Annotated in this window: 66 protein-coding genes (1 of these 66 running past the window's edge); 52 read left to right on the top strand and 14 right to left on the bottom strand. The window is 55.1% G+C overall.

Annotated elements, in window-relative coordinates; all coding sequences use genetic code 11:
• The 31 genes from DYU11_RS22740 to DYU11_RS22610 all read left to right on the top strand — a co-directional run.
• Window positions 1-46, top strand: the 3' portion of a protein-coding gene (locus DYU11_RS22740) for a 3'-5' exonuclease (RefSeq protein WP_119670033.1). Its footprint begins 713 nt before the window's first position; the window shows 46 of its 759 coding nt (coding positions 714-759); its start codon lies beyond the left edge, outside the window; its stop codon occupies window positions 44-46.
• A gap of 2 nt (window positions 47-48) precedes the next feature.
• Window positions 49-609 carry a hypothetical protein gene (locus tag DYU11_RS22735; protein WP_119670032.1) on the top strand — a complete coding sequence of 187 codons (561 nt, stop codon included), beginning with the start codon at window positions 49-51 and terminating at the stop codon, window positions 607-609.
• The gene (locus DYU11_RS22730) at window positions 609-935 is read left to right on the top strand and encodes a hypothetical protein (RefSeq protein WP_119670031.1); all 327 of its coding nucleotides are present in this window, start codon (window positions 609-611) and stop codon (window positions 933-935) included. Before DYU11_RS22735 ends, DYU11_RS22730 begins: the two co-directional genes overlap by 1 nt.
• 13 nt (window positions 936-948) lie before the next feature.
• The gene (locus DYU11_RS22725) at window positions 949-1,833 is read left to right on the top strand and encodes a hypothetical protein (RefSeq protein WP_119670030.1); all 885 of its coding nucleotides are present in this window, start codon (window positions 949-951) and stop codon (window positions 1,831-1,833) included.
• Window positions 1,802-2,557 (top strand): hypothetical protein, encoded by a 756-nt coding sequence (locus DYU11_RS22720; protein ID WP_158600345.1) that lies wholly within the window; start codon window positions 1,802-1,804, stop codon window positions 2,555-2,557. The genes DYU11_RS22725 and DYU11_RS22720 overlap by 32 nt, the downstream gene beginning before the upstream one ends.
• Complete coding sequence (locus DYU11_RS22715) at window positions 2,532-2,891, top strand: hypothetical protein (protein ID WP_119670028.1); 360 nt, start codon at window positions 2,532-2,534, stop codon at window positions 2,889-2,891. Before DYU11_RS22720 ends, DYU11_RS22715 begins: the two co-directional genes overlap by 26 nt.
• Entirely contained in the window at window positions 2,888-3,604 is a 717-nt protein-coding gene (locus DYU11_RS22710) for a class I SAM-dependent methyltransferase (protein ID WP_119670027.1), read from the top strand. The genes DYU11_RS22715 and DYU11_RS22710 overlap by 4 nt, the downstream gene beginning before the upstream one ends.
• Entirely contained in the window at window positions 3,604-3,855 is a 252-nt protein-coding gene (locus tag DYU11_RS22705) for a hypothetical protein (protein WP_119670026.1), read from the top strand. The genes DYU11_RS22710 and DYU11_RS22705 overlap by 1 nt, the downstream gene beginning before the upstream one ends.
• Entirely contained in the window at window positions 3,852-4,091 is a 240-nt protein-coding gene (locus DYU11_RS22700; RefSeq protein ID WP_119670025.1) for a hypothetical protein, read from the top strand. The genes DYU11_RS22705 and DYU11_RS22700 overlap by 4 nt, the downstream gene beginning before the upstream one ends.
• Complete coding sequence (locus tag DYU11_RS33845; protein ID WP_262697147.1) at window positions 4,091-4,216, top strand: hypothetical protein; 126 nt, start codon at window positions 4,091-4,093, stop codon at window positions 4,214-4,216. Before DYU11_RS22700 ends, DYU11_RS33845 begins: the two co-directional genes overlap by 1 nt.
• Window positions 4,217-4,246: 30 nt before the next feature.
• The gene (locus DYU11_RS33060) at window positions 4,247-4,483 is read left to right on the top strand and encodes a hypothetical protein (RefSeq protein WP_147368014.1); all 237 of its coding nucleotides are present in this window, start codon (window positions 4,247-4,249) and stop codon (window positions 4,481-4,483) included.
• Window positions 4,484-4,660: 177 nt separating this feature from the next.
• Window positions 4,661-4,885, top strand: a complete 225-nt coding sequence (locus DYU11_RS22695) for a hypothetical protein (protein WP_119670024.1) — start codon at window positions 4,661-4,663, stop codon at window positions 4,883-4,885.
• A 79-nt stretch (window positions 4,886-4,964) separates the two neighbouring features.
• Window positions 4,965-5,219, top strand: coding sequence for a hypothetical protein (locus DYU11_RS22690; RefSeq protein WP_119670023.1), 255 nt, complete (start codon window positions 4,965-4,967; stop codon window positions 5,217-5,219).
• Between the two features lie 2 nt (window positions 5,220-5,221).
• Complete coding sequence (locus DYU11_RS22685) at window positions 5,222-5,845, top strand: hypothetical protein (protein ID WP_119670022.1); 624 nt, start codon at window positions 5,222-5,224, stop codon at window positions 5,843-5,845.
• A gap of 11 nt (window positions 5,846-5,856) precedes the next feature.
• Window positions 5,857-6,162: a hypothetical protein gene (locus DYU11_RS22680; RefSeq protein ID WP_119670021.1), complete on the top strand. Its 306-nt coding sequence runs from the start codon at window positions 5,857-5,859 to the stop codon at window positions 6,160-6,162.
• Between the two features lie 75 nt (window positions 6,163-6,237).
• Entirely contained in the window at window positions 6,238-6,588 is a 351-nt protein-coding gene (locus DYU11_RS22675) for a hypothetical protein (RefSeq protein WP_119670020.1), read from the top strand.
• Window positions 6,578-7,816, top strand: a complete 1,239-nt coding sequence (locus tag DYU11_RS22670; RefSeq protein ID WP_119670019.1) for a terminase large subunit domain-containing protein — start codon at window positions 6,578-6,580, stop codon at window positions 7,814-7,816. The genes DYU11_RS22675 and DYU11_RS22670 overlap by 11 nt, the downstream gene beginning before the upstream one ends.
• A 4-nt stretch (window positions 7,817-7,820) precedes the next feature.
• Window positions 7,821-8,165 carry a hypothetical protein gene (locus DYU11_RS22665; protein ID WP_119670018.1) on the top strand — a complete coding sequence of 115 codons (345 nt, stop codon included), beginning with the start codon at window positions 7,821-7,823 and terminating at the stop codon, window positions 8,163-8,165.
• The gene (locus DYU11_RS33340) at window positions 8,162-8,326 is read left to right on the top strand and encodes a hypothetical protein (protein WP_158600344.1); all 165 of its coding nucleotides are present in this window, start codon (window positions 8,162-8,164) and stop codon (window positions 8,324-8,326) included. The genes DYU11_RS22665 and DYU11_RS33340 overlap by 4 nt, the downstream gene beginning before the upstream one ends.
• 3 nt (window positions 8,327-8,329) lie before the next feature.
• Complete coding sequence (locus tag DYU11_RS22660) at window positions 8,330-9,007, top strand: hypothetical protein (protein WP_119670017.1); 678 nt, start codon at window positions 8,330-8,332, stop codon at window positions 9,005-9,007.
• Window positions 8,971-9,156 carry a hypothetical protein gene (locus DYU11_RS33055; RefSeq protein ID WP_158600343.1) on the top strand — a complete coding sequence of 62 codons (186 nt, stop codon included), beginning with the start codon at window positions 8,971-8,973 and terminating at the stop codon, window positions 9,154-9,156. Before DYU11_RS22660 ends, DYU11_RS33055 begins: the two co-directional genes overlap by 37 nt.
• A 12-nt stretch (window positions 9,157-9,168) precedes the next feature.
• Window positions 9,169-9,582 carry a hypothetical protein gene (locus DYU11_RS22655; protein ID WP_119670016.1) on the top strand — a complete coding sequence of 138 codons (414 nt, stop codon included), beginning with the start codon at window positions 9,169-9,171 and terminating at the stop codon, window positions 9,580-9,582.
• Window positions 9,576-10,031 (top strand): hypothetical protein, encoded by a 456-nt coding sequence (locus DYU11_RS22650; protein WP_119670015.1) that lies wholly within the window; start codon window positions 9,576-9,578, stop codon window positions 10,029-10,031. Before DYU11_RS22655 ends, DYU11_RS22650 begins: the two co-directional genes overlap by 7 nt.
• Before the next feature lie 2 nt (window positions 10,032-10,033).
• On the top strand, window positions 10,034-11,089 hold the full coding sequence (locus tag DYU11_RS22645; RefSeq protein ID WP_119670014.1) for a carboxypeptidase-like regulatory domain-containing protein: 1,056 nt from the start codon (window positions 10,034-10,036) through the stop codon (window positions 11,087-11,089).
• Complete coding sequence (locus tag DYU11_RS22640; RefSeq protein ID WP_119670013.1) at window positions 11,082-15,911, top strand: putative Ig domain-containing protein; 4,830 nt, start codon at window positions 11,082-11,084, stop codon at window positions 15,909-15,911. The genes DYU11_RS22645 and DYU11_RS22640 overlap by 8 nt, the downstream gene beginning before the upstream one ends.
• On the top strand, window positions 15,908-16,549 hold the full coding sequence (locus DYU11_RS22635; protein ID WP_119670012.1) for a hypothetical protein: 642 nt from the start codon (window positions 15,908-15,910) through the stop codon (window positions 16,547-16,549). Before DYU11_RS22640 ends, DYU11_RS22635 begins: the two co-directional genes overlap by 4 nt.
• Before the next feature lie 24 nt (window positions 16,550-16,573).
• Window positions 16,574-17,353 carry a hypothetical protein gene (locus DYU11_RS22630; protein ID WP_119670011.1) on the top strand — a complete coding sequence of 260 codons (780 nt, stop codon included), beginning with the start codon at window positions 16,574-16,576 and terminating at the stop codon, window positions 17,351-17,353.
• A gap of 21 nt (window positions 17,354-17,374) precedes the next feature.
• Window positions 17,375-20,200, top strand: coding sequence for a discoidin domain-containing protein (locus DYU11_RS22625; protein ID WP_147368012.1), 2,826 nt, complete (start codon window positions 17,375-17,377; stop codon window positions 20,198-20,200).
• Entirely contained in the window at window positions 20,200-20,661 is a 462-nt protein-coding gene (locus DYU11_RS22620; protein WP_119670009.1) for a hypothetical protein, read from the top strand. Before DYU11_RS22625 ends, DYU11_RS22620 begins: the two co-directional genes overlap by 1 nt.
• Window positions 20,662-20,851: 190 nt before the next feature.
• Window positions 20,852-22,939, top strand: coding sequence for a hypothetical protein (locus DYU11_RS22615; protein ID WP_119670008.1), 2,088 nt, complete (start codon window positions 20,852-20,854; stop codon window positions 22,937-22,939).
• 2 nt (window positions 22,940-22,941) lie between these two features.
• Window positions 22,942-25,944: a coiled-coil domain-containing protein gene (locus DYU11_RS22610; RefSeq protein WP_119670007.1), complete on the top strand. Its 3,003-nt coding sequence runs from the start codon at window positions 22,942-22,944 to the stop codon at window positions 25,942-25,944.
• Here the strand turns inward: DYU11_RS22610 and DYU11_RS22605 are convergent.
• On the bottom strand, window positions 25,941-26,273 hold the full coding sequence (locus DYU11_RS22605; protein ID WP_119670006.1) for a hypothetical protein: 333 nt from the start codon (window positions 26,271-26,273) through the stop codon (window positions 25,941-25,943). The two genes, DYU11_RS22610 and DYU11_RS22605, sit on opposite strands and share 4 nt — an antisense overlap.
• A gap of 70 nt (window positions 26,274-26,343) precedes the next feature.
• Between DYU11_RS22605 and DYU11_RS22600 the strand changes: the two genes are divergently transcribed.
• The 11 genes from DYU11_RS22600 (at window position 26,344) to DYU11_RS33335 (ending at window position 33,946) form a co-directional block, all read left to right on the top strand.
• On the top strand, window positions 26,344-27,582 hold the full coding sequence (locus tag DYU11_RS22600; RefSeq protein WP_119670005.1) for a Clp protease ClpP: 1,239 nt from the start codon (window positions 26,344-26,346) through the stop codon (window positions 27,580-27,582).
• A 59-nt stretch (window positions 27,583-27,641) separates the two neighbouring features.
• Window positions 27,642-28,688 (top strand): hypothetical protein, encoded by a 1,047-nt coding sequence (locus DYU11_RS22595; RefSeq protein ID WP_119670004.1) that lies wholly within the window; start codon window positions 27,642-27,644, stop codon window positions 28,686-28,688.
• Between the two features lie 58 nt (window positions 28,689-28,746).
• Window positions 28,747-29,325, top strand: coding sequence for a hypothetical protein (locus DYU11_RS22590; RefSeq protein WP_119670003.1), 579 nt, complete (start codon window positions 28,747-28,749; stop codon window positions 29,323-29,325).
• The gene (locus tag DYU11_RS22585) at window positions 29,325-29,945 is read left to right on the top strand and encodes a hypothetical protein (protein WP_119670002.1); all 621 of its coding nucleotides are present in this window, start codon (window positions 29,325-29,327) and stop codon (window positions 29,943-29,945) included. Before DYU11_RS22590 ends, DYU11_RS22585 begins: the two co-directional genes overlap by 1 nt.
• Window positions 29,945-31,090, top strand: a complete 1,146-nt coding sequence (locus tag DYU11_RS22580; RefSeq protein WP_119670001.1) for a hypothetical protein — start codon at window positions 29,945-29,947, stop codon at window positions 31,088-31,090. The genes DYU11_RS22585 and DYU11_RS22580 overlap by 1 nt, the downstream gene beginning before the upstream one ends.
• Complete coding sequence (locus tag DYU11_RS22575; protein WP_119670000.1) at window positions 31,062-31,607, top strand: DUF6712 family protein; 546 nt, start codon at window positions 31,062-31,064, stop codon at window positions 31,605-31,607. Before DYU11_RS22580 ends, DYU11_RS22575 begins: the two co-directional genes overlap by 29 nt.
• Window positions 31,604-32,002, top strand: a complete 399-nt coding sequence (locus tag DYU11_RS33050; RefSeq protein WP_147368011.1) for a hypothetical protein — start codon at window positions 31,604-31,606, stop codon at window positions 32,000-32,002. The genes DYU11_RS22575 and DYU11_RS33050 overlap by 4 nt, the downstream gene beginning before the upstream one ends.
• Window positions 32,003-32,275: 273 nt before the next feature.
• Window positions 32,276-32,644, top strand: a complete 369-nt coding sequence (locus DYU11_RS22565) for a hypothetical protein (RefSeq protein ID WP_119669998.1) — start codon at window positions 32,276-32,278, stop codon at window positions 32,642-32,644.
• 2 nt (window positions 32,645-32,646) lie between these two features.
• The gene (locus DYU11_RS22560; RefSeq protein ID WP_119669997.1) at window positions 32,647-33,249 is read left to right on the top strand and encodes a hypothetical protein; all 603 of its coding nucleotides are present in this window, start codon (window positions 32,647-32,649) and stop codon (window positions 33,247-33,249) included.
• Entirely contained in the window at window positions 33,246-33,767 is a 522-nt protein-coding gene (locus DYU11_RS22555; RefSeq protein WP_119669996.1) for a D-Ala-D-Ala carboxypeptidase family metallohydrolase, read from the top strand. The genes DYU11_RS22560 and DYU11_RS22555 overlap by 4 nt, the downstream gene beginning before the upstream one ends.
• 2 nt (window positions 33,768-33,769) lie before the next feature.
• Entirely contained in the window at window positions 33,770-33,946 is a 177-nt protein-coding gene (locus tag DYU11_RS33335) for a hypothetical protein (RefSeq protein WP_158600342.1), read from the top strand.
• Between the two features lie 126 nt (window positions 33,947-34,072).
• Here DYU11_RS33335 and DYU11_RS22550 read toward each other — a convergent pair whose 3' ends face one another.
• The 9 genes from DYU11_RS22550 to DYU11_RS22510 form a co-directional block, all read right to left on the bottom strand.
• Window positions 34,073-34,492 carry a hypothetical protein gene (locus tag DYU11_RS22550; protein WP_119669995.1) on the bottom strand — a complete coding sequence of 140 codons (420 nt, stop codon included), beginning with the start codon at window positions 34,490-34,492 and terminating at the stop codon, window positions 34,073-34,075.
• A 42-nt stretch (window positions 34,493-34,534) separates the two neighbouring features.
• Window positions 34,535-34,720 carry a hypothetical protein gene (locus tag DYU11_RS22545; RefSeq protein ID WP_119669994.1) on the bottom strand — a complete coding sequence of 62 codons (186 nt, stop codon included), beginning with the start codon at window positions 34,718-34,720 and terminating at the stop codon, window positions 34,535-34,537.
• 145 nt (window positions 34,721-34,865) lie between these two features.
• Complete coding sequence (locus DYU11_RS22540) at window positions 34,866-36,059, bottom strand: tyrosine-type recombinase/integrase (RefSeq protein WP_119669993.1); 1,194 nt, start codon at window positions 36,057-36,059, stop codon at window positions 34,866-34,868.
• Between the two features lie 263 nt (window positions 36,060-36,322).
• Window positions 36,323-37,393 carry an asparaginase gene (locus DYU11_RS22535; RefSeq protein WP_119669992.1) on the bottom strand — a complete coding sequence of 357 codons (1,071 nt, stop codon included), beginning with the start codon at window positions 37,391-37,393 and terminating at the stop codon, window positions 36,323-36,325.
• A 152-nt stretch (window positions 37,394-37,545) separates the two neighbouring features.
• The gene (locus DYU11_RS22530) at window positions 37,546-38,352 is read right to left on the bottom strand and encodes a TatD family hydrolase (RefSeq protein WP_119669991.1); all 807 of its coding nucleotides are present in this window, start codon (window positions 38,350-38,352) and stop codon (window positions 37,546-37,548) included.
• 78 nt (window positions 38,353-38,430) lie between these two features.
• Entirely contained in the window at window positions 38,431-39,450 is a 1,020-nt protein-coding gene (locus DYU11_RS22525; RefSeq protein WP_119669990.1) for a glycosyltransferase, read from the bottom strand.
• Window positions 39,437-40,084 carry a polysaccharide deacetylase family protein gene (locus DYU11_RS22520; RefSeq protein ID WP_119669989.1) on the bottom strand — a complete coding sequence of 216 codons (648 nt, stop codon included), beginning with the start codon at window positions 40,082-40,084 and terminating at the stop codon, window positions 39,437-39,439. The genes DYU11_RS22525 and DYU11_RS22520 overlap by 14 nt, the downstream gene beginning before the upstream one ends.
• A gap of 111 nt (window positions 40,085-40,195) precedes the next feature.
• A complete protein-coding gene (locus tag DYU11_RS22515; protein ID WP_119669988.1) occupies window positions 40,196-41,317 on the bottom strand; it encodes a glycosyltransferase in 1,122 nt (373 codons plus the stop codon).
• Window positions 41,314-42,279, bottom strand: coding sequence for a lysylphosphatidylglycerol synthase domain-containing protein (locus tag DYU11_RS22510; RefSeq protein ID WP_229365981.1), 966 nt, complete (start codon window positions 42,277-42,279; stop codon window positions 41,314-41,316). Before DYU11_RS22510 ends, DYU11_RS22515 begins: the two co-directional genes overlap by 4 nt.
• 46 nt (window positions 42,280-42,325) lie before the next feature.
• On the opposite strand from DYU11_RS22510, the gene ruvC reads away from it, so the two are divergent.
• The 4 genes from ruvC (at window position 42,326) to DYU11_RS22490 (ending at window position 46,013) form a co-directional block, all read left to right on the top strand.
• Window positions 42,326-42,916: a crossover junction endodeoxyribonuclease RuvC gene (ruvC, locus tag DYU11_RS22505; protein WP_119670339.1), complete on the top strand. Its 591-nt coding sequence runs from the start codon at window positions 42,326-42,328 to the stop codon at window positions 42,914-42,916.
• Window positions 42,917-43,037: 121 nt separating this feature from the next.
• On the top strand, window positions 43,038-44,261 hold the full coding sequence (locus tag DYU11_RS22500) for a sensor histidine kinase (RefSeq protein WP_119669986.1): 1,224 nt from the start codon (window positions 43,038-43,040) through the stop codon (window positions 44,259-44,261).
• On the top strand, window positions 44,233-45,009 hold the full coding sequence (locus DYU11_RS22495) for a LytR/AlgR family response regulator transcription factor (RefSeq protein WP_119669985.1): 777 nt from the start codon (window positions 44,233-44,235) through the stop codon (window positions 45,007-45,009). The genes DYU11_RS22500 and DYU11_RS22495 overlap by 29 nt, the downstream gene beginning before the upstream one ends.
• A gap of 137 nt (window positions 45,010-45,146) precedes the next feature.
• Entirely contained in the window at window positions 45,147-46,013 is an 867-nt protein-coding gene (locus tag DYU11_RS22490; protein ID WP_119669984.1) for a YybH family protein, read from the top strand.
• 191 nt (window positions 46,014-46,204) lie between these two features.
• Here DYU11_RS22490 and DYU11_RS22485 read toward each other — a convergent pair whose 3' ends face one another.
• Window positions 46,205-46,768, bottom strand: a complete 564-nt coding sequence (locus tag DYU11_RS22485) for a cupin domain-containing protein (RefSeq protein WP_119669983.1) — start codon at window positions 46,766-46,768, stop codon at window positions 46,205-46,207.
• A 377-nt stretch (window positions 46,769-47,145) separates the two neighbouring features.
• On the opposite strand from DYU11_RS22485, the gene DYU11_RS22480 reads away from it, so the two are divergent.
• A complete protein-coding gene (locus DYU11_RS22480; protein ID WP_119669982.1) occupies window positions 47,146-49,707 on the top strand; it encodes a DUF5686 and carboxypeptidase-like regulatory domain-containing protein in 2,562 nt (853 codons plus the stop codon).
• 77 nt (window positions 49,708-49,784) lie between these two features.
• Here the strand turns inward: DYU11_RS22480 and DYU11_RS22475 are convergent, their stop codons facing one another.
• Entirely contained in the window at window positions 49,785-50,687 is a 903-nt protein-coding gene (locus DYU11_RS22475; protein WP_119669981.1) for a DUF2911 domain-containing protein, read from the bottom strand.
• A 71-nt stretch (window positions 50,688-50,758) separates the two neighbouring features.
• On the opposite strand from DYU11_RS22475, the gene DYU11_RS22470 reads away from it, so the two are divergent.
• The 4 genes from DYU11_RS22470 (at window position 50,759) to DYU11_RS22455 (ending at window position 52,851) form a co-directional block, all read left to right on the top strand.
• Window positions 50,759-51,307, top strand: a complete 549-nt coding sequence (locus DYU11_RS22470) for an NUDIX hydrolase (RefSeq protein WP_119669980.1) — start codon at window positions 50,759-50,761, stop codon at window positions 51,305-51,307.
• A 71-nt stretch (window positions 51,308-51,378) separates the two neighbouring features.
• Complete coding sequence (locus tag DYU11_RS22465) at window positions 51,379-51,783, top strand: hypothetical protein (RefSeq protein ID WP_119669979.1); 405 nt, start codon at window positions 51,379-51,381, stop codon at window positions 51,781-51,783.
• 183 nt (window positions 51,784-51,966) lie between these two features.
• A complete protein-coding gene (locus tag DYU11_RS22460) occupies window positions 51,967-52,302 on the top strand; it encodes a hypothetical protein (protein ID WP_119669978.1) in 336 nt (111 codons plus the stop codon).
• Window positions 52,303-52,413: 111 nt separating this feature from the next.
• Entirely contained in the window at window positions 52,414-52,851 is a 438-nt protein-coding gene (locus tag DYU11_RS22455) for a hypothetical protein (RefSeq protein WP_119669977.1), read from the top strand.
• A 91-nt stretch (window positions 52,852-52,942) separates the two neighbouring features.
• On the opposite strand, the gene DYU11_RS22450 is transcribed toward DYU11_RS22455, so the two are convergent.
• The gene (locus tag DYU11_RS22450) at window positions 52,943-53,419 is read right to left on the bottom strand and encodes a pyridoxamine 5'-phosphate oxidase family protein (protein WP_119669976.1); all 477 of its coding nucleotides are present in this window, start codon (window positions 53,417-53,419) and stop codon (window positions 52,943-52,945) included.
• A gap of 45 nt (window positions 53,420-53,464) precedes the next feature.
• Window positions 53,465-54,838: an oxygen-independent coproporphyrinogen III oxidase gene (gene hemN, locus DYU11_RS22445; protein WP_119669975.1), complete on the bottom strand. Its 1,374-nt coding sequence runs from the start codon at window positions 54,836-54,838 to the stop codon at window positions 53,465-53,467.
• 123 nt (window positions 54,839-54,961) lie between these two features.
• Here hemN and DYU11_RS22440 point away from each other — a divergent pair.
• Window positions 54,962-55,931: heavy metal translocating P-type ATPase metal-binding domain-containing protein (locus tag DYU11_RS22440; RefSeq protein ID WP_199736765.1), on the top strand; the 970-nt coding region annotated here is incomplete at its 3' end.

Genomic DNA, 55,931 nt, shown 5'->3' with positions numbered 1-55,931 from the left:
TACTAACTCGATTCTTTACGATCTCCTCCACGAAAAACCTTTTTAATCATGGCAGAACTAACTGAAAATATCCCCTACAAGCATTTCTACACCGTTCAGGAACGCGATGATCTAAGCCGTAAGCTGGCCGAACAGCAGCTCAAGAAAGTGGAGCTGGAGGACGAAAAGAAGGCAGTCACCTCCGATTACAAGGCAAAGATCGATTCGGTGCAGTCCAGCATCAATCTGCTCAGCAGGGACGTGATCAACGGCTACACCACGAAGATGGTACTGGCCCGCAAGACAAAGGATTTCGACCGTAAGGTTTGGGTCTACACCCATCCGGACACGGAGGAGGAAATCAAGACCGTACCGCTGACCGGTGCTGACTTGCAGATGGAAGTAGAGCTGACGGAGGAGGAGCTGACGGAGGAAACTACTGAGATGGCTACGGATCAGACGGCTGAGGATGATGAGCCAGGCGAACCCACCGAGGAGGCTGAACCGGTTCAGGAGCAGCCGCAGGAGTCGGAGGATGACGCCTGGAACCGGCTTTCGGAAGCGGATCCGGATTATCAGCAGGACGTACAGGAGATGAGCAAACGCAGCCCAAAACGCCGGAAGAAGTAATGGAGCGCTACGAAATCATTAATACACTGCTGGCCATCGAAGTGCGCCTGGCCAGCAGTGGTAACGCTGAGGAAGCTGAGCGCGTAGAAACCATCCGTAAGGAAGTTACCCGCTACCTGGATGGCTTTAGTAACGTAGTGGCAACGGCTACGACGACCCGTAGTCTGCAAAAGCAATACTTCAAAGCACGCAAGGCCGGTCAGAGTTACGATGCGACGAAGCTACTGAACCAGTCGAAGGATGCTGAGCAGATTCTGGATAATGTAATCAAGTTCTGGACCGATGAGCTGAGCGCTCAACCACCCGTGCAGGGAACGTTGTTCTAATCCATTTTTACCTATGAGTTACATTGATTATATGAACCGTTTCTGGCAGGCTGACCGGATGCATTCCTTTACCGGGAACGAATCTCGGGTCTATTATGCGCTGCTGAACGAGTTCAGTTCACAGGGGAAACGCGATCAGTGGCCGGATGAATTACGGCTGATGGACGCCCGTTTCTCGGCTCAGATTGGCCAGTCGGTGAACACCTTTAAACGCTGTCGGAACCGGTTGTTTGACCTGGGTCTGATCGATGTAACGACGGTAGGAAGTGGTAGTCGAACGGGAGCTGTCTACCGGTTGAAAGTGTCAAAAAGAATGTCAAAAAATGATACTCTTTCTGACACTTTCCCAACCGAAGAATGTCAAAAAGAATGTCAAAAAGAGTATCAAAATTTGACAGTCTCCCATATATATAATGAATTCCAGACAAAAGAGACTCTAGACTCTCTCACTTCGTTCGAGAATGCGCTCCCCGATGATGGTGAGGTTTTGGAAGTGGAAGCCGAGGAGGTGACTGGCTCATCTCTCGACGACAAACAAAGCCCATCAACCCCCGATTCCGCGGCCCCCCCTTCTTCCCGTTCGCCCATGGTTCGCCCGACGCTGGAGCAGATCAAACGGCACTTCAACCTGATGATGGGACCGGACTGGCTGGCCGAGGATTTTTTCGACCACTACGAATCGAACGGCTGGAAGGTAGGCCGCAACCCGATGAAGAAATGGCAAGCCGCTGCTAACAAGTGGATTCGTGATTACAAACAATCGCCAAACAAACAAGCCAATGGCCAAGGCAGAACTTCCCGCACGAATGGCGCCAACCGGCATAACCAAAGCCGAGCCGAGTCCGGAGCTGAAATTGATCGACTTGTTGAAGAATACTTCGGCGCTGGATATAGCTAAGGCGCAACCCGAAACGGCCATTGTGCCGCTGCTGGCCCTCCAACGAAACATCACCCTGGAGGTGGCTGCTACCTCGCCGACGGTTCGCCAGGTTGAAAAGACGCTCGGTCAGCCGACACTGCTTAAGCTGGTTTGTGTGCTGCTTCGCTTCTTCAACGATAGTTTGAACACCACCCTGCAGATGACACCGATGCAACTCTTTGAATGCGCTCAGTTGTGGTTGGAGCTGTTTCCCAACGAAACCGTAAAAGACCTGGTGTTGTGTTTGAAGCGGGCCAAGACCGGTCACTACGGACCCATCTACAACCGGATCGACATCAGTGTGATCAATCACTTCTTTCGGCAGTACCTGACCGAAAAGGCGAACTGGGGTGAACAACAGGCCAGCAAGTACAAGGGGAGTCTGAACGGTCGTGATCAGGGCGTACTGCCGGCCTTGCCCGACGATCAGCGCAAGGCATTGATCCAGCTCACCAAGAGGCCCGAGATTCGTCCGACCTCACTCGATGGACTGAAGCTGACCGACCGGATGTATCTGGAATGGCTACGTAAGAACGTCAAGACCCTCGAGCTGGAGTTGTTGCAGGACATTGCCTTCCATGCGTCCCAGAAGAATTCACAGGAAGCCTTAGCCCTGGTGGATGCTGAACTGATCCGACGGTCGAACCAGACGGCCGATGCTACTAACCAGATTGACGATGCGAACCGAACTTATCATTCCTGAACACGTACCCTCGCTGAACGGCAAAGGCGGCATGCTCCGTTCGCACTGGTCCAAGAAGACCGCTATCATCAAGAAGTACCGCTGGTTCTTTCGGTCGCTGACGACCAATCAGCACAAAGGTCAGGTCCGCATGACGATTACCCGCATGAGTCTGAACCCCACTATGGACTATGATAACCTGGTCGGCTGTTACAAACACCATGTCGATGCGATCAAGGCTGCCGGCATCATTACCGACGATGGTCCCAAGGTCATTGTCGAATCCAGATACGAACAGGTTCGGGCCCTGGATAAAACCCAGCAACGTACCCTTATTCTCATTGAAGACGTATGAGCTGTATAGAGCAATCCCCACCATTACTCACCACTGACTGCACCCGTGAGGTTTCGATCGACTGGCTGCAACCGACGCCATCAAAGGCCAAACAGAAGAAACTGTTTCGGCAGCAGATCATGTCGGTGTCTTACGATCAGAACGAATTGCTACAGAACATCATTGAGCTGCATTTGCCGGAAGGTATTCAGGTTGATGCCACTTACGGCTATGGTCAGTTCTACACGGCCATTCCGCGGCCGGAGTACTGTTTTGACATTGCACCCAAGAAGCCCGAAGCGGTAGTTGCCGATTCTCGGCAACTACCGCTGGCTGCCGGCACCATCCGGTCGATTATGTTTGATCCTCCCTTTGTGGTAACTAACCATAAGACCAGCGATGAGTACGTGATGGGGAAGAAGTACGGAGCCTACCGCACGATTACTCAGCTTCGTGAGCATTACAAAGCCTCTCTCGACGAGTTCGCCCGGGTCCTGCGTCCCTATGGTATGCTCGTTTTTAAATGTCAGGATTTTGTACATGGCCGCAAGAACTACTTCATCCATAACGAAGTACTCGAGCTGGCCAAGGAAGCCGGATTCAAACCTGTGGACTTGTTCATTTTGCTGGCCAAGAACCGCTTCAACGGAGCCGTGAACTTTCAGAATCACGCCCGGAAGTTTCATTCGTATTTCTGGGTATTTAAGCGGTCAGGTAAAAAAGATCAGGACTGATGGGCTATACGACGATTGGAGACAGCCGCGGCATTGAGCGGCTGGTTGCGTTCAACCAGGTACGGTTGCAGCAGTACACCGAGCGAACTGGACAGACCCGCATTCAGGTCATTGATCAGCTCATGAAAGCCTTTGGCCGGGACTGCAACCAGGCGGCTGTTAATGCGCTAATGGATCCGGTAGTAGATCCCGAGTATAGTTCTGAAACGTACCGACAGTTACATGCTGATATTCTCGCAGGACGGCTATGACAACGATTGATGCAGCGACCGTTATCGAACGGATGCGCTTCTGGAAGAAACAGCCCGACGTTGCCTGCTTCAACTTTTCAGAGCAGGGTGTACGCCGGGGTACTCATTATCCCAACATTGTACTGGCCAATGGATCGGGCTACATGCTCACTTGGCCCGGCGATCATGAGGAGGCTGTAAGGCATCAGCAGAAACTAACAAGCGGATCAAAACCTCAACAACTTGCCCTATTCTGATGAAACCTTATACGATTTGGAAATTCGATTTCACGCCTGGCTATCCCTTCATGGTGGCCACGGCCTACCAGCCGGTTTATCGAAGCGATGAACGGCCACAGCATTTGATTGTCTGGCTTAACTAATCGTCTGCCTGTCGTTAATGGCAATATACTATGTCGTTCAATTCTGATTTAATGGTCATGGATGAAATGGCCGATTGTGACATGGACATTCGGTGCAGCACAACAATGGTTAGTGCTCAATCTTGCAGTCAAGGCGGGCATGTAACGATGGGTGTTGATGCCGACAGTTTGCTGAAGCTGTTTACCGGTGAGTCGGTAGCCGTGCTGTATATCGTCAATAAGAAAGAGTTTTTTGGTATTAAGAAGGCTAACAAAGAAGCAAGCTAACCATCATGCTTGAATGTCCTGAATGTGGAGGGGGTATGCTGCCCGATTATGACGATGACGATTACAGCGCCGACCCACAGCCAGCAGGTTTTTACTGTCCTGGCTGTGGGTACATCGGAACCGATGTGGGTAAGAATGACGATGAGTTTGATGATGAACCTTATTACTTAGACGACGATGACAACCAGACAGCCAAACATTGAATGGGTAGAAATTACCAAAAAACAGCCAGACGGCGAAGTGTTAGCTATCGGCTATCAGGACGAAATGCTAATCGGCTACTGCCACAAACAAGGCGACCAGTACGTTTGCGAAGCGGAAGGTGTTGTACTTGAACGGGTAACGCACTGGATGGATTTAGGCGAACTTCGCGTTTTGCGACGGCTGCAATCAGGTAGCTAACTTACCCGACTGACCAAGGCTGAGGGCGTGATCATTGAAAGTCAGCGGATCTCATTTACTCAATTCAAATTGTAATTACATGTCTGATTCTTTAACCCCACGAAACTGGAAAGTAGGCGATGTTTGCCAGACCCCTGAAGATGACTCCGAACCGTTCGTCGTCATCGACGCGCACCCCAGCCGTGAGTACATGACCGTGGTAACCATCCGTGGCCAGACTATGCAGGTGCTAACCTCTGAAGTCATGGGCGTTAAGATCAACGCCTTTGAGTTGTACATTGCTTGTCTGGAGGGAGGAGTAACCCACCTATGGGACTTTTTAACTAACGATTGATCATGATACAGAACGGTAAAAACTACCTCCTCACCCTGGACAACTGGTTTGTGGCACCCGATGGGAAAGAGTACATGGCCGTATGGGGTAAGTGCACGGTGCGGCAGTGCAGCGAGGCTTTGGGATTTAATCCCACCCGATCATCCAACTGGATTGTGGAGGTGGATGATGGAAAAATGATTGTGGCCGGCTGCCAGCTGCACTTTGCCGTTCAGACCGATGAGCCGCCTAAAATACAACTTGGTACATACACCAGTGATGAAACCAAGCTGTTGCGACCAGTGAACCGCATTTATATTCCCAGCATGAACATTAACACGTTTATGAGCTTAACCTGGGATTTATTGGATAGGGGGTTTGCGCCTAAGAATAATCAAAATCTTTCAAAACAGGGTGCGGACACTGATAGGGGAATATGGCGCAGAAGTGATGTATCCATGAAGCTATATAGACAGTTGCTTAACGGTTTTTCGCCGAATGGCCGACCGGATTTTACGTTACAGGATTGCATAGATAATGGCTTAACGGTGCAAGCATTCATCAATAGGCGAAATGTCGGCAAACATCTGCTTTTTGAACTGGAGGATCTTTGTAAAAAGGAAAATGTTAAGCTGCCGAATGAATAAAAAATGGAGCGATGAAAAACAAACGAACCTACCCAACCGACACCCAAGCGGGCATTCGTCGCATCAACGAAATCCAGAATCTGCCGGTGAAAGAACTAACGGATGATGAGGTAGTAAAGCTGTTTTTTAAGCGGTTTGATGCCAAAGCCCTGGTTATGCTCTATGAGGATGATAAAGGCCAGCGGTACTTATTTGGCCGGCTGTATCATCGCAAAAACATCATTAATCGTTATCGGGCATTGGTTCGATATATTGAATCCCTTTCCACTCTATTGCTATTTAGTAGGGACGTTCGGCAGATATCCGACAATGAGTAATTTTAGACAGCTAAAGGTGACTATTGACATGCTGGCAGCTTACTGGCCTGGTATGTTAAACTAACATGAAATAACATGCCATTCGAGAAAGGTAAACCACGACCCACAGCGGCTGGCCGAAAGGAAGGGACACCCAACAAGGCCACCGAGGTGCATCGGGCCTTCTGGCAGGACATCGTTAACCAGCAGGCCGGACGGATCACGACGGCGTTGAACGCGGTCTACAAAGAAGACAAGGCGGAGTTTCTGAAGATCGTTATGAGCATGACCGAATTCGTTATGCCCAAGCTGGCCCGCACCGAAATAACCGGAGCGAAAGGCGAACGAATTAAAGTAACGCTTGATCTGGGAGGTAGTTTCATGGCCACGGCCGGAGCGGACGATGCCGGCGAAGATGAAGACGATGATCTGACCGATGGAGATTGAATACGCCCGGCCTTACCTGACCAATTACCAGCGGGCGATCATTGACAGTCCAGCCCGTTTCACCGTCACCGAAGCCTCGACTAAAGTCGGTAAGACGGCCAGTCACATCGTGTGGCTGTTTGAGCAGGCGTTGCAGGGCGGTGACGGTAATGAGTACTGGTGGGTAGCGCCGGTCTTCGTTCAGACAAAAATCGCCTTCAAACGGCTGTGCCGACAGGTCAAATCCTCAGCAGCCCACCAGTGGAACTTCTTCAAACAAAACAAATCGGAACTCACTCTAACGCTGCCGAACGGTGCCGTGTTAGTCTTCAAATCGGCTGACAATCCGGATAGCCTGTATGGTGAGGATGTGCAGGCCGCGGTCTTCGATGAGTTCACCCGCGCCAAAGAGGAGGCCTGGTTCGCCCTGCGATCGACGCTCACGGCCACCCGGGGTAAGTGCAAGTTCATCGGTAACGTACGCGGCCGGGATTGGGGTTACAAGCTGGCTCAACGGGCGAAGAACGGCGCCGATCCCGATTACCAATACTTCAAGATCACTGCCTGGGATGCTGTTGCCGCGGGCATACTCTCACGCCGGGAAGTGTTGCAGGCCAAGCGCGATCTACCCAAGCACGTATTCGATCAACTGTACCTGGCTGAACCGGTCGATGACGGATCCAATCCGTTCGGCTACAACTTCCTGCAGGCTGCCGAACGCGCCGGCCTGTCGGGTGGCTCTCTGGCCAGCCTGGGTATTGACCTGGCTCGTAAGGTCGACTGGACGGCGATCGTCGGACTGGACAGCAACGGTGGCACCTGCCGGCTTGACCGCTTCCGGAAAGATTGGGGCCAGACCAAAGACACGATTCGGGCACTGCCCGATGTGCCGACGACGATCGATAGTACGGGCGTCGGTGATCCGATCCTTGAGGATGTGCAGAAAGGACGGCGCAACACACAAGGCTACAAGTTTACCCAGATCAGCAAACAGCAGCTCATTGAAGGACTGGCCGCGGGCTTGCAGCGGGGAGAGGTAACCTTCCCAAAGGATACGCCATTAGCCGATGAATTGTATAGCTTTGAGTACGTACATACCCGAACGGGCATCCGCTATGCCGCACCGGAGGGTTTGCATGATGACTGTGTGATGGCGCTGGCACTAGCCTATCATCAATTCAGGCATCAGCCACCGAAACCAACCGCCCGGGCCAAACGAGTTCGGGTGAAATCAGCAACCAACTGGTAAGACAATGATTAGAACATTATTATTTTGGTCAACTTACGGCTTTCATAAGTTCGAAATCTCCAAAGAGTATCCGGAATATTTTGTGAATTACTTTGTAGAATTCCCAGCTATTCCAACTGCTGGAACAGGTATAGATTTATTTGAGATTTTAATAAATTCTGGGCTTAACAAACCAGTAGATCTTAGGCGTAAAGGTGAGGGTAAAAAAGAGTCACAACTGTTAACCGAAGAATTGGCTGATATCATTACAGGGGGGCTGACATGGTCAATAGACTATACGGCTTGGAGTGCTGATGAGAATGGTATATACCTTAGATGTAATTTGACCGCTGAACACGAAGAGTCATGAGCACCGACCAACAAAAACCGTTAACCACTACCATTAATGGTAAGCCAGTGTATGCTGGTGATCGTGTCTGGTTACACATTGACCCACCGGCCGCTGGTGTGCCGAATGGTGTTTATGTTTTTCAGCCAACCAAAAAATGGAAACGTAAACGCAAAGCCTGACGAATGTACGCTCTCAAAGCCACCCGTGCCGGTCACGAACCGATTCAACTTACCCTGCCTGCCAGATGGAGCGAGGTCACTACTGCCCAGGCTCTGTCACTCATTGCCAAAGCGGATGAGTTGACCGAACGGCAGATCTTTACGATCCTGACCGGGCTATCGGTCGATGAGCTGAGGCCGGTCCGCATTCCGAACCTGGGCAACATCATTGATGGGCCGTTGAGCTTTCTGCTGTCAGTGCCGGATTTCACAGACATGCCGGCACCCACTCAGCTCCGGATTGATGGCCAAGTGATTGACGTACCGACTAACATCGGGCTTGAGTCACTGGGCCAGAAGTGGGATCTGGATGATGAGCTGAAAGACCGTGAATCGCTTGGTGGCTATCAGAATTACCTCGTAGCTGCTGAGCCGCTGCTGTCGATCTATCTGTTTCCGGTCGTTACCGGTGAGAACTACAAAGACATCAGCCAGGCGAATGCGTTCTGGCCGCGGCTGGCCAGCCTGCCCTGCACGGATCTGTTGCCCCTAGCCGCTTTTTTTTTGGCCAGTTACATGAACTTGACCAATACTGGTCAACCCAGCTTAAAGACGATTCGGAAACGGAGATGGAAATTCAGTTGGCCCGCCAGTTGGTTCCGGCCATGGATGCCCTCGACTCGTATTTTGCCGAACGCCTGATTGCCGACATTCACCGCATCCCTTTACAGCAGGTCCGATCGTTACCCTTCGACGTAGCGATGTTAGCGCTCTACGCTGAACAGCAGAAAAATACATATTTATCCCACGTCGCTAAGTTCCGGGCCAAGTCCCCTACCTCCCCTGCGTAGTAGTTTTGGTCTATGCTGGACCAACTCGAAACGATTGCCGCTCAACAGGGCCTCACCTTTGCCTTTGGTGAGGAATCTGACCTGAACCCTGTGGCCGCGGGCTATTTGAAAGATCAGCCACCGCTTCTATTCCATGAGGGGTATTTAAGCGGAACCGTGACTACTGACGGACAAGGGGCTGATGAAATAGCGTACAGTATACGCTTATGGGTGCTGGTGCCCGTTTCGAAGAATGACTCCCCATTCACGCACCGCACCCATATTGCGTTTCTTCGGGCCTACGCCCTGCAATACCTGCGGGAAGTCCGCAAAGTAGCCCGCCTGTCTCCCGTGCAGCTCACCGAAGGTATTGAGCTGACTACCCGCATTCTGGACGGCTTGCGCCTGACGTTTACTGCCACTCCTTTGGATCCGCTCTCATGCTGAACACGCTCGACGTATTAGACCAGCTCGGGCCTCGGCTGGCAGATGATGTACGGGATTCGCAGAGTCGGAAGAACCTGCGGGCATCGGGCCGCTCGGCCGCATCGGTGCGGCACCTGGCTACCCAGAACGGACGACGTGCCAAGCTGCAACTTCTTGGATCAGCATACTTCCGTTTCCAGCAGAACGGCCGCGGTCCCAACCGATCCGGTAAGCCATCGCGTGAGATGGTCGACGCACTTCGGGACTGGACCAAACGCCGGGGTCTGCCCGTTCGGGCTGCTTATCCTATTGCGCTCAACATTGCCCGTAAGGGCATTAAGGTGCCTAACCCCTACAACCCAGGCGGGGTGTTGAGCGATGTGCTGAACCGGAAACGGATCGTGGGTTTGCTGAAGCCACCGCTCAAGGCTCAGCTCGTTGCCGATGTTCGATCTCTAATCTTTGCTTAGCCTTGGCCACCTTCCGATTGATCGTAACCCGACCCAATGGAACGCCCGTGCAGGGTGCCACCCTTCGCGTGTTGAACGCCAGTAGCCTGGACGTTACCGCTACGCTACTCGGTTCGGTATCGCCCCTTACCAATGCGTTCGGCATCGTCGAGAGAGCGGGTCTGGGGCAAACCGTCGGCCCGATCACCGTGCCAATCGGCCCGCTACCGCTGGGCGTCTACACCCTGCAGGTGACCGCGCCTGGCTACACGATGGCTACCGTCACTACACCGGGTGTATTTACCGGCATTGGTCAGTTTTCGGCTACGCTCGAACGCTCGGCATCAGGTCAGGGCTATGCGATGGTACTCGGTGACACCGAAGGTAGTCTGACCAACTTCTCAACGCCCCTGGCTTCAAACGAGGTGGTGATTGAATCGCCGGTATCGGGTGAATGGGAGCTGATTGAAACCAAGGTAGAAGCCTCTAATGGTTCTTTTTCGCTCATCGAAACGCAGGTCGACCCCGTTACGCAGCGGGCTGTGATCGACATCCGCAACCGGATCCGCTTTGAGCCGGTGCCCGTGCTGGTTGCTGACAACACGCCCGCTATTGCCGACACTCAATTTTCCGATGAGGTCAGCCTATCCTTTGCCAGCATTACCCAGGCCGGCCGTGTCGATCTGGAGTACGGTGCGGTTACCTATTCCGCCAACATCTATCCGGTAGGCCCGAGCTGTGATCTGTCCGTGTTTACGGCCGGAGATGCCAATACACGACGGTGGATCACCGAACTACCCGAGCCGATTGTGTTTCGGGGCTATTACTTCGATGCTATGGTCTGGCTGCCAACCATCTCCGATGAACCGGAGCTGACGTACACGCTGACCATTGAATACCAAACCGCTAAAGGTGTCCTGGTAGGGTCGGTAGTCACCCATGAGCTACCGGCCAGTGCGTATGTGCAACGGGTTCGGCTGGATGCTGATCCGGATCCGGCCGTCAGTCGTGCCGTGCTTCGCGTGAAAAAAGAAAACGTAGAGCAGTTCAAACCGCTAATCGTCCATTACCGTGTCTAAAAAAACGTTATCCAACCTACGAAACCGGGCCACGGTCGTAGCCAATGAAGTTCAGGAATCTGCTAACAGTGCCCAGCGGGTAGGTACGCTGCTGCAGGACCTGACCGATTCCAGTATTCAGGAGTTTGACCCCAACGCAGCGTATCTAGCTGAACAGTGGGTAATCTTCAACGGCTCACTGGCTCAGGCCGTAGCCAACACCGACCCAGGCGAATCACCAGCGACTCATAAAGAGAAGTGGACCCCAAAGATCGTTACCAGTAAAGATCAGATCACGACCGGCAATACGCTGCCGGTTGCGGCCGAAGCTCTGAAAGAATACGTCGATGAACGTATCCCAACGGGCAATGGTGGAAACGTGCCAACAGCTACAACGGAACGTCTGGGCACGGTACGCTATGCTACCGAGGAGGAAGTTAATGCCGGCACCGAAGGAAATGAGCAAACGCCCGGGTATGATCGGGCCGTGTCAACACGCTGGTTTTCGAAGATCCTTAAAAACTTTCTGATTCCGAGTTGGGATCTGATCATGACGCTGGGCGGGAACATCTCCTCCCGCACCGGTAGGATCCGCAATGGTATGGCCGTTGAGCAGCCGTTTTTTCTGGATCAGGTCGGCAATGCGGCCATCGGGATGTACTTCTACACCCAGCAAACGGAAAATGGACTGCCGAACTACGACTTCGCGCTGGCTACCCAGCAGCAGCTTAAAGATTTGCTGGCCAACAAGCCACCGGTACCGCCATCGATCACGACGCAGACCGGCACTGAAGGCATCGCCTACACCCAGACGCTACCCAGCTTCTTTGATCCGGACGGTTCAGCCCTCAACATCAAGTATGATGTCGTCGGTTTGCCGCCTGGTCTGCTCTGGGATAAGGCTACCAACAAGATCACCGGTACGCCAACCACCCTCGGCACCTATAACGTAGGGTATTCGGCTGTCGACGGAGCCGGGGCGTCGTCGTCCATGACGTTCCAGATCGTTATTAAGCCCAAGCCCGTGCCCAGTACCATCACGCGGTTAGGCTTTTACCGTAATAACAGCACGAAACAGTTCGTGGCTTTGGTGCAGGGGAGTGGCAACGTTCAGGTTAAGGTTGAAATTCTGGAACCGACGACACCGGCATGGACTGACGAGAACTACCACCCGATGAGCGAGGGTGATTATCAGTGGGAGCAGGATGCCTATAGCCATCAGTTCGTATGGGGAGGCTCTCCGGATCCTACCGGTGATGGTTACTTTGTACGGGTAACGGCCACGATTCCCGGTACGCTGATCAGCATCGAAGCGACGCACCTGATTGCGGATGGCGGCTTTAATTACGCCCGCCTGTTCCCTGGCAATAACAATCTATTGCTCAACAAGCCCGCCCGACAGTCCTCAACCTTATCAGGAGGTGAGGCAAGCCTGGCTAATGACGGTAACCTGGGCACCAACAACCACACGTTAGGCGAACCGCAATCGTGGTGGGAGGGTGATCTGGGCAAGGCGTTCGTCATTGAGCGCATCATCATTCGCAACCGGACCGATTCGCCCGAAGCACAGGCCCGCCTGCGCGACTTTTACTACTACTTCAGCAACCAGCCACACGTCGACGGAGCGGGCACACTCTCCAGTATGCTTAACAGCGCTGTGAAGTACACCTACCAGACTGGTGAAGCCGGGGCTAGTCTGGATGTGACCTTACCGCAGAAAGTCACCTGTCGGTATATCGGTGTCCAGCTCACGGGTGGTGATCCGCTGCACCTGATCGAAGTCGAAGCCTACGGGTATGCCGTGAGTGGAGGAGCCAACGAACTAAAATACGTTGGGGGCATTACTGATCAGCAGGCTACCGAAGGGCAGGCCTTCAGCTACGATCTGCCAAACGATGCCTTTACCGGTGAGGGTATCACCTACCAGCTCTACCAGAAACTGGCTAATGGCAACTACAGCAGCATCTACGAAGACGATTTTACCTTCAACACCTCAACGCTGGTGCTGGCCAATGCCGCTACACCGTTCGCCAAGTACGATGATACGGCCACGACCCGCAAACAGTTCTTCCGTTTGCGGGCTACGGATGCCAGCAATGCAGTAATTGATGTTGACTTCATCCTGACGGTCAGTCGGGCCGGTACGTCAGCATCGATTGAGCGTACTGGCCACAGCTACAACGGAGCTGGCCTGTTTCTGATGGGTCAGAGTAACGGAAGCATTCGCGGCCGGATCGTACGCCGGGTAGATGGCGTCTGGTCCGGATCAACCGCTTTTACCGCCTTCCGTGACTTTGGCAGCCAGACCGGAGATGGTAAGCAGTACAACCGTACATCCAACTACATTGAAAACGTCGCACCGGGTAAGTATGAGGTGGAATGGGATTCGGGCGTCGGCACCCAGGTCATTCAGGCTACGATCGATCTGACCAGCCAGGCCAACTACTCCAAACAGGACTATCCGGCAACGGGCTCAACCGGCTCCATCAGCGCCTTTAGTTACGATGAGGCCCTGCTGCAGAGTCAACGTAAGCTCAAATTGCGGGCCGTCGCTACTGGACCGGTTCAGTTCGATTATGACCCGGCCGGCAGTCCCGATAACAACTGGCTGGCGGGTACGCTGGTCGGCAGCCAGTACGAAGTGCAGTTTCCGCAGACGCTCACGCCGGGTAACTACACCCGTGAAGTGCAGCTCGTATCGGAGCCAGGCGTTCAGCAGTCGGCTGGCTTTGCGATCAAAGCCGCCGAAATCACGTCTATTGGCTGGGGTACGCTGGACGGCGATGATTCGTACTTCGCCAAACTTGACTTTGAGAATGGGGCTCAGTTTCGCTACCGGGTGCCAGGTGAAAACTTCACCCCGTGGGCCAACATGAGCTTTACGGCTAACCGTGGGTTTCCCTTCCCGGATCACCGGTTCGGCTATTCCATTCCTCAGCCCCTGGTTGCGTATGAGATTGAGTTCCGACCAACGGAACAGCTTGCAGGCTATCCTGAACGGAAGATATCGCTGACCTTCAACCGGCCGGCTAACGTGTCGACCCAGATCATCTACACCCAGGGTCAGACAACGGGTGATGTCATCGCAACGCCGTCGGCTACTAATGACGCTCAGCGCTTCACCCGGCCGTTCACCTTTACGCCGGTCTATAACCAGGTATCCCGGCTTCAGGATAAGCCGCACCTACCTATTCTCGACGGCTGGAAGCAGCGCACCCATGAGGTGTTTGCTTTCAATAACGGCGGTCAGAACGAAACGCCTGAGTCGCTCAAAGCCCGTGGCCATAACATGATCAGCTACCGGGCGTACAATGACACGGCAAATCAACCCTGGGGCAATACACCGCCCAAGGATGCCGAACTGTTCTTTGAATACGGCGGTGGTGGTAGCTTCTCAGGCTATCCACAGAACAGCCATTCGCTGCTCACGCAACCACTTCAGCAGGTATGTAATACGCTGACCGGTTCGCTGAACCTGTTTAACTCGGTGCCGCAGAACGGGCTGATCGATGGCGTAGCGACTGTCAAGGAAGGTTCGTACAACCTTGAATACGGCTACTTCTCAACAGGATCGGGCAACCCACAGTACGACTATAACCTGATGTCGGATGCGATGAAAGACACCTCGTTTTTCAATTACGCGACCGGCCAGACCGAAACCGTACGGCAGTGCTACAACCGGGGAGGGGACCAGGCGTTGACCTCGGCCCTGATCCAGAAGTGGAACAACGTGATCCTGTTTGCTACGAAATACCTTCGGCAGAACTGCAACGGCATGGAACCGTTCTATGGCGATGATACGACCCTGGCTCCGATTCTGGACGTAAAAGACAGTCCATTGAATCTGGATGAGGTGCTGGCTTCGTCGGTCAACAACGGCGGGTTCTATCCCCAGTTAAACGCTTTTGGAAATGGCGGTACGGTCACCCTCAACAACGGCCAGACCTACAACCTCAACGGCCAGCTGTCGGCCGAGTTTAAACGCCATATTACCTACAACTACGAAAACTACTGTTTCGTCAAGCGCAGTGATTACAACCAGTTCTTCAGCATCACGCGTAACTCACCCGACAGCCTCAAGAACATTGACGACTGGTACGATAAGTTGCAGCCGCTGCTGACCCGGCCCTACACGATGGCTTACCATGCGGCTCTGAACTGGAAGATCCTGAATGAAAAGGGCTGGCAGGATCATAAGTTTTACTGGCAGACCGAATCAATCTATGAATTCAACTACCTCGACAAAGACACCTTCGAGTTCCTCAATGGCGCCTGGGTGCCCTGGACCATCAACGGATCTGGTACCGGTAACGATCGTAACACCAAGCTGCCGCTCCACCCCGAAGTTATCCGCAACATCACGTACCTGTCTAGGCTGCACTTCCACGGGATGTACTTCTGGGGCGCTGGTACCGTCATCGACGTAGCGCAGAGCAACGGCGAAAACCTGCACCCACGGGTACACCTGCGCTCACGCGATGCCCATCAGGAAGCCCTGAACGAACTGGCTCAGTACAACGCCACGGTGTTACTGGCCGACAAGCGCCAACACATACTCGACATCCCGGTAAAGAATCCGGCTAATGGTCAGTTCGTCACCGGAGGGCCGCACAAGCTGTGGAGAGCTAATGGTAATACGGCGGCTCAGGCCGTGCCCCTTGTTACGGGCGTTGACAGTCCGTCAACCGGCTGGGAGCTGTACTTCGCTTACCGGCCGCATGAGCTAAATACCCAAACCAGTATCGTAACGTGGAAATCTCCGGTCGACGGTCGGGAGATGTCCGGTGAAGTCAAAGGATGGGGCGGTCGACTGTTCGCCCGTAAACGTAACGCAGCATCATGATTACCGCCGACCTCAGAGCTAAACGCATCAGCATCAGTCAGGATCCCGACGAAGGGTTTAGCCTGCAACTCTCTCTCGAAGAAGATGACACTGAACAGGATGCATCGCAACTGGACGCCCGGTTGCTGCTGTATGAGCGGGAAGGGGATACCAAGCCGCGCTACATCATCCAGGGGGAAGCCGTTCCCCCGCTGGTGATCTTCTCAGTGTCGGCATCGGTCGTCAAGGCTTTGAACCGCGGGAGCCGGTATCTGGAAATTGACGGTGTGATCGGTGGTGAACGGCAGCGCTTGGCCCTGGGTAGTCTGACGCTGACGACCTCGGGCCTGATGAGCAATCCCGAACCAAACCGCATTCACGTAGTCGTAGGGGATCTGGTACCAATACGGGTCGAACTCCGGCCGTATCGAACGGCCATCATTCAGGGCCTCACCGTCATTGAACCGCTGCTGCTAACTGTGACCCAGCCCAATCAAACGCGCTGGAACATCGGTGGTAGTGAACTACGCTCTCAGCTATACGTCAACGGGGTGCGGATGACCAAAGGCCGGGATTATACGATTAGTCTGCCGTACCTCGACTACATAGGCGGGGTGCCGCTGGACACCTCCGATGAGCTTTTACTTACCCTTTTATAATTCAAGACAGCTAACTTAAAAACAATGTCACAGCCTCATTTCAAACAGATTCGCGGTAAAGTCACGCCGGGCATGCTCGACATCTCAACCGCTTCCGCGCCCGGGGATCCGGCATCGCGTTCGTTTGTGCAAACCACAATCGACAATTCCCTGTACGGTCTGGACTTCAAACCATCCGTTCGGGTCGCAACGACCGGCAACCTGGCCGCGCTGTCGGGTTTAATTGTGGTTGATGGCATCACGCTGCTGGCCGGCGATCGCGTTTTGGTGAAAGATCAGACCACCCAGACGGCAAACGGCATTTGGGTAGCCGCTGCGGGTGCCTGGGCTCGTTCGCCGGATGCCGACAACAACGGCGAAGTAACGGCAGGTATGGCCGTATCGGTTGAGGAAGGTACGACCAACGCCCGGACAACCTGGCGCATCAGCAATACTGGTAACATCGTGCTGGGAACGACTAACATCACCTTCCAGCTTTTCAGCTCGACGTACTACGCAACCCCCACGGCCCAGAACAAGAACATGGCGGCTCTGCTGACGACCAATGATTTTGATCTGGCCTGCAACACGGGTATTGCTGCTACGCCTGCACAGGGATCATTCGTTGAAGTCAAGGTAAACGGGCTAACGGTAAACGTTGGCAACGGTGTCAAAACGGGTGAAGCCTATTTCTCGGGTGACAGCGGCACGACTGCCCGGGCGCTCAACGCAATCCTGGCCGGCGATAAACTGTACTGGGTTGGATCAGCGGCTGGTTATCAGCTCGACACGAACGATCGGGTCGATTTTGTGTACGTTGTTTAACTTTTAAATGGCTTACCGCCCGTGCAGCAACACGCCAAACAAATCCGAAATCCTGAATTAGTGGCTGGCATCCATGCGCTTTCACCGGGCATGGGTGCCACCGCCGTTGATACGACCGGAACCATCGACATTACCACGCTGCTACAAACTCGCCTGGCTCAGTTGCCAGCTGGAGCGACGTGGAAGATGTTTCCCGGTACGTACAAATTACGTACGGGTGTGCTTAACATACCCGCCGACCGGGTAACGCTGGACTTTTCTGGCTCCACGCTGAACGTGTCGCTGCCGACCGGTGCCAACTGGACTCAGGACAGCGGTTTCGTCTTTGACGGCAACAGCAAACAGGGTTTCAGCATTGTAGGTGGTAAGTGGGTGTGTGCGGGGGATACGAACGGTAACAACGCCTACCGGGTGCGGGTGCTGAGTGCTCACGGCTGTAGTGATGTGACGCTAAAGGATAATGAATGCGTCGGGTGTACGCTCGGAAGGTTCCCGTTTGGCAACAACATCAAGGTTGTTCTTCCAAAGGGCACTAACGTCGAAGCCGGTATCAACTATCAGCAGGGGGGTGTCGAATCCTTCCTGCTGTTTCCCTACACGACCAGCTGGAAAGTCATCGAACCGGAAATTTCCGGCTACGGCCACGGCATTCATTGGGATGGAGGAGCCAACCAGGGCACTACAGCCGGCTACGTCGGTGGTTTTCGATCGCTTACTGAAAGCCGGCCTGCGGGTCCTGGTCGCATTATTGGCGGAACGATCAAGAACTGCTCCGGTGGAGGGATATGGGGAAGCCTGGGCAACAACATCGTGGCCAGCTTTGTCAACGTGATCAATTGCGGGGATGTTGACTTCGATGATGAAGGAGGTGTCAACTGCATGATCGTTAACAGCTACCTGGAGAACAGCAGCAATGGCGGGGTAGTGACGACCTTTGGCCACGTCAAAGGGTTCAAGGTCATCAACTGCCACCTGAAAGTAAGCCAGGCCGGTATGAAGCTGGTCCGCCATTACGGTTCGGGCGTGATCGAAGCCGGCAGCGCTGAGGACGTAACCTATGATGGCTGTACGTTTGAATGTACGATACCGAACGCCCGGGAGCTGGTTGGTCCTGCGGATGGGGCTTTCCGTTCGGTAACCATCCGTAACTGCAACTTTATCAATACCAACATCGAATGGCAGGTAACGGCCAGCCGGCAGCAACGCATTGAGAATAATACGCTCACCTGGACGGTGCCGGCTGCGAATGGCATCAGCTGCGGAGCCGTCTTCGGAGATGCCACCACCAAACCGGAGCTGATCGTTCGGGGGAACCGGCTGCTGGCCACGGCCGGGGGTACGGTAGGCATCACGGTGTTTAATTCGGATGGCACCTACTGTGATGCTGAGTACATTGAAAACAACCGTATTCAGGGATTCAGCGCCGACTTTGATCTTAAAGCGACCGCGGCCAGTGCCTCGGTCAGTCTGCGTCGGTACATGCGAAATAACACGCTCGGTGCCGGCAGTGTGTTCGTCTCGCACCCGACCAGCGGCAACCGGCAGGTGATCACCGTAGAAGGCAACCGAAAAGCCGACGGTACGTTGTGGCCCAAGCGCACGTTTGCCAACTATGGCAGTGGCCAAACCGCCTTCGCCCGCACCGAGCTATTTCCAGCCAGTGCGTTGATCGATGGCAGTACGTCGGGTTTTTACTCCAGCAACTTCAACACGGGTCAGGACGAATGGGTAGGCGTGGATCTGCGCTACCGGCAGGTAATCGGTGAGGTGGTGGTCAGCCCGCGCACCGATGCCGGCAATATCGGTGTTGGCTGGCCGATCGCCTACGTCATTGAGATATCAAACGACGGCGGGCTCACCTGGTCGACGGTGGTTACCAAGGCTGGCCAGAGCGCACCCACATCCGCAACCTACACCGAGCGGCTGTTCTTCGCACCCATCGAAGCCGATCAGGTGCGGCTACGGGCAACGACCCTCAGCACCGATCCCAGCAACGGGGCTACCGTACTCCAGCTGTCCGAGTTCGAAGTCTATGCACCTGGCCGGCCGCAACCTGTAGCCGCAACCGGAGCAGCCACCAACGGCTTACCCACGGGCGGCACAACGGGTCAGGTGCTGGTTAAGTCGTCAGGTACGGACTATGCTTCCGCCTGGCAGACGGTGGCCGTACCCGACACGGAAGCCATTCAGGATGCAGCCGCGGCCTTGCTGACCGGGGGAACGCACTCGGGCATATCGTTTACCTATGATGATGCAAACAACAAGGTTAACGCTACGGTGTCGGGTGCCACGGGCTACGTGCCGGCTTTCCTGCGTTCGCTGAATGCAGCCTGGGCCTGCACGGATCAGGCCGCTATCAACGGTGTGCAGGTCTGTACGACTAACCAAACGCAACTATTCGAGGTCTATGCCGAACGGGATTTCGCCGTAACGCATGTCTTGTACGAGGTGTCGACGCCCGGATCCAGTCTGACGGCGAACGGCGCCACCATCAAAAATGGCTTTGTGCTGATGGACGCTACTGGCAACTATTTAGCACACGCGCTGGCCACAACAGACTTTGGATCAAACGGTTTTAAGCGGACGGCGTTCAACCAGACCGTCAACGTTACGGCCGGCACGAAATACTACCTGGCTCTCATTAGTAGCGGTACAACACCGGTTGCCCTGCGGGTGACCGATAACGTTTCTGGGAAGCTGTCACTGAACGGGGGCCGGGCGTCGGCTCCGTTTGTGCTGGGAACAAAAACAGTAGATGGGATCACCACTGGCCAGCTCGATATCACAACGGGCTGGACGGCTAAAAACAACCCACGGCCCTGGGTGGCTTTGGGAGCAACCGCATAATGGCAACGTTCGATATCACCTTTGATCTGACCTTTCGCGGGTTGCTGCTGACGCCTTCCCAGCCGACGGTTGAGGGGTGCCGCAAGCCGGGTATTTATCTGACCTGGCTGGCACCAACCGGCTGGATGTACTGGCTTTGGGAAGCTGAGTATGAGGAGCAGGTAGCTGTGAGTTCGCTCGGCACACGTCGTCAGGCCGGTCTGACCCTTCACAATCAGAAGGAAGCGGCCGAGCTGCTCCGGATCCGGACGGTGATCTATTCCCGCTCGGAAGCCAAAGCCGTCAGCACAATCTACGGCTCACCGGGTGTGTATATTCTCGCTCCTGATCAGGCCAACCGGTTCCACGCCGTACGGGTTGAAATCGAACCCGGTACGTTCCCGGTGTATTCGACGGCCAGCCGGGTCAGCCGAATGGAAACTACGTTAATTCTACCAGCCCGACGACTCCAACGCGCATGAAAAAACTACTGTATAAATACCTCATCTGTCCGATAAGAGGGTGTGATGTGCCCGGTGGATTAACAGCTCCCTATGACCGGCACTGCCTGGACTGTGGCCGTAGGTGGCCGGCTACCCGGTGGCCACCACCACCCGCCCGGCACCGTCCCTACAAAGGGCCATTTCGGAACAACATTAACGACAATCACTAATGCAGGACGGTCTGTATCTAAATAAAACCTGGGTGGCTGAGGTCGATGCTGCATTGACCCTACAGGCAAATGATCTGACCAAACCGGCCACCCTGCAATCGTCTATATCCAATATGTTCAACCTACCTGATTCAGTGCTGATCCGTCGGCTGCTGCAGGGAGCTGAACAACTTGATGCCGGTGGGGTGCATCCGTACCGGCTGCTACCGGCCGAGCTGATCGACGGCGGGGAGGTTACCTTCCAGGGCAACGCTGAACTGCAAAGTTTTCAGGGTGGGTGGAAGATCAATCTGGTACGGGCCGTTCGGTCACTCTTTGACCAGCTGGAGGCTAAACGACTTACTGATCTGGACCTGACCCGCTACAACCACCCGTACACGCTCGACGCCATCAACGAGCTGGCCGGAGCGACCGACGGCGTTGTCTATCCCTGCATTGATTACGGGTCGATGAATGAGGGCATGTTTCCATTCGACACCTTGCAGCCTGCCATGTACGTCAGTACACTGGTCAGTCAGATGCTGGCCGAATCCGGATACCAGCCGGTAGGGGATTGGCTCACCGATCCCCTGTATGTACGCCTGGCACTGCCGTTCGTAGAGGATGAACCCAAGAACAAGGATGAACAGTGGGTAGACGACCGAACGGCCCGGGTGACGGTGCCCAATAACAGCCCGTACTATTACTGGAATATTCCGGGGTTCCTTCGGCCGGATAACCGACCTAACCAGGTGCAGGCCAAAAGCCTGAACATCATCCTGCCTCTTATGAACGAAGGCGACGGTAGTCTGACCTCGCAGTTTCGGGACGGCAAGGCCAACAACTTCAAACCAGATCTGCTGTCCTACGTAGCTGATGTACCCATGCGCGTACGGGTGCAGGCCAGCCAGCAGATTAAGACGACGGTGAACTACGGAGCCATGGAAGCCATTCTGTCGGTGGAGAAAAACGGAGTGGAAGCAGGCCAGGCTTATTTCTCCGCTACCGGTCCCTATAACCTCACCCGGGCGGGCTTTGATACGCTTAGCCTGGATACGTACGTCGACTGCCGGGCGGGTGATCAGTTGCAGATCCGCCTGCAGATCCGGCAACGAACGGCCGTGGTTAATTTTGAGTACCGGGCCTCTCTCGACGACTTTGCTACGTTTGCCTCGTTTATTCCCGACAGTACCGTTAGAAACGGCGATTCCTGGCCTGTAGCCAGGAATCTGCCCGATATGCCCTGTATCGACCTGCTGAAGACCATTGCGTTGATGCAGTGTGGCACGTTTGATGTCGATGAGGTACGGCGTACGCTTCGCCTGGTCCGTCTGGACGATGTAGCGGCCAACATGAGTCAGGCTGTCGACTGGTCGAACCGGGTAGAGGAGTCTAGTCAACCCGAGCATGTTGTCAAGCTGGATCCATACGGTCAACTAAGCTGGTGTAAATGGAAGGAACTGGAGGATAAGGCCTACAAAGGCTACGGCAACGGCTCGATTACCTCACCAGCGGCCAACCTGCCGGCCGAAGCAACTCTGTTTGAACTGCCGTTTTCGCCCTGTATTGACTCACCACGATCCGTGCCGGGCTATGGTAATCCGATCCTGATCGAAACTCGAACGGTGTCGGGTGAAGGGGCCAGTTTGAAGGTTGAACGCAAGTCAACAACCCCGCGGCTGATCGTGATGGAGCCGTCCAAAATCGTGTCTGTGTCCACCATCACCGTATCGGCCGAGGGACAAACCGCCAACCGGACCGTTACGCTGACCGGTTGTTTCTGGGGCGTTCGGCCTAACTACCTAAAAACGACAGAAAACAACTTTTCGCTGTCGTTTGGACCGCTGCCGGCACAGCCCTACGTCGTCACGCTCATCATTCGGTATTTTTCAACGCTCACGCAGGTGCTGCGACGGCCGCGGCTGCTGAACGTACCGATGCAGCTCCGACCGACCGACATCGCTACGCTTGATCTGGCCAGGCCGGTGAAGCTGGGCCGGGTTCGGGCGGGCTCACTCGATATCAACCCGACGTACTTTTATCTCAATAAGGTCAACAACTACCGGTCTGCCACGCCAACCGTGGTTACCCTGATCCCACTGTTCTAATCATGGCTGACGAAAAAGACGACGAAATACTCATCAACGTGGAGATTGATGAGGGAAAGACCGAAGACCGGGCCGTAGCCCTCCGCAAGGAACTCAACAGTCTGAAAACTGAAGCCAGGGAGGTGGAAAAAGCCTTCAGGGAAGGTAAGTTGTCGGCTGAAGGATACGCCCGTGCCCAGGAAGCCAACGCCCGCGCTCAGAAGACCGTCTCGACTGAACTGACTCAGCAACGGCGCATCCTCGAGCTGACCAATAAAGTGCAGAAAGAGCAGGCCGGATCAATCAATCAGCTTCGGGCTAACCTCTCGTTGCTGACGATTCAGTATAACGCCCTGTCGGAGGAGGAGAAACAGAACGTGGATATCGGTGGCAAGATGGTCGACACCATGAAGCAGATCTCCGATGCCCTCAAAGATCAGGAAAAAGCCGTCGGTGACACCCGAAGGAACGTGGGAAATTACGAGGAGGCTATTGACAACGCGCTCAGTAAAAACCGTGAATTCGTCATCAGCATCAAGGATAGTAATGAAAAGCTGTCCGGATCCAAACAGGTGGCCGTTGAGTACATCCGCAACCTCAACGTAATGGGCACCAACATCGGTGAAACCGCTGATAAGTTCAAGACCGGTGCAGCCAGTGCCCAAACCTTTGCTAAGGGGATCTTTACCGGCCGCGGTGCGCTGATCGCCCTCGGTGCCGTACCGATCATCCTGTTTCTGACCGGGCTGGTAGCCCTGCTGAGCAAGTCACAGGGCGTTATGGATAAGTTTTCCCAGTACATCAAAGCGGGCGAACTGGCCTTATCTGCCCTGGTTGATGGGCTGGCCAGAGCGACGCGAATCGTAATCGACGCCTTTACGAGCTGGGAGAAGTTTACCAACATCTTTACCGACCTGCGCAAGAATGCGATTGCGACCACGCAAAGCATTAAGGATGCAGCCGCGGCCGGTATTGAGATTGAGAAAACGAACCAGCGCATTGAAGCAGCTGAAATCCGGCTGTCGGTGGCCAGAGCCCAGAACCGCAAAGAAATCGAACGGCTGAAGTTCATCTCGGAGGACGTAACCAAGTCAACCCGTGTCCGGGCTGCGGCTGCCAAACAAGCCTTTGATCTGGAAAACTCGGGCCTGCAGCAGTCCCTCAAGCTCCAGAAAGAACGCATCGCCAACCTCGAACGTGAACAGCGTATCGGTATCCGAAACCGGGCTGATCAAAAGGCACTGGCTGAGGAGCGGATCAAACTGGCTGAGCTGGAAGAAGAATCATTTGGCCGGCAGACGGAGCTGAACAACTCACTGAACGGCCTTCGTCAGGAAGCCATTGAGAAGGCGAAGGAAGCCCGGTTGAAGGCGGCTAATGAAGCTAAAGCGGATATCGAACGGCAACTGTTGCAGGCTCAGCAGGCTGGCCGTGATACGCTCAAACTGCAGGAGGAGGTTATTCGAAAACAGGCCGCTATTGATAAGCTCGGAGCCGAGGGTAACGCCAAACAACGTAAACTCATCGAAGCCAAAGCCAATGCCGATATTCTGGCGTTACGTGTGCAGCATGCCCAGGAGTTAAGTCAGATTGCGTTCGATAACACCGAAAACCGGCTCAATGCGCAACTGGCCCTGGTACGCCGGAATAGTGAGGAGGAACTGAAGCTGCAAAAGAAGCTGCTCGAAACCCGGCTGGACCGTGAAAAGTCGGCCGCGGTCGATGCAGCCCAAACCAATGTTCAGTTAAAGCAAAAGTTGAATTCAACGCTTCGGGCTTTGGATGCCAAGTACAATGCCGACGTTGAACAGTTGGATCGTCAGTTTGAAGAAAACAGCATTCAGCGGGCGGCTGAAGCCGAAACGCGCCGGCTGCAAACGCGGTTTGATCTGGGTGTCAAATCCATTGAACGGCAACGGAAGCTGGAAGAAGACCGTATCAACCTGGAGGAGCAAACGCAGATCAAACTGCTGGAGGTTCAGAAGAAATATTATGCCATCAGTGAGGAGGAATACCTCAACCAGCTTAATGCGATTCAGGCTAAGGCTATTCAGCAGCGGAAAGAACTCGACAAACAGCTTCGGGCCGATGCCCGGGCCAACACCCAGGCAGAGATCGATGAACGCCTGGCTTTGGTGCGGGCCGGCTCCAAAAAGGAGCTTCAGGTTCGCCTGCAACAACTGAAGCTGCAACGGGAAGCTGAGCTGGACAATGAGGAGCTGAATGAGAAGCAGAAAGAAGCCATTCGTGCTAAATACCGGAGAGCCGAAAAGGATGCTACCGATGAGTTCAACAACGAACTGATAGGCAAAATCTTTGACACTACCCAGCAGGCCATTGGATCTATCTCCAACCTCATCAACGCTCAGATTCAAGCGGCCACGGCCGCTCTCGACGAGCAACAGGAAGCGGCCTTACGTAGTGCCGGAGCGAATGCCGAACTACGGGCTGCGGTGGAGGCCAACTTCCAGAAACGCCGGGAAAAACTCGAAAAGGATGCTGCGGAAAAACGCCGGAAGATTGCGTCGGTGGAGAACGTAATTAACACCGCATCGGCCGTCACCAAAGCCTTTGCCGAGGCCGGTCCGATCTTGGGGCCTATCCTGGCTGCGATCGCACTGGCTAACGGTATTGCTCAGCAGATCGTGATCGACTCCCAGAAGTTTGCCAAAGGTGGGGTGGTGAATGGGCCGAGCCACGCCAATGGGGGCGTAAAATACCAGCTCGGTAATCGGAGTGTCGAACTGGAAGGAGGAGAAGCCGTGATCAACAAACGATCAACGGCCCGCTTTTACGGCCAGTTATCGGCCATGAACGTAGCCGGTGGGGGCAAACCGTTCCCAGGCGTTGCCAACAGCCCGCAACCGCGGTTTGAATACGGTGGGGTAACCATGGCCGGCGACAATGCGGCACTGGCTACGGCCGTTCGGGAAGCCATCAAGGGGGTTAGTATTCGGGTGGCCGTCGAAGATATCAAACGGGTTGAAGCGGACGCCAATTACGTCGAAGCCCGCGGCAACATTTAATTGGAAGAATGCGGTCGGGCGGCAAAGGCCAGTAGTTCTTTCGTCAGTAGTGAGTTCATTAACCGGCTGATGGTTATACCCCGCTCCCGACACATCGCCTGCACCTGCCGTTTGCGCCGGTCCGACACTTTTACCTGAATTACCTGGGTGTCGGACTGGCAACTTTTACACTGTCGGGACCGGATTTCGCCTACCTGAGCCCGCTGCTCAACCGATAAGGCGTTATAGTACATGCGCCAGGTCATACCTACCATTTTCATGGCTTTCCGTATTGGTTGACCGGCCTCTACCTGCTCCACTAACTCATTAAACTTGCCTTGGGTATCCATATCGGGATAAAGTAAGCTCTATCACTATTCGAAAGGTATAGTTTTTCTCTATGGGTCGCAACTTTCCGCCATGAAAGTTGCGACCGTGTACGTAGAGGGCGATATATGGCCCGATGACTGGTTTTGGTTCGAAGATGAAAAGGGTTCTTCCCTGGGTCGTTTACGCACGCAGGTAACCGCAGCCGGTGAATTTGACAAGCTCAAAGTCATTATCAACTCACCAGGCGGCTGCTGTGAGGAAGGCTGGGCGATGTACGATTACATTACCACGCTCGGCAAGCCCATTGAAACCGTCGTGATTGGCCAGTGCTGCTCCATGGCCACTGTGCTGTTCATGGCAGGCACGGAACGGCTCATCTCCAAGCATTCCACCTTCATGATTCACCTGCCGATGGGAGGTACCTACGGCAACATGAATGAGATTGCCGAGTACCTGGAGGAGCTGAAGGCTGAGAGCCAGAAGTTTGTCGATTTCTACACCGACAAAACCGGCCTGTCCGACATCGTAGTCTCTGAGATGCTGGCCGCGGAAACGACCATGACCGCCGACGAAGCCATTATCCACGGCTTTGCTACCGGCATCTACGCACCGGTTGTGGCCAGCCTGAAAGCCTACCAGCCGTCCAGCGTCAAACCTCCTCTTTTCGTGCTTCGCGCCCAGGGTCGACCCGGTAAAAAACCGGCAGCGACCTCAACGACTGTACCTGTTAAACCGGCTGCAACCGCGGCCACAACCCCCAACCAAATGTCCAAATTGCGGAAAGCCATCGTCGGTGGCTTAACCTCCCTGCTGGCTCTTGCCGAGGGTACCGATCTGGTAGCCCTTGATGTGAGCCTGAAAAACGGTGATACGCTGGTAACCAACTCAACCGGTGAAGCGCCGGCCGTGGGTGACACGGTGACTATCGGTGGCGAAACGCCCGCCGACGGTGAGTATGAAACGGCCGATGGTCAGATCATCGTCGTAACGGCCGGAGCGATCTCCGACATCAAAGCGGCCGAAACCACCACCGAAGAAACCTCCACGGATCCTCCGGTCGCTTCGGCTGAGCGCATCAAGCAACTCGAAGAAGAGATTGCGCAGCTCAAGGCGCAGCGGACGAAGGACGACGACTTCCGGCGCCGGGTGGCCATCGTGCTGAAAGATCAGCTATCGGCCGAGCCGCCGATCGATCACGAAAATGAGCTGACCACTGACAAGACGACCGAGGAGCGCAAGAAGACGGCTCAGGACAAGGAGCGCGAAGACATGCTGGCTAAGCAGGCAGCCAAGTACCAGCCTAAGGCAAAAACGGCCGCGGCCAAGTAGCCGACCATCGGTCAGGATCATCAAAACTTTTTCATTCAGACAGCTAAAGGATAATTCAAATGAGCTTATTGCAGGGTACTCCCATTCAGTACGCAGGCAAACAGGCGATGGACTACGTAGTAAAGCCATCGGTTGCCTACGGTAAACTCGAAGACTTCTTCAAAGTCATCTTCGGAGTAAAAGTCAAACAGCAGGTCATCTACATCCATCCGCTTAACAAGATCACCATTGCCGATCCTGGCTGTGGTCTTGGTATTCAGGATAAGCAGATCAACCGCACCGAAAAGTTCTGGAACCCCGAAAACGTCAAAGCCTGGTATTCGCAGTGCTGGGTTGACCTCAAGGGCACCATTCACGAAGAACAGCTCAAATCCGGTAACGATAAGCCCGACATCACCGACACGGTGATTGAGGAATATCTGCTGGATGCTCTGCAAGGGGCCGCGGGTCGGGATCTGATGCGGATGGTATTCCTCTCCCGGATGAACATCACGGCTGCCGATCTGACTGGTGGAGCTGATGAGGTGAAGAACTACAACCAGTTCAACGGCATCTGGAAGCGGTTGAAAGACGGCGTTGCAGCCAGCACCATCAAGTCGTTTACGATCGCCAAGAACGCCGGGGCTAACGCAGCTGCTCAGGAGCTGGCCGCGGGTGATGGCCGTAAGATCCTGGCCGGTCTGTGGAAAGCCCAAGCCAAGGTCATGAAGCAGGTGCCCAAGCGGGACAAGGTGTTCATGGTAACGCGCTCGATCTACGAAAACCTCGAAGACGAACTCGAAGCTAACCCACAGCTGGAGAGTTCGACACTTCGCATGCTGGAAGGCTCGGAAAACCTGAGCTACCGCGGCATTAACATCCTGATCATGGATGCCGTCGATGAAGCCATCGAAGCGGACTTCCTCATCAGTGGCAAGTACACCGAGCCGCACCGCGCTATTCTGACCGTGAAAGACAACCTGCAGGTAGCTCTCGACGTGGACACCTCGGATCCGACCGTTTTCGACGCCTGGTACGAGCGTAAGGATGAGAAATGGTACGCCAAACTGCTGTACAAGATCGACACGCAGGTAGGTGAGGAGCAGTACGTAGCCGTCGCGTTTTAAATCATCAACCCTCTACACTGACACTCACCTTCCAGGGTGAGTGTCCAACTCTACGAACATGGCTTGTCCATCGAAAATCAAAGAAAATTTGCTCCGTGACTGCAATAAGCCACTGAGCCAGGGGGTTGCTGAGCGCTTTTACATCGGCATGTACGACGACCAGGTGTCAGCGATCGGGTTCGATCCGACTAACCCCAAAATCCTGAATGAGCTGACGCTGAAAACCGGTGAAAAGCTCAAGGTGTACGAAGGGTTTGATTTGTCAAACCGTCCCAGTGTCGGTTTTACGGCCGGAGACTTCGGCAACACCTTCCCCCATACGTTCGTGTTTGCCATTTTCGACAATTCGGCCAAGGCAAAACAGGAAATTGACGCGCTGGGTAGTCGGAAAGATTTCTTTATCATCTATAAGCGCCGGGGTGCCTACGGTCCCTGGGAGGTGATGGGTCTGCTAACCGGTATGAAGATGACGGCCTTTGAATACAATCCCAACGATGCCTCCGCAAAAGGGGCACTGGTGGTGACGCTCACGGCTGCCGACGAACCGGGTATGCCGCATGAGTTTGTGCATAAGGATCAGGGCGGGTTGGTGGATACACCGGCCTACCTGACCAGCATTGCACTGCCGGTGAGCTAATGGAGCTTACCGAACTGCACCGCATAGTAAGCCAGTGGTATTCGACTGGCTTACTGTCGGCTGAAGACCGACAGGCGGTCAAAATCGAATACGCCCGGCTGGTAGGGGAACCGGGCGAACGCTGCCAGACGTGTGCTTCCTTCTGGAACGACGTACTAATCACCCTACGCATTCACCTCAAACAAAATCAGTTGCCTGTTATGAGCAAATCACGCAAATGGATGATCCGTGAGGATTCGGGTCACCTTCAGGTAGTCGGTGAACAGACAATCTATATCAACACGGGCGTTGAGCAGGGGGTTGTGAAGCTCCTCACCGATGAGAAAGCCGAAGCCATCCTGAAAAAGTATCCGGAGTACAAGGATATCATAGTCCGCAATCCGGACTATGAGGAGCCAAAGAAACCGGCCAACGGAGCGTCAACCGCTAAATCGCCGGCCGCATCAAATCGGGCGAAGACGACCGCAAAACCGGCCACATCTACGGCCCCTAAACCAGCAACGTCAAAGAATGCGGCCGAACCTGCTGATCAGGCCAACGCTGACACAAAGGAGGCCACCGGATCAGTCGGAGACGGCGGGGAGCAAACGGCCACTACTGCTAATTCAGCGACTGAGTAATGAGGGCTAAGATTCCCAAAGTTGCTAAACGACCGCCAGCCACCAAATCAAAGGTGGCTGGCTTTTTGGGTTTCGGTAAAGATGACCTGTTCCCTCAGAAGCTACTGGAGCTGCTGGATGAATCGGACACGGCCGGAGCCTGCATTGATGCGCGTACGGAGTTCATTCAGGGCAATGGCTTTACGGATCGGACGCTGGCCGACATGGTCGTTAACCGGCACGGTCAGACGCTTGACCAGGTGCTGGCCGATGTTGCCGAAGACGTCAGTATTTTTGAAACGATCACGCTGCTGATCTCCTACAATGGCCTGGGTGAAATCGCGGGCATTCGGCACGTACCGTTTGAGCAGATCCGGCTCAAGGAGCCTGACGACTTCAACAACATCACGCATGCCGGCATCTTTCCCTACAAAGGCTCTGAGCTGTTCAAGAATCGCCGGGATGAGCATACGGTTCTTCCGCTGTTCAATCCGGATCCGGTAGTCGTCATGACTCAGATCGATGAAGCGGGCGGGCTGGCCAAGTACTACGGCCAGTTGTTGTATCTACCGCTGAATCGGCTACGGGGCAATTTCTATCCGGTACCGCGCTGGTTTCGGGCTGAAAAAAGTATCCAGACCGAACGGGAGCTGATCAACTACGACTGGAAAACAACCGTCAACGGCTTCAACATCTCGGGCCTGTTTGCTTACCTGGGATCGGAGGAGGATGTTCCGGATGAAGAAACGCTGGAGTATCAGCTCAGCGAACACCAGGGTTCGGAGAATTCAGGCAGCATCGTAACGATCAAGGCCCGAGATAAAGACGAACTGGAGCAGATGAAGTTCTTCGACGTGACTGGGGCGCACCTGGCTGATCGGTACAACTCCACCAATGACCGGGTTCAGGCCCGTATTGCCCGGAACATGCGCGTACCCAACGAGCTGGCCAACATGCGCCGGCAGGGTGGCATCATGTTTTCGGCTGATGAGCTGAAGGTGGCCAGTCAGATGCTGCAGCAGAACGTCAACCAACTCCAACGGAAGGTCAAAACCTGTTTTGAGAACCTGCTGATGTACTGGCGGGATCCCAAGCCGGCCGCGAATTGTACGATCGAAAACCTTAACTACTTCAAGGATGCTGCATCCGTTCAGCAAGCCGGATGATTACCGGCTTGAATTTGGTTTACCAGCCGGCTGGGAGCCGAGTGATAAGCTCAGCCACATTCAGAAAAACGTCGTGTCGGGCTGGCTAACGGATCTGTTGGGGGTTGAACGCCGGGACGGTCTGCGAACGGCACTACTGGCCTACCTGCCCGACGACGAAACACCGTCCGTGCCCCTGTCGGAAGCGGATCAGAAGCTGTACGACTGCGTTCTGCCGTTTCTGCTGTACGCTACCTGGGCCAATTACGTGCAGCTCGCCAACGTGCATATCACCGAAGCGGGTCTGGTGACGCATACCGATAACCACTCCGAGCCAATCACCAGCCAGCAACGCGCGGAACTCTACCGCTACTACCGGGACATTGCCGAACGAAAGGCGGGTGATGTGCTGGCCTGCCGGCAACCCGATGTTTGCGAACGACCCAGGCGGGTAGGTAGCCGGATCGGGAAAGCCGTCGGGAAAAAACAGAGTATGTTCGATGTCGATCAAACCATAACCGTCCGACACCAACGATGATTCAGATCCTACTTACCCGTATCGGCCGCTGGCTCACGAAGTCAGCCTGGCCTGCTCTCCGCTCCCTCGGCCTGTGGCTGTGGGAGAACATGGTCTTTGTGGCCGTCCTGCTGCTGATTCTACTGCTGGTGTCGATGCGTCAGTGCAGCCGTAATGATCGTAGGGCTGATCAAGCCCAGACTCAGCTTAGCCAGGCTCAGCAGACGATCAGCCGGCTCCGTGCTGACTCGACCCGTTTGCAAACCGATATCCAAACCGCTAAACAAGCCCCTGAGCAAATCCGATATGAAATTGCCCGTAAAGTGGATTCAACATACCGCGCTGTTCGTGGTCAGTCTCCTGTTGATCAGCAGCGGGCTGTCCGTAGCCTACTGTCAGGACTCGATCTGTTATAGTGCCCGCGAAAACGACGCCTTGCTGCGGGGACTCATTGAGCTGAAGGAGTTGCGAAAGCTGGACTCGGCCCAGGCCGTCAGCATCCGGTTGTATCAAGCCTCACAGCAGCGGATCCGGTCCAAGCTGAGGGAGTATCAGCGCCGAGGGTGTTTTCTGTTTGGCTACCGACGCCGGATCCGTGAGCTGGAGGCAGAGCTTTTGCCTGATTTATAGAGTACCGAATGCTATCCACCCGCCGACAGCCTAACCTGCTAAGAGATCAAGAAAACGTTATGGAGTTGCCTGGAGCTGTACGGCCGGTCGATTTGGCCTTCGTACTATTTTTCATATTTGTGGGTGCCGGTTTTCAGTTTGTCAACACCAAAAACCGGGAGAATTACTCGCTGTTGCAACGGTTGTATTCGCAGTTTGCCGCGATTGTCTTCGTGGGCCTGCTGGCGATGCTTGCCCTGTCGAACCACTGGAACGTGCTGGTGGTCGCCTTTGCGGGGTTTCTGGTCAGCATACCGGCCGAAAAGGGGCTCCGACTGCTGAAAAAGTACTTTGATGAGAGCGCAAACTTTGGCGACTTCGTGCAGCGGCTGTGGAAGGCGTACCAGATGACTAGACAGAATAACTCAACGAATGATGACAAGCCTTAACAATGAACAACGCAATGCTGATTCCGTTCGTACTGGTTAGCCTCAGCTCCCTGTTTCAATACGGGATGCTGCTGCTGGCTCCGCCTGATAAAGGGCGTGTGTGGAAAATTGCCATTTATGTCGGTATGCTCGGCTGTGGCCTGAGCGCCTTCGGCTTCATCGCTCCCCGGCTCAACCCCTGGCCCTGGGAAACCTTCGCCACCTTCATCGGTGCCATGCTTGGCGGGGTCGTGTTGAGCTACTACCAGCGGCCGGTACCCGACACCTACAGTGCGGAACAACGTGCCCTTGAGCTGGAACGTCGTCAGGATGCCTTACTCGACCTAGGCCGCGGCCTGGCTTTCATGCTGATCCTGACGACGGTGGTGGCCTACCTACAGGGCCAACAGCAAGGCCAGCGGGTTCAAGTAGGGTTTTCGGAAGCTTTGCAGGCGATGGCCGATGAGGTCAAGTCGCTCCGCAATGAGGTCAAGTCGCTTCGTCACGAGATGAACGATCTCAAACAGCACGAACGGGTGACCGACTCGACGGTGATCCGCAACCAGCGAACGGGTCTGAGTAATCAGGAGGAAATAAAAAAGGATCTTAAACGCAGACGGCGATGAGTGATCTCGACATAGCCAGTAACCTATTGGGACCCGATCGCGTAAGTGATCTGTTTCCTGACTTTGGGGCCTACCTGACGTTTCAAGAGGCCATCAAGAGCCAAACGGCCATTCGCAAGGGCATCGCCAACGTACCAACCGCCGAACACTACGGCAACATGGTGCGTACGTACCGCATGGTCATCGTCCCCATCTTCGACCACTTCGGTAAACTGCCCATCACCAGCTTTTACCGAAGTCCAGCCCTCAACAAAGCCATTGGTGGGGCGAAAGGATCCAGCCACATGACCGGTGAAGCTGTTGACTTTGACTGTGACAGCCTGCGGACAGTCACCAACCGGAAGCTATTTGACTGGGCGCGGGCTACGATTGACTTCGACCAGCTGATTCTGGAGAATCCGGATGAGAAAGGCAATGCCGCGTGGGTGCATATCGGCTACCGCTCGAAGGAAGAAAACCGTCGGCAGGTGTTACGGATGATTTGGCACAAGGGTAAGCAAATCTATCAATCTATATAATCATGGTAGTCGTCAAAAATCAACTTGCTGAAGAGTCCGGATCACTCGACCGGATCAGCTTTCAGACCGTGGCCGATGGCGTAGTGATTACGCTCCTGAGTGCGGACAGTGAAATTGAAGATGTGCTTAAGATGTCACCCGACGAAGCCCGCACGCTCGGGCAGTACTTATTGAGTTGAGTAAGAGTTATGGTTAAAAAGAAGGTTCGGTAAAGCCTGGTGTCGATGATGCCAGGCTTTTTTATGAAAACACCCTACCAGCAAGGCCAGTAGGGTGTCCGTAATCAAAACACTAAACAGGCGATCTTACGCGCCTGCCTCAGCTGAGGATCGGTAGGGCTGATTCTTGATCAGCTTGATGTTGTTGAGTTCTTCAATCACGATCACGCACTCGGCCGGGATGATACCCCGCTCAATCCAGTTCATGATCGTATTCTTCTTGACGCCGTACTTCCGTTCGTAGCTGGCGATCGTAATCCACTCGCCCAGATCAAACGCCTTGCCCTGGCTGACGAGGTAGTTTCGGGTATCGTCGATAATCTCACGAACCTGGCCTAGTGCCTGGTCGGTGTTGGCCTGCACTGCCTTGCGGATCTGACCCCGCTGCTCCTCACTGAGCGCCGGCCAGAGCTGGTCAATCTCAGTCTGAACCGCGTTGATTTCGTCGGGTGTATGCTGCTGAGCGATGCGCTGAAGCAGGTTATTGAGTTGTGTGCTGGTTTCCATAGTCTCCTAATAGTAAGGCCCCCGTTGCCGGGGGCTGTGTTGTTAGTCGTATTTAGTGAGCTTTGGCGGGTCGATACCGAGTAGCATGTAGTACTCGCAGTAGAGGTCGTCAAGGTAATCGAGTGCCTGATCGATCTGGTCTTGCCGCATCAGGTGCTGTTGGGCGGTTAGGCGATCTTCGACCTGTTTGATCGCGCTCTGAACTTGGTTGATAAATCCTTGAAGCATGTTCCTGTTGTGTTTTGATTACTCTGTAAAGGTACTATCTGTGAAGTATATTCACAAATAAAAACACAACTATTTCTGCCAATTTCTGCAACTTTTTTGAGGAGCAAAAGGCAAGTTGCACCGGGCAAAAGGCAAGTTGCCGAGGTCAGATACGACGTTCGTCTTTCAGTCGGGTGTCGATCAGCAGGCCCAGCGATCGCAGGTAGCGCATCGTTACTTTGGGGTCAGTATGCCGGTTGTGCCGCATGATCCGCATGAGGTCTTTCGTCTCCATCCACAGATGCACGTTACGGGTATGCTTCCAGCCGTAGAGCGTGTATTCCTTGGCCACTTTCAGCTCATCCATGATGTCCCGGTAGAGGTCAGAGAAATGATTGACACCGACTGGTTTCGGCCCAGGGCCCGGTACAAAGTAGTTGCCAGGTACGCCCTTACCGGCATTGCCGAATACGTACCAGTCAGCGGGCTTTCCGATCAGATCCATTTGCCGGATCAGCTCCTCAAGCCCTGGGGAGATATCGACCGGTTCCGATCGTTTGCCTTTGGCCCGATCACCACCGACCAGGATCGTAGCCGTCGCTAACCGTATATCACCGACCTTGAGGCTACGTAGTTCTTTCGGCCGCAGGCAGGTGTAGTAGAGGAATTGAACGAACTGGTAAAGTTGTTTATGGGTAGGGGTGTCCGACTGTTTGAGGTAATCAGTCACTTTCTGTATCAGCTCATCATTGTAGGCGGTATGGCTGTTGACCGTTTCCCGCAGCCGTTTAACCCGTTTGGCCGGGTTAAAGCTGATCACTTCCTTGTCCACCAGCCAGGTGAAGAACGCTCGGGTAACCGTCAGTTCACTGTTAAAGGTTGAAGCCGCCCAGCCCTTTGTTTCCAGGCTATAGTCGAAGTACTTCTGCACGTCCGCAGCCTTCAGCAGCTTAAACGGTTTAAGATGCAGGCTGGTCTTTTCTGCCCAGGCTAACAGCGCTCCGATCGTGGATTTGTAACCGGTGTGCGTTTTAGGCCCTAACGTACGTTTTACGTGCGCTAAATAGACCGGAACGGCCTGCTGAAGGTTGTCCAGCCCGGTCAGCTGCTGTTCGTTCTGGAGCTGGAACGGATTATAGCCGGCCTCCAGATCCTCAGTGATGCCGCGAATCAGTTCGTTGGCGTAATCCGTCCGTTCGGATTTGGTCTTGAAGTTGTTGAGGTCCTGATAAACGCGGATCCGCTGGTACTTGCCGGTATTGGGATGGATGTAGTAATAGTAGACAAACCAGCGCTCCTTCAAATTACCTTTTGCGTTATAGAGCTTAGGTTTCTTCCAGGGCTTTAACGTCTGTCTCATTTTCTGGCGCTGGTGTTTGCTAACACCTTGTGTTTTAAGCGGTTGAATCTCGGTTTCTGCGTTCAACCTCTCGGACACCCCTCTGTATCACTATTCTGTTCAATCGGAGGGCCAGACTCGATACGCTTTAGACGTATACACACGTTCCTGGCGTACTCCCGGCCGGCGCCCGGTTCAACCGCTCGGACACCCCTCTGTATAATCGGATCACAAAAGTGCAGGTTTTGGCGCAATAAAGCAACCATTTCCCTTGAACACACTATCTACTCGCTCATCTCGCCACTCAGGGAAGTCGCCAGCAGCGTACCGATCCGGCGGGCGTCGGATTCGCGGCCCAGCAGAATCATCAGCTTCGTAATGGCCGCTTCGGTTGTGATGTCCGAGCCACTGACGACACCGATCTGATCAAGCAGTTTGCTGGTCTGATAGCGCCCCTGCGTAACGCGTCCGCCTTCGCACTGCGATACGTTGAACACCACTACCCCCCGGTCGATGGCAGTTTTCAGGGCGTCCAGAAACCAGCTGTCGGTAGGCGCGTTACCGGCCCCGAACGTTTCCAATACTACGCCCCGCAGATTCGGTATCCCCAGGATGGATTCGACTACCTGCTGGGTGATGCCGGGAAACAGTTTCAGAATCGTTACGTTCGAATCAATCGCCGTGCGCACCGTGAGGGGCTGACCGGATACGAACGGACGAATAAACGGGTAGTTGTAGTCAATGCTGACACCCGCCATGGCCAGATGCGGATAGTTTTCGGAATGGAAGGCGTTAAACTGCACGCTTTCCTGTTTGGTTGCCCGGTTGCCCCGAAGCAGCATGGAGTTGAAATAAATGCAAACCTCCGGCACGATCGGATGACCCTCCTGCTGAGCCGCTGCGATTTCGAGGGCCGTTATGAAGTTTTCGCGGGCATCGGTGCGGGCCACGCCGATGGGTAACTGCGCTCCCGTCAGGATAACGGGTTTGTTCAGCCCACCGAGCATGAAACTCAACGCCGAGGCCGTGTAGGCCATCGTGTCGGTGCCGTGCAGAATCACGAAGCTGTCGTACTGGTCGTAGTTTTTTTCAATGATCCGGGTCAGTTCGATCCAGACGGCGGGTTTCATGTTCGACGAGTCGAGAATGTCGCCCAGCGTAATGAGGGTAATCTCAAAATCGAGCCGGTGAATCTCCGGTACGCGGTCCAGCACCTGTTCAAAATCGAACGGAACGAGCTGGCCGGATTTCTGATCGTATACCATGCCTAAGGTACCGCCGGTGTAAATGACCAGTACCGACACGCGCGGTTTGTTGGGTAAAGCAGGGTTTATTCGGACAGTTTTGTAAGGCATCGCTGTGAAGTGAGCCGCAAAAGTAGTGCTTTGTTTGTCGAAGATGCCACAGATTTCCCAGATTGTTCACGGCCGCAACGTTGGGATGGTACTGCGGCAGAATCGCGGTTGTGCAGCATCATCCCAACCAATCTGGCGGACCGGTGAACCGTCTATTCGGGCAATAAGTTGGCGTACAGAGCCGGCAGCAAGGCCTGCGCGTTGGCGGTGGTGTGCCGCGCTACGTCTTCCAGGCTGATCTGCATCAGGTCGGCCACGCGTTGGGCAATGATCCGGATGTAGGCGGGTTCGTTGCGTTTGCCCCGATACGGTACCGGAGCCAGGTACGGACTATCGGTTTCCAGAACGATGTGGTCGAGGCCGATATGGGGTAATATCTTATCCAGGCCGCCGTTTTTGAACGTAGCGACTCCCCCTATACCGAGTCTGAAACCCAGATCAATGGCCCGGCGGGCTTCGTCGAGGGTACCGACAAAGCAGTGAAAAACACCCGTCAGTCCCGGCAGCGCCAGGTGTTCGATCACGTCGGCGGCTTCGGCAAAGGCATTGCGATCGTTTCCGGACCGGGTGTGCATCGAAACAGGCAACTGCTGGTCAGCGGCCCAGCGAAGCTGCGTCCGGAACGCTTCGAACTGCTGGTCCACGAAGGTCATATCCCAGTAGAAATCCAGCCCGATTTCACCAACGGCCATGAATGCGTTGCGGTTCAACTGGTCTTCAACGGCCGCCAGTTCAGCCTCGAACGTATCGTTCACATACGTTGGGTGCAGGCCCATCATCGGCAGGCAGCGCTCGGGGTAACGCTCGGCCAGGGCCATCATCCCGGCTACGGTTTCGCGGGCGCAGTTGGGCATCCAGATCTGGCTGATCTGGTCGGCTTCGGCACGTTCGAGCATCGCGTCGCGCTCCTGCTCAAACTGTTCGTCGTAGATGTGGGCGTGGGTGTCAATCAAAATCATAGTCTGCGTATCTGGACGTTAGATGAGAAACGCCGGGCCGTATCAAACAGCGGGGTCTGCTTCTCACAGGCAACGTGTCTAATCATATCGTCGGTCTTTCCAGGTAATGCGGGTCGGGAGCCAGTAGTACGCAACCGACAGGGGCCCCATCAGGAGCTGGTACAACTCAAACAGCACCGCATACGGCCATAACCGCCGGGCGGGCGGGTTCGTTTGATACAGGCGGTGTAATCCAAAAAAAATTGTCGTGGTCTGCAGGCCAAACCGGAGCAGGTAAAGGCCAAGGGCCGGTGCGGGCGCAATCAGGGCCAGCAGCAGCAGCAGCGGTCCGGCGAGGTAATGGACGTACAGCGAAGCCACCATCCAAAGTGGGAGTGCCGATGCCCCGCGCATCCAGCGTTTGCGTTGCTGCAGCCACGCGCCGAGCGTATCGACAGGCTGCGTATAGGCCAGCACGTGGGCATCCAGCCGGTACCGGAACCCGTAGCCCCGCTTCACAATGGCCCGGAACAGGGTGAAATCTTCAACTACGGAGAAGGGCAGGGCTTCGTAGCCCCCGACAGCCGCGTAGGCTGCCCGGGATACAGCCAGGTTATTACCCATAGCCGTAACCGGAATCCCGAACTTTCCGGCCAGGTAGGTCAGGGTATGATTGTAGAGCCAGTCGACGGTCTGGAGGTGATGAAATGGCCGGTGGCCCCGTGGCAGCGTGACGCCCGCAACAAGTCCAACACCGGGTTCAGCCAGCGAGGTCCGCATGGCCGCTATCCAGTCCGCTGAAACCTGAGTGTCGGCATCGGTAAAGAACAGATAGTGGCCGCGGGCGTGGTGGGCCAGTTGCGCCAGTACGTTGGCTTTACCCGCCAGACCAGTCGTTGAGGGCTCGATGGTAAACAGCCGGAATCGCGGCTGGTCAGCGATACACGCAGCCGCTACCTCGCCGGTCCGGTCGGTCGACTGGTCGTTGCCGATCAGCACTTCGTAACGGGTCGAGGGGGCTTCCTGACGCGAAACAGCCCGCAGGGATGCCGGGAGTGTGGCCTCTTCGTTGCGGGCTGCGATAAGAACACTGACAAGGAGTGGTTCAGAATCCTGCATACACAGGCTGGGGAACGGCCCGGAACGAATAGCCCCGCTCCGCGAAATAAGCCAGCGTCCGGGGCAGAACGTACCGCATGGTCGGCCAGGCTTTCAGGCTGTCATGAAGCACGACGATAGAGCCCGGTTCGGTATACTGGAGGGTCTTCCGCAAACAGACCTCGGGGGATAAGGTCTGGTCGAAATCGCCGGTCAGAACGTCCCACATCACCACCGCGTACGTGTCGAGCAGCAGGGTTGCCTGACTTTTCTTGATCCGTCCGTAAGGCGGGCGGAACAACCCGGTTTCGACGCCGATCTGCTCCTGACACAGTTGGATATTTTCGAGATACTGCTCGTCGTCGGTTTTCCAGCCGTTCAGGTGATTGAATGTATGGTTGCCGATCATGTGCCCCGCTTCAATAACCTGATAAAAGATCTCGCGGTGTTTCCGAACGTTGTCGCCGATGCAGAAAAACGTGGCCTGGGCTGCGTATTTGTCGAGTTGCTCCAGCACGAACTCCGTTACGTCGGGGATGGGGCCATCATCAAACGTCAGATAGATCGTAGGCTCAACGTCATCTTCGACCTTCCACCAGAACTCCGGATAGACTGTACGGAGCAGGAAATTGGCTTTGTGCAGAAAAAAAGACAATGTGGTTTCTGTTTACGGTCTGCGGTAATCGATGGACAGGATACGGTCTAGGGTGCTTTCCCAAGGGCGGCTCTAAACCGTACGCTGTATGCTGACAACCGAACGACCCGGTTACGTCAGGTCCCGGCCTTTCCACCGGTACCCTTTTCCCTGAGCTGCCAATCCGAACAGAATAACGTAGAACGGATAAATCAGCTGCGTCAGGGGGATTAGTTTGACTGATGATTTTTTTTGTAAAAAAACAAGAACTGACCGTAAAAACAAAAATTCTGGAATAACCTTACTCAACAAGACGATAAGCCCGGTTTGTGCACTGAATTCGCCGGCCAGCCAGCCGCCGAGCGCGACCACCGGAGCCGCATTTGCCATGAAAATAAACACGGCCAGCAGGGTCGGCAGCCAACTTGTATAAGCCCGCCACTTACTCGCCCAGCGCTTGCGTTGCTGGTAGAAAGCCCGCAACGATTGGTGGGCTGCCGTCGTGACGATGGCGTTCCGGTTTTTGACAAACTGAATGCGTCCCGGAAACTGATCGGCAACCTTGTGCATCAGAAACTCATCGTCGCCCGATGCCAGGTGATCGACCCCCGAAAAACCGCCAACTTGCTCGAAAACGCGTTTCTGGTAGCAAAGGTTTGCGCCGTTGCACATGGTTGGCCGGCCGAGTGCGAGCGTACAGGCTCCCGATCCGATCAGGCTTGCAAACTCTACTATCTGCAAGGACCCAAAAATAGACGAATCCGTTGCAAACGTCACGGGCCCAATCAGCATCGCAGCGCCGGTTTCCTGGTAAAAAGCAGCGAAGGTTTCCAGCCAGTGCGGCCCAACGCGGCAGTCGCCGTCGGTCGTTATGATCAGTTCCCCGTCGGCTTTGGCGATGCTCTGCGTAATAGCGCGTTTTTTGGGGGAGGCCGTTCGCTCATCAGACAAGGGGAGGGGGTGCAGCCCGTACGACGCCCGTTGGGCCCATTCTCGGGCTATGGCGAGGGTCTCGTCCGTCGAGGAGTCGTCGGCAACGATCACGTTGAAGTGTCGGTACGTCTGCTGGTCCAGGTCGTCGAGGAGAAAGGGTAGGTTGGCGGCTTCGTTGCGAACGGGGATAATGACCGTTATGCGCGGGCCGAGGCCGGCTGGCAGGGCGGGCCGCAGGTAAGGCATGCGCCACCAAGTAAGCCAGAGCAGCAGGGTGAACAGGGCGTAGGATAAACTTATGATCAGCAGGAGAATGGTCATGAGGTTGCCAGTTTTAGCCGCCATACGTACAGCAGGCCCACCACGACCGGCAGCAGTACGTTGGCCAGCCAGAGCGTCAGCGTGATGGTCAGCAGGAGGGAGGCCGGTGTACCCGTGGGCGCAAATACCCAGAGCGAAGCCGCTTCCCGCACGCCGAGGTCGCTGAGCAGATTAAAGGCGGGCGTGATGGTTTTGGCCAGAAAAACCAGGCCAATGCCGGCCGCTGCCGCAGCCCCCGGAAGTATCACCCCCAGCAACCGCATCGCGACGTAGAACTGGAGTGAAAAAACCAGGTACCGGAGGGTAGCCGCGCCCAGCGCCAGACCAATGTCGCCGTTGCTGTACCGGCCAATCACCGACCAGTACGTCGACCACCGGTTGAGCCGGGGCCATTGTACCGACCAGCGAATCAGTCGCCGGTACGTCAGGCCAAAGAAAATGCCGCCCAGTGAGAGGATAGACAACAAAGCCAGCAGCCAGCGGCCGGCCGGGGTGTTGCGTTCGGGCACGGTTTGCAGATGATAGCCCCAGGCCAGTGTGCCAAACACAAGCGCTACGTAGAACTGCATCCCGCCCGATACCAGCGACGCCCCGATGGCCGCTCCCCGCTCGCCCGTTCGCAGGGACAGGACCCGCCCGGCCGTATCGCCCAGCTGCGCGGGCAGCACAAACCCCAGCGAGAGCCCGGCCAGCACACCCTGGTAAGCAGCGCGAAAGCTGATCGGCTCCACCCGCCGGACCAGAAGCTGCCACTTAAGCGCTTCGAGTCCCCAGTTGATGGGCGTGAGCAGCAGCAGCCCGGCGACCCACCAACCCGGCCGGCTCACCTGGTGCCACTGGTTCCGGACAACCGACAGGTCGAAGGGCTGCCGGCGGAGTACGTAGCCAATGTACAGGAGAATCCCCGCAAAAACGGCTATTTTAATCCAAAAGACGATTTTTTGAGACGATAGTAGCTGCAAAACGTGCTGGAACTCGTTACTTTGCAAAAAGCCCCAACGCCCCTGTATGACTGCATCCCTTAATTCTTCCGCCGTCGCCACCGAAAAAATCATTCTGGGGGTCGACCCTGGCACGCAGGTGGCCGGGTACGGCATCATTGGCGTGCAGGCGGGCGTCATGCGGATGATGCAGTACGGCGTGGTTCACCTGAGCAAATATAGCACCTACCAGCTGAAGCTCCAGAAACTGCACGAAACCATTCTGCGGCTGATCGACGAATACAAGCCCGATGAGATGGCCATCGAGGACCCGTTTTTCGGGAAGAACGTACAGGCGATGCTGAAACTGGGGCGGGCACAGGGCGTAGTGATGGCGGCTGCCCTGTCGCGGAACATCCCGATTGTTGAATACGCACCCCGGCGGGTCAAACAGTCCGTTACGGGCAACGGCAACGCGTCCAAAGATCAGGTGTCGCACATGGTAGGGCACTTGCTGAAGGCCGATCTGAACCCCCAGTTTTTCGACGCTACCGATGCGCTGGCCATTGCGGTTTGCCACCATTTTCACGAAAATGCCATCCCGCTCGTATCGAGCAAAAAAAGTAAAAAAGGGGCGTGGTCGGCATTCGTCAATGAAAATCCGAACCGGACGGCATAAAAACGTCCCGACCGTTTCCGACTGCTGCGTCCGGCAACCGTTCAAAGGGCTGCTACGTACGTTGACACTGCAATTCAGCAAATCCACATAGTTTTGGCTGACATCCGCGTACCGATGTGCTATGTTTGCCTCATCCGGTACGTTCCCTATGCGCTTTGTTGATCGGTTGCTCCACCAGTCCGGTATTCCACTGACTCGTCGCCAGTTCTGGCTGTACGCGGGTGTGTACTGGGGTTTCTTCGGAATTATCAGCTATTGGCAGTCCACGATGGTGTGGTGGATTACGCCCAACAGCCGGATGTACTACGTCGAGTCGCTGGTGTGGCTGCTGCAGCTGCTGTACTGGTGGGGAGCCACTCCCTTCATTGTCTGGCTGGCCCAGCGTTTTCCGTTTCACAACCTGCACCGGCTGCGGGGATTGTTTAAGCCCGTAACCGTTCATTTTCTGGCCCTCTCGGGCCTGAGTTTCGTTCAGTTCTCCGTAGTATACGTGCTGACCACGCCGGCCTACCTGTACGAAAGTGGGCAGGCCATTACCATCCGGAGCATGCTGGTGGCTTTCTTTTTCAACTTCTCCAATTCGTTTGCTCAGTACCTCCTGCTGGTGGCCGGATACAGTATCATTGCCTACATCTACCGGTTTCAGGCGCTCAGCCAGCGGCACCTGCAAACCGAACTGGCGAACGAGCAGCTCAAGTCGCAGTTAAGCAATGCGCAGCTTCAGGCGCTGAAGATGCAGTTAAACCCTCATTTCCTGTTCAATACGCTGCATACCATCGTGAGCCTGATGGTTCGTAACCAGCCGCGGCTGGCCATCGATATGGTAACGGCCCTCAGCGATTTGCTGCGGGGCGTACTGGCCCACCAGCACGAGAACTTCCTGTCCTTCAGGCTGGAGCTGCAACTGACCCGGCAATATCTGGCGATTCAGCAGATTCGGTTTCGGGACCGGCTGACGATCGAATACGACATTGAACCGGTTGTGGAACCTTGTCTGGTACCGTCGCTGATTCTGCAACCGCTGGTCGAAAACGCCATTACGCACGGAATTGCCGACCTGACCACGGATGCACTGATACGTATTACGGCCCGGGAACACGAGGGGCGACTGCTGATATCCGTTTTTGATAATGGCTGGGGGATTATCCGCTCAACGACCCGAAAGGGGGGCGGACTGGGCCTTTCCAATACGTTGTCGCGGCTACAGCAGGCTTATGGCGACGCCGGACAACTGCGTTTTGATCAACCCCATACCGGTACCACAACCGTAACCATAAGTTTTCCGGTAGTTGCCGGAGTACCCCTTCCTCAATCTTATGACACCGTATCGAACCCTGTTGATTGACGACGAACTGTCGGCCCGCGAGGTACTGCAGGTCTATCTGCAAACAGATCCGTCGGTTGTGGTTACGGCCGAAGCCGCCAACGGCACCGAAGCCGTTCGGATGATACTGCAACAGCGCCCCGATCTGATTTTTCTGGACATTCAAATGCCCGAACTGGACGGCTTTGGCGTACTGCGCGAAATCTGGACGTACCACCAGCCCGTCGTGGTATTCACGACTGCCTACGATCAGTACGCCCTGAGAGCCTTCGAGGTGAACGCGATCGATTACCTGCTGAAACCGTTCAACGACCTGCGTTTTTTTCAGGCGCTGGAACGGGCCAAGGAACGGCTCCGGCTACAAAGCCAGCCTGATATGGATGCGTTGCTGAGCCAGTTGCATACCGTGGCTGCGCCCGCTGGCTCGGGCACGTACCTCCGCCGGATGCTGGTGAAGGAAAATGGCCGGATGTTTTTTGTCGATACCGCCGACATCCGGTACTTCGACGCCGAAGGAAACTACATTACGCTGCACACCGGCCGCAGCCACTACACGATTTACGACAGCCTGACAAACCTGGAAACGCAGCTCGATCCGCTGGATTTCGTACGGATACACCGGTCGTACATCATCAACGTCAATTACATTAAGGAAGTGGAAACGCACTACAACGGCGACTATGTCGTCCGGATGCAATCGGGGGAGGTACTCAAATGGACACGGAACTACCGCGATAACCTGAAGGCCTTCTACGGAAAAAGCCGGTAGATGGAACAGCCCGTTGGGGCTTTCGCATAAAATCCAGGGTCGTTCAGAGAATTGACCCCGCAAAACAACCCGGGCCACCCGACCTTTGGATCATAGCTGAGCCGTCAGCTCCGTGTATAAACTCAATTTTTTAATGTATGCATACCGTATGGGTTGCCATAGCGGCTCTGGCAGGAGCCATGCTGCCGACCGAACCACTTTCCGTTCGGTCGGATTACCAGGCGCTGGTAGCCGCTGAACGGGCCTTTGCCCAGCGTGCGATCGACAAAGGAATTCGGGATGCGTTCCTGGAAAACCTCGATGAGCAATCGGTAATTTACGAAACCAATCGATTCAGTCCCGGCCGACCGGCGTATGCGAGGCTGCAGTCAGAACCCGGCAAACTACTCTGGCGACCGGCCTACGCCGAAATTGCTCAGTCAGGGTCACTGGGGTACACGACTGGTCCGTTCGAAATTCGCCCGCATTCGATGGACGATAAGCCGGTAGCGCACGGTCACTACACGACCGTCTGGCACAAAACGGCCGATGGCAGTTGGAAAGCCCTCGTCGACTTCGGTATCATTCACGGGCAACCTGACGTACCGGTGCCCGACGTGCAGCCCCCCGCCCAATTTGCTGCTAAAGTGACCGCAGCCGCCGACACGGCCGCTTTGGGCCGGGAACTGCTGCAAACGGAAACGGCCTTTGCTGAAATCGCCCGTGCGAACAGCCTGCGGGATGCGTACCGGCAAGTGTGGCCCACTTCGGATTCCGTCCGACTGCTGCGGGATGGTTTTGCGCCCAATGTGGGGAAGGCGGCAGGGACGGTGGCCGATGCCTCCACCCAGCAGGTCGACTACCGACCCGTACGGGCTGTGGTAGCTCCCTCGGGCGATTTTGGGTTTGTGTACGGCTACGCTACGTACCAGCGCCGGCAGCAGGCGTATCTGCGCATCTGGCGTAAACGATCGGGACGCTGGCAATTAGCCCAGGAAGTACTGAATGTAAAACTGGCCGGTTGATTACCGGGTAGTCGTTGACAGGTAATAACGAGTCAGACAGCTAAAGTTAATAAAGTCTATTCGCAAACGTTGGCGGGCGGCCCGGTCGCTGCAGCAACGGAAGGTTACACACTACAGCGATACCGTTCCTGACGGTATCGCTGTTTTTTTGGCTGGATTGCCGGACGTAGTAAGCTGCCCATACACCATCACTAATCCAGTTTTAAGGGCGGTCCCACAACCTGCATCTCGTTGTTGGCAAACAGCTTGCCTAATTCTTCTTTAGAAGGTTCATGATCCATACCCGCCAGAGAAACAAAAAAATCCTCCAGTTTGCCCGCTGGCTGTAGCATCACGATCATCTTGCCCCGTTCGGCCACCTGCGTCCAGGCATGGGGCACTTTACGGGGAAGAAAAATACTGTCTCCAGCTTTCAGGGTATGTTTCTCGTCGCCGACCTGAAAATAATACGTCCCTTCCAGTACGTAGAACACTTCGTCCTGCGCCGGGTGAACATGCAACGGGGTGCCGCGTCCCGGCGAAAGGGAAGTCTGTTCAAAAACCGCCAGACCACCGTCGGTGTCGCTACCCGAAATCTTCACATCAATCACATTGACATTAACGCCCCGGAGTGTGATGTGACCATGCTTACGGCCTTCACCCGCAGTAATCTTAAAGCCTTTAATTGGTGGTAAGGCTTTCCATAGGCCGGTAAGGGCCAGCGAAGGGGCAGACAGCAGGGCAGAGAGAGCCGCGACAAATCGGTTTCTAGTCATGGAAATGGTTGGGTGGTGGTTGCTTTTCCTACCTGAAATTACCACAAGTTTGCCATAAGCAGCAACCGAAAAATAAAACGCAAACCAGGTGGGTTCAATGGTCGTGGGTCATCTCCGGCCTGCCAGAGGCCAGGGCCTGTTCATGAACATGTCCAGCCGTCTTTCCTGGCCGGTTGCAAAAACGTAGCGGATACGCATGAGGGTGTAAGTCGACTCAGTTGTCAGACAGATCGAAAGCCGGCAAACCGGCCAGCTACGTACTGATCAGTTCAGGGCGGCAATCTGGCAGGTCAATCATCAAAAATGCTGGCTTGGGTTTAACCATCTCAACAATTTCTCAAGAAGTCGGCAAGTTTGCCACGATGCATACCTGAATTATGAAACACGCTTGTTTTATCCTCTTTTTATTCAGCTTTTGGCTGGGAATAGCTTTACCCGCTCAAAGCCAGCTAACGGTCACTGGCCGAATCACTGAAGCCGCAACGGGCCAACCCATTCCATTTGCAAACGTAGCCGTTGCCGGCAAGCCCATCGGGACGCAGGCCGATCCCGACGGTCGCTATCAATTAATTCTTCGCCAGCCTGCCGATACATTGCTCGTTTCGGCGATGGGGTTCCAGGCTGCCAAGTTGGCTATCGACCCAACCAAACCGACGCAGACTGTTGACATCAGCCTGGCTGCGGCTACCGCTACGCTGGGCGAAGTGACCGTTCGGGCGGGCGAGAACCCCGCTTACCGGGTGCTGCGCCTGGTCAATGACCGCCGGAAACAGAATGATTATCGGCGGGCGAACGCCTATGAATACCAGGCCTACAGCCAGCTGGCGATCAGCATCACTGATATGGCCAGGCCGTTTCGGGAACGCAGGGCTGTGCGGGCTGTACTGGATGCGCTTAAACAAAAACAGGCGCCCGGTACCGTAGTGCCTGATTCGGCGATGGTGCTGCCGGTGTTCATGTCGGAGTCGGTGTCAAAGCTGTATGGTCGGCGTGAGCCGCAGCGCCAGAAAGAGCACATCCTGAAAACCAACATCAACAGCGTTGGCCTGACCGACGATAGTTTCGTGGCGCTGTTCACGGGGGCCGGCTTCTCGACAATTAATTTCTACCAGAACGCGGTGGGGATCTTCAACAAGGAATTCATGTCACCCCTGGCCGACAATGGCCGCGGGGCGTACCGGTACTTTCTGGCCGATACGGCCCAGATTGGTCAGCATACCTGCTTTGGCATCGACTTTGACCCCAGGAACCCCCGCGATCTGGTGATGCAGGGCCGCGTCTGGATCGATACGGTAAGCTATGCGCTGGTGCAGATCGACGCCACCATCGGCCCACAAGCCAATCTGAACTACATCAATCAGGTACAGATTGAGCAATCGTACGAGCTGCTCGGCGACTCGCTGAAAGCCTGGCTGCCCGAACGCACCCACGTAGTGGTGTCGGTTGGCGAAGTGGTCAAAAATACCTTCGGCGCTACGGTCGACTACCTCACGACCGTGCAGGAGGCCGTAGTGGGGCAACCGAAACCCGCTGGTTTTTACGAACCGGAGATCGAAACGGCCGAGGACCGGAACGAAAGCAGCGATCAGTATTGGCAGACCGCCCGCCAGCATAGCCTGGGTGCGGACTCGACCCGAAACGTAGCGTTCCAGGCCATGCTGGATACCGTCCGCAGCGTACCGCTGGTGAAAGCGTATACCCGGGCCGCAGCCTTCCTGTCGAACGGTGGGTTCCTGTCCGTCGGCAAGTCTGTGCAGGTGGGCTCGTTGTTTTCGGGATGGGCCTACAACAACATAGAAGGGCATCGGCTGCGGATCGGGGCGCGGACGACCAACCTGTTTAGCCGACGCTGGCTGCTGGCGGGGTATGTGGCATACGGCACCCGTGATAAGGTCTGGAAGTCGGGTTGGGAAGTGCATTACATCCCGACCCGCAAGCCCCTGACCATGATCAGCCTGCGGAGCAGCTATGACCTGGAGCAGTTGGGGTTACGGACCGAAGATGTGGCCGATAATCCGTTCCTGACGTATGTCAACCGCTTTGGCCACTGGCCGCGGGCCTATTATCAGGAAGAAACCAGCCTGTCGGTGCAGCGCGATGTTGCCCGGGCCTTTACGCAGACAATCGGCGTTCGGGAGCGGACGTTCCGGCCAACGTTTCCTTTTGCGTTCCGGATGCCGGTAGACGACACTACGCTGCCCACGCCCAGCGTAGGCTACGTAACGGACGAAGTGTTTCTGGAAACCCGCTACGCACCGGGTCGGCTGCCGAGCCGCCGGGTTAACTCGCGTCGCATCCGGCGCCGGGCCGGCGAAACGGCCCCCATCGTGACCCTGCGGTACACCCACGGCTGGTATCATCCCGACAACAACAGAGCGCAGGTAGCCAGCTATGACAAGTGGCAGTTTGACTGGTCGCACCAGTTGCGATGGGGAGTGCTGGGTCGTATGCAGTATACCGTACAGGCCGGCTACACGCCATCGGCCGTACCGTATCCGCTGTTGCAGGTGCATCTGGGAAACCCCACGCCGGTCTACAACCGCAACGCCTACAACCTGATGAATCCGGCTGAGTTTGTCTCCGACCGCTACGTATCCGTGGCGGCCGAGCACAAATTCGAGGGAGCCCTGACCAACCGCCTGCCGTTGATTCGGCGGTGGAACTGGCGGACGTTCGTGGAAGGAAAAGTACTGTGGGGATCGCTCAGTGCCCAGAACCGCCGGATACTGGCTGCCTACGACCCGGCGGGGCAGCCGATAGCACCCATTCGTTCGCTTGGCAGCCCCGCCGGGCGGAACGTACCGTATGTAGAAGTCGGCTATGGCGTCGAAAATGTATTCAGGCTGCTCCGGATTGAGGCCCTGCACCGACTCACGTACCGCGATGTGCCGCAGGCGACTACGTTTGCCGTGAAGGTTTCGGCGCAGGTAGGTTTGTAGTCCGGTTTGCAAGCCCTGAACATGCCAACGCCCAGCCATGATGGCTGGGCGTTGGCATGCAGAAAGCGACTGAACGCTTACGCGTTTTTCTTGCCTTTTTTGCCTTTTACAGCGGGCATAGCCGGTACTTTGGCGGTGTATTCGGTAATGGTTTTTTCGATACCATCCTTAAAGAAAGGGAAAACCGGGTCGTTGGCCGACTGGCCCAAAGACAGAGCTTTCTGGGCTAATGGCAGAGCCTCGGCGTACTTGCCCATCTGCCCCAGAATCTGTGACTTGATGAACAGGTTCCGGAAGTTTTCCTTCTGACCAATGGACTTGTCGATCCAGCCGAGCGCCTGCTCCAGGTTCCGGCCTTTCGAGAGGTTGTAGTTGGCGGCTGCCTGCAAAACGGCGGCATCGTCGGGCTTTTCAGCAACGGCCTTCTCTACGTTAGCGGCTGCGTTGGCGCTGGTATTCACGGCGATGTCGGCCGAGGCCTTCACGTTCGCCCACATGAAATTCAGCTTAGCGGTGCTGTCGGTCAGATCGCTGAAGTTGATCGTGAACGTTTCAATCTTCTCCGGGCTGGCCGACGGCGTCAGTTTCACGCGCAGGGCATCGTCTTCCTGCTTGTAGTTCTGCTCCGTAACGGCGGTGTTTTTGTTGAAGATCAGCGTCCAGTCGGTTTGGGTCGGGATCGACATGATCGCATACGTACCGGCGGGCAGCATCTGGCCGTTCACCATCAGGTCGGTTGAGGTCGTGAAGGCAGTAGCCTGGTTAGCGCCCGTCCGCCATACTTTGCCGTACGGTACAAAATCGCCGGTGAAAGGCGTACGGCCTTTCAGGCTGGGCCGTGAGTATTTAATGGTGAAATCCGACACACCCACGGATTGCATGATGGTAGCACCGGGGCTCGGTGACGGTAGCTTGATCTGGGCGGTGGCTAACTGAGCGGCTAAGCAGAGCGTGGCAACACTCAAGGAAATTTTACGCATAAATATCTATCGGGTAAAACCTTTTTAGAAAACGCCACGAAATTGCGCCTTTTTACGCAGAATCTCAACCAATGCACCGTCAATTACTTCTTTCGTTACTTCGGGAGTACCAGAATACAGAAGACCAGGCGCTGGGCGATCATGAGCGGGCCATGGTCAGCGATACCATTACCTTCGTGGAGCAGCATCCCGACTGTTTCGAGCGATCACTGGCCATTGGGCACGTAACGGGTTCAGCCTGGATCGTCAGTCCGGACGGTCAGCAGGTAGTTCTGGTGCATCACCGAAAACTGGACCGGTGGCTGCAGCCGGGCGGTCACGCCGACGGTGACCCGGATCTAGCCAACGTTGCCCTGCGGGAGGCTCAGGAAGAAACCGGACTCACCTCGGTCCGGCTGGCAAGTCCGGCTATCTATGATGTTGATATTCATTTGATTCCGGAGCGGAAAGAAGAACCGGCGCATTTCCACTATGATATTCGTTTTAAAATGATTGCCAATCCCGATGAATCGTTTCGTCATACCCCCGAAACAAAAGATATTCATTGGGTGCATTTATCAAAAATAGAAGATTATACGCATGAAGAATCAGTAATTCGCATGGTAAACAAGAAAAAATAGTAAAAACTATAAATATAGTAGCTATTTTTTTTGTTTATTCGTAACAAGTACAACAAAACCACAGACTTGTTATGAAACGTATGTTGCTGATTGCTGCCGCCCTGACAGGCGTGGTAGCGATTCATACGGCTACGGCTCAGGATGAAAAACTGAAACGGGACGTAACGTATTCGACGCATAATTATAAACACCCGAACAAAGCTGCCGAAGCCCGGAAATGGGAGAATCGTACGGCGGTGATTGTTCCGGCGCAGGGTCCGCAGCGGGTTGCTTCGGCTGATTACAAAAACCAGCCGTTAAGCGCTACGCAGCAGGGAGGCATAGCCGTCCCGGTTGATCCAAACTCTAATTTTTCAAACTGGAATTATAAGATGCAACGGCCTATGGGGCCGGCTGTGCAATCGCGGGTAGCGAAGAAACAACAGCCAAAGCGGCCAGTTGAATTCAAGCCCGGCGAAGAACAACTCGGTAATTAATCCGTTAGGTGTAAAGTACCAGAGCCATCGGTCAATGACTGGTGGCTCTTTTTGTTGACAATCAGGCAAGGAGTTGACGCAGATCATCGGTGTGGGGTGGAAAGGCGGGTAGGTTTGAGCCAACTACCAACGCCTGTCAGCGCGGACCCATACCGGCCGTGGCAGGATGTTCCCCACCGTCCTATGCAGTCTGGTTTTTCCGCTTCCCGACGATTCTGGTTTCCTGTTCTCCACTATTTTGGCTGGGTCTACGCCATTTCCTGGCTGATCCGGCCACCGTATTATATGGGCGTGGGGCAGGGGGCGCGGGGCGCTGAAGTCGTCTGCGCGCTTTCTCATGGCAGTATGGACCTGGTGTTCACTGCCGATCTGGGCCAGCCGGTCGTGAGTAGTTACACCGGTATTCTGGTCACGTTATGGGGAATAGCCACCTGGTTTTTCTACGGACGAGCTACCTTGTCACCTAGCCGGAAAGTAATCCTGCCGTCGCCAGCGCCAACCGTAGCGGCCGAATTGTGAGCGTATTGTTTATCATAAAACACACTGGATCGCCAGCTACTAAACTTTTCATTTTCCTTATATCAATTAATCATACATGGGCGTTTGCCTTGTAGTCAAAACCAACGCACCATGAAGATCAACTGCTTACGAGGTTTTTTTGCCGTTTTGTTGCTGACGGGGAGCTTGTCCTGCAGGCCCGCTATTGAGCCAATGGGTCCGCTGAGTAGCCCACTGAGAAAGGCTAATTATGTCTACACAAAGGCCGATCATGATTTCTATTCAGCTTGCGCTGTGCTTGCCGATGAACCAGTAGTTATTGAGAAGGGATGTCTGCCTGGGGGCGTGCCTTTATTTGATGGCCCATCTAAAGCAATTTTGTATCTGCTCAATGGTCAGCCTACCAGAGACAGAAAAGCCGTTAAAGCTGTCTTTATGGAGCATCACATAAACGAAGTACTTCTTCAGGAAAAGCAGGCGAATGGTCAGAAATTAGTGGTTATCAACTACGAGAAGCAACAGTTGTCTGCTAATTATCAGCTGGATAAAACTGCTAAATCAAAAAAGTAAGCGCAACCAGTCAATCAGGTGATGAGCTTTACTTTACGTAAGTAGTTTCATTTAATGTTCCTAAAAACTCTGTTCCTATTGGCTCCAACGTCTACAGCAGTCTTGAATCCGACTGCAACGTTTGCCGGCGTTCGGCCCGCCCGCTCTTCCGGCTGATCCGAATCCGGTAGACAACCGTCGGCGGCAGGGCAGGTGACGCTAACGCATCAGGTTGTCCGTCGGGCCAGATGGGTACTTCATCGGCAAAGAACGGGGCCGTTCGCGGGCCCAGTCGGTGCAAAACCTCCGTTCGGTCGTCGCCCGCCAGCTCTTCGAACTGACCGTGTACGACAACGCTACGCCAGTGGGTAGGGGATACGACTTCATCAATTTCCAGACATACATTCGGATTCTGCCGCATCAGCTTCGTTTTTGTTCCTTCGCGGGTATGGCCGTAAATAAAATGACCATCGTAGAGAAAGGTGACCGGAACGACCAGGACATCGTTGCCGGCCGCGCAGCCCAGGCGACCATACCATTGGTTGGTCAGCATGTGGTTAATGACTTCGTCGGACAGATGGGACAGCATGAGGCAGAGGTTTAAACAGGGAGTGTCGCTGGTGATTTCGGGTGCTTACACCGTTTGCGAAAACAGCCGGCCGGTTTCTGCTACCGGCTGGTTCAGATACCGGTCGAACGCCATGCCGATGTTGCGCAGGAACGGGCGACCCTGCGGCAGAACGCGCAGACCGGTTTCGTCGAACTCAACCAGGCCATCCTGACGTAGCGTTTCCAGCCGCACCGAGAGGGCCAGCCAGTCGTTAGCCGACCAGTCGGCCAGCGTCCAGGTGGTTTCGAAGCGGCACATGATGTTCAGGATGTGGTAGCGGATGAATTGATCATCGTCGCTAAGCAGGTGCCCCCGGAAGATGGGTGACTCCTCCGCCCGGATACGTTGCAGGTAGCGGGCCAGTTCCTTTTCGTTCTGCCCGAACGCCGTCCCTACGTCGCTGATGGCCGAAGCCCCCAGCCCGATCAACACCTTGCTTTTGGCGGTGGTATACCCCATAAAATTGCGGTGGAGCGTACCGGCCTGAGCCGCCTTGTGCAGCGAATCGTGCGGCAGCGCGAAGTGATCCATGCCGATTTCAGTATAACCGGCCGCTTCGAGCCGCATCCGGCCGGTTTCGTACAGCGCCCGCTTTTCGTCGGCGGTGGGCAGGTCCCCGTCCCGAAAGCCACGCTGGCCGTTTCCTTTAATCCAGGGAACATGGGCGTAGGAGTAGAACGAAATCCGGTCGGGGCTGAGCCGCAGGGTTTGCAGTACGGTGTGGATAATTGACTCCTGCCGCTGAAACGGTAAGCCAAACACCAGGTCGTGACTGATGGACGTGTACCCAATCTCGCGGGCCCAGCGCGTCACCTGTTCGACGTTGGCGAAGGGTTGGGGGCGGTGGATGGCCTGCTGGACAACCGGATCGTAGTCCTGCACGCCAAAGCTGACTCGCCGGAAACCGACGTCATAAAGGGTTTGCAGATGCTCGCGGGTGGTGTTGTTCGGGTGTCCTTCCCAGCCAAAATCGGGTTCGTCGACGGGATCGGCCCACCGGAGGATACCCGCCAGCAGCCGATGCAGTTCATGCGGGGAGAAAAAGCTGGGTGTACCGCCCCCCAGGTGCAACTCGGCAAGGCGCGGGCGCTCGGGAAACCAGTCGCAGTATTGTTCCCATTCCGTCAGCAGGGCGTCAACGTACGGGGTCTCAACGGCGTGATTGCGGGTGATGTGTTTGTTGCAGCCGCAGAACGTACAGAGGCTTTCGCAATAGGGCAGGTGAATGTAGAGGCTGATGCCGTCGGTATAATTGCTGTCGGCAAAGGCCGTGTTCAGGCGTTGCTGCCACAGGTGCCGATCAAATCGTTCGGTGTGCCAGTAGGGTACGGTAGGGTAACTGGTGTAGCGTGGACCAGGTACGTTGTATTTTCGGATGAGTGATTCGGGCGTAATCATGGAGCTAAAATTGGCGCTTTCCCGGTGCGTCTCCGCTGAGCGCAATCAGCACCCACCCTGAGCTTTATCATCCCCTGACGCGGCAGGAATGCGGACCTTGCGGCTATATTCCATGTCTGTTGTATGGTTACGACCACTGCCACCGTTTGCGCCCATTGCGGCTCTCCCTGTTCTGATCACCCCATTGAATCCGACGGAAAACCATTCTGCTGCGACGGGTGTCGTACGGTCTATGCCATCCTGAGTGACCACCAGCTTTGTCAGTATTACGACTACAACCAGACGCCGGGTACCAGCCCGCGCCAGGCTCAGTTTGCGTTTCTGGATCATCCTGATATTGCCGCTCAGCTCCTGACGTTCACGAATGGCACGATCGCCCGCGTCACATTTTACGTACCGACCATACACTGTTCGTCCTGTTTGTACCTGCTGGAGCATCTGTATCGCATTCAGCCCGGTATCACGCAGACGCGGGTCGATTTTCTCAAAAAACAGGTTCACCTGACGTACCAGACCAGCCGGTTGACGCTCCGGCAGGTGGTCGAACTGCTGACCTCGCTGGGGTATGAGCCGCTGATTAGTCTCAATGATGTCGTTCAGGCAGGCCAAAAGCCGTCGTACCGGTCGCTGCTCTACCGGCTGGGGGTGGCGGGGTTTTGCGCCGGTAACATTATGCTGTTCAGCTTTCCGGAGTACCTGGGGCTCGACGATCCTACGTTTAAGCACTGGTTCGGTCGAATCAATCTGCTGCTGGCCCTGCCGGTCGTGTTTTATTCGGCGTCGGGGTATTTTGAATCCGTATGGCGGAGCCTGCGCAAGGCTGTCGTCAACATCGACGTACCCATTCTGCTGGGTATTCTGGTTGCGTTTACCCGCAGTACGTATGAGGTGCTGGTCCTGAACGGCGCGGGCTACTACGACTCCGTTGCGGGCCTAATTTTCTTTCTGTTGTGCGGCAAATGGTTTCAGCAGCGCACCTACGATTTCCTGTCGTTCGAGCGGGACTACAAAGCTTATTTTCCGCTGGCCGTTACTGTGGTGGGGCGTGGGGGTAATGGGCGTGGGGCAGGGGGCACGGGGCATGGGGCTTGGG

This window comes from Fibrisoma montanum (genome assembly GCF_003583365.1).
Classification (GTDB): domain Bacteria; phylum Bacteroidota; class Bacteroidia; order Cytophagales; family Spirosomataceae; genus Fibrisoma; species Fibrisoma montanum.
This window is presented reverse-complemented; position numbering and strand designations above follow the sequence as displayed.

Coding starts and splice junctions, on each gene's coding strand:
- DYU11_RS22735 (WP_119670032.1), top strand. CDS start 49: ATGGCAGAACTAACTGAAAATATCCCCTACAAGCATTTCTACACCGTT.
- DYU11_RS22730 (WP_119670031.1), top strand. CDS start 609: ATGGAGCGCTACGAAATCATTAATACACTGCTGGCCATCGAAGTGCGC.
- DYU11_RS22725 (WP_119670030.1), top strand. CDS start 949: ATGAGTTACATTGATTATATGAACCGTTTCTGGCAGGCTGACCGGATG.
- DYU11_RS22715 (WP_119670028.1), top strand. CDS start 2,532: ATGCGAACCGAACTTATCATTCCTGAACACGTACCCTCGCTGAACGGC.
- DYU11_RS22710 (WP_119670027.1), top strand. CDS start 2,888: ATGAGCTGTATAGAGCAATCCCCACCATTACTCACCACTGACTGCACC.
- DYU11_RS22705 (WP_119670026.1), top strand. CDS start 3,604: ATGGGCTATACGACGATTGGAGACAGCCGCGGCATTGAGCGGCTGGTT.
- DYU11_RS22700 (WP_119670025.1), top strand. CDS start 3,852: ATGACAACGATTGATGCAGCGACCGTTATCGAACGGATGCGCTTCTGG.
- DYU11_RS33845 (WP_262697147.1), top strand. CDS start 4,091: ATGAAACCTTATACGATTTGGAAATTCGATTTCACGCCTGGCTATCCC.
- DYU11_RS33060 (WP_147368014.1), top strand. CDS start 4,247: ATGTCGTTCAATTCTGATTTAATGGTCATGGATGAAATGGCCGATTGT.
- DYU11_RS22695 (WP_119670024.1), top strand. CDS start 4,661: ATGACAACCAGACAGCCAAACATTGAATGGGTAGAAATTACCAAAAAA.
- DYU11_RS22690 (WP_119670023.1), top strand. CDS start 4,965: ATGTCTGATTCTTTAACCCCACGAAACTGGAAAGTAGGCGATGTTTGC.
- DYU11_RS22685 (WP_119670022.1), top strand. CDS start 5,222: ATGATACAGAACGGTAAAAACTACCTCCTCACCCTGGACAACTGGTTT.
- DYU11_RS22680 (WP_119670021.1), top strand. CDS start 5,857: ATGAAAAACAAACGAACCTACCCAACCGACACCCAAGCGGGCATTCGT.
- DYU11_RS22675 (WP_119670020.1), top strand. CDS start 6,238: ATGCCATTCGAGAAAGGTAAACCACGACCCACAGCGGCTGGCCGAAAG.
- DYU11_RS22670 (WP_119670019.1), top strand. CDS start 6,578: ATGGAGATTGAATACGCCCGGCCTTACCTGACCAATTACCAGCGGGCG.
- DYU11_RS22665 (WP_119670018.1), top strand. CDS start 7,821: ATGATTAGAACATTATTATTTTGGTCAACTTACGGCTTTCATAAGTTC.
- DYU11_RS33340 (WP_158600344.1), top strand. CDS start 8,162: ATGAGCACCGACCAACAAAAACCGTTAACCACTACCATTAATGGTAAG.
- DYU11_RS22660 (WP_119670017.1), top strand. CDS start 8,330: ATGTACGCTCTCAAAGCCACCCGTGCCGGTCACGAACCGATTCAACTT.
- DYU11_RS33055 (WP_158600343.1), top strand. CDS start 8,971: ATGGATGCCCTCGACTCGTATTTTGCCGAACGCCTGATTGCCGACATT.
- DYU11_RS22655 (WP_119670016.1), top strand. CDS start 9,169: ATGCTGGACCAACTCGAAACGATTGCCGCTCAACAGGGCCTCACCTTT.
- DYU11_RS22650 (WP_119670015.1), top strand. CDS start 9,576: ATGCTGAACACGCTCGACGTATTAGACCAGCTCGGGCCTCGGCTGGCA.
- DYU11_RS22635 (WP_119670012.1), top strand. CDS start 15,908: ATGATTACCGCCGACCTCAGAGCTAAACGCATCAGCATCAGTCAGGAT.
- DYU11_RS22630 (WP_119670011.1), top strand. CDS start 16,574: ATGTCACAGCCTCATTTCAAACAGATTCGCGGTAAAGTCACGCCGGGC.
- DYU11_RS22620 (WP_119670009.1), top strand. CDS start 20,200: ATGGCAACGTTCGATATCACCTTTGATCTGACCTTTCGCGGGTTGCTG.
- DYU11_RS22615 (WP_119670008.1), top strand. CDS start 20,852: ATGCAGGACGGTCTGTATCTAAATAAAACCTGGGTGGCTGAGGTCGAT.
- DYU11_RS22610 (WP_119670007.1), top strand. CDS start 22,942: ATGGCTGACGAAAAAGACGACGAAATACTCATCAACGTGGAGATTGAT.
- DYU11_RS22605 (WP_119670006.1), bottom strand. CDS start 26,273: ATGGATACCCAAGGCAAGTTTAATGAGTTAGTGGAGCAGGTAGAGGCC.
- DYU11_RS22600 (WP_119670005.1), top strand. CDS start 26,344: ATGAAAGTTGCGACCGTGTACGTAGAGGGCGATATATGGCCCGATGAC.
- DYU11_RS22595 (WP_119670004.1), top strand. CDS start 27,642: ATGAGCTTATTGCAGGGTACTCCCATTCAGTACGCAGGCAAACAGGCG.
- DYU11_RS22590 (WP_119670003.1), top strand. CDS start 28,747: ATGGCTTGTCCATCGAAAATCAAAGAAAATTTGCTCCGTGACTGCAAT.
- DYU11_RS22585 (WP_119670002.1), top strand. CDS start 29,325: ATGGAGCTTACCGAACTGCACCGCATAGTAAGCCAGTGGTATTCGACT.
- DYU11_RS22580 (WP_119670001.1), top strand. CDS start 29,945: ATGAGGGCTAAGATTCCCAAAGTTGCTAAACGACCGCCAGCCACCAAA.
- DYU11_RS22575 (WP_119670000.1), top strand. CDS start 31,062: ATGCTGCATCCGTTCAGCAAGCCGGATGATTACCGGCTTGAATTTGGT.
- DYU11_RS33050 (WP_147368011.1), top strand. CDS start 31,604: ATGATTCAGATCCTACTTACCCGTATCGGCCGCTGGCTCACGAAGTCA.
- DYU11_RS22565 (WP_119669998.1), top strand. CDS start 32,276: ATGGAGTTGCCTGGAGCTGTACGGCCGGTCGATTTGGCCTTCGTACTA.
- DYU11_RS22560 (WP_119669997.1), top strand. CDS start 32,647: ATGAACAACGCAATGCTGATTCCGTTCGTACTGGTTAGCCTCAGCTCC.
- DYU11_RS22555 (WP_119669996.1), top strand. CDS start 33,246: ATGAGTGATCTCGACATAGCCAGTAACCTATTGGGACCCGATCGCGTA.
- DYU11_RS33335 (WP_158600342.1), top strand. CDS start 33,770: ATGGTAGTCGTCAAAAATCAACTTGCTGAAGAGTCCGGATCACTCGAC.
- DYU11_RS22550 (WP_119669995.1), bottom strand. CDS start 34,492: ATGGAAACCAGCACACAACTCAATAACCTGCTTCAGCGCATCGCTCAG.
- DYU11_RS22545 (WP_119669994.1), bottom strand. CDS start 34,720: ATGCTTCAAGGATTTATCAACCAAGTTCAGAGCGCGATCAAACAGGTC.
- DYU11_RS22540 (WP_119669993.1), bottom strand. CDS start 36,059: ATGAGACAGACGTTAAAGCCCTGGAAGAAACCTAAGCTCTATAACGCA.
- DYU11_RS22535 (WP_119669992.1), bottom strand. CDS start 37,393: ATGCCTTACAAAACTGTCCGAATAAACCCTGCTTTACCCAACAAACCG.
- DYU11_RS22530 (WP_119669991.1), bottom strand. CDS start 38,352: ATGATTTTGATTGACACCCACGCCCACATCTACGACGAACAGTTTGAG.
- DYU11_RS22525 (WP_119669990.1), bottom strand. CDS start 39,450: ATGCAGGATTCTGAACCACTCCTTGTCAGTGTTCTTATCGCAGCCCGC.
- DYU11_RS22515 (WP_119669988.1), bottom strand. CDS start 41,317: ATGACCATTCTCCTGCTGATCATAAGTTTATCCTACGCCCTGTTCACC.
- ruvC (WP_119670339.1), top strand. CDS start 42,326: ATGACTGCATCCCTTAATTCTTCCGCCGTCGCCACCGAAAAAATCATT.
- DYU11_RS22500 (WP_119669986.1), top strand. CDS start 43,038: ATGTTTGCCTCATCCGGTACGTTCCCTATGCGCTTTGTTGATCGGTTG.
- DYU11_RS22495 (WP_119669985.1), top strand. CDS start 44,233: ATGACACCGTATCGAACCCTGTTGATTGACGACGAACTGTCGGCCCGC.
- DYU11_RS22490 (WP_119669984.1), top strand. CDS start 45,147: ATGCATACCGTATGGGTTGCCATAGCGGCTCTGGCAGGAGCCATGCTG.
- DYU11_RS22485 (WP_119669983.1), bottom strand. CDS start 46,768: ATGACTAGAAACCGATTTGTCGCGGCTCTCTCTGCCCTGCTGTCTGCC.
- DYU11_RS22480 (WP_119669982.1), top strand. CDS start 47,146: ATGAAACACGCTTGTTTTATCCTCTTTTTATTCAGCTTTTGGCTGGGA.
- DYU11_RS22475 (WP_119669981.1), bottom strand. CDS start 50,687: ATGCGTAAAATTTCCTTGAGTGTTGCCACGCTCTGCTTAGCCGCTCAG.
- DYU11_RS22470 (WP_119669980.1), top strand. CDS start 50,759: ATGCACCGTCAATTACTTCTTTCGTTACTTCGGGAGTACCAGAATACA.
- DYU11_RS22465 (WP_119669979.1), top strand. CDS start 51,379: ATGAAACGTATGTTGCTGATTGCTGCCGCCCTGACAGGCGTGGTAGCG.
- DYU11_RS22460 (WP_119669978.1), top strand. CDS start 51,967: ATGCAGTCTGGTTTTTCCGCTTCCCGACGATTCTGGTTTCCTGTTCTC.
- DYU11_RS22455 (WP_119669977.1), top strand. CDS start 52,414: ATGAAGATCAACTGCTTACGAGGTTTTTTTGCCGTTTTGTTGCTGACG.
- DYU11_RS22450 (WP_119669976.1), bottom strand. CDS start 53,419: ATGCTGTCCCATCTGTCCGACGAAGTCATTAACCACATGCTGACCAAC.
- hemN (WP_119669975.1), bottom strand. CDS start 54,838: ATGATTACGCCCGAATCACTCATCCGAAAATACAACGTACCTGGTCCA.